This is a genomic window from Paucibacter sp. KBW04 (assembly GCF_003852425.1).
Classification (GTDB): Bacteria; Pseudomonadota; Gammaproteobacteria; order Burkholderiales; family Burkholderiaceae_C; genus Paucibacter_A.
Map to the genome: position 1 here is coordinate 288,852 of NZ_QAJN01000012.1, position 57,150 is coordinate 346,001.

Below are 57,150 nucleotides of genomic sequence, written 5' to 3' on the forward strand. Positions count from 1 at the left end.
GTGAAGACGCCCGCCTGGATGGTCGATCGCTTGGCCCGTTGCGGCCAGCGTTCGGTCTCGCCCCTGGTGGACATCTCCAACTACGTGATGTTCGAGCTGGGCCGTCCTTCGCATATCTTCGATCTGGACAAAATCCACGAGGAGCTGGTGATCCGCTGGGCCAAGCCCGGCGAGACGCTCAAGCTGCTGAACGGCAACACGGTGGAGCTGGACGAGACGGTCGGTGTAGTGGCCGACTCTCAGGCACCCGAGTCCCTGGCCGGCATCATGGGCGGCGACGCCACGGCCGTGTCCGACGACACCAAGAATGTCTACGTCGAGGCCGCGTTCTGGTGGCCCAAAGCGGTGATGGGCCGTTCGCGCCGCTTCAACTTCTCCACCGACGCGGGGCACCGTTTCGAGCGCGGTGTCGACCCGGCGCTGACGGTGGCGCATATCGAGCGCATCACCCAGCTGATTCTGGACATCTGCGGTGGCCAAGCCGGCCCCATGGACGACACTGTTGCCGCGCTGCCCGAGCGCAAGCCCGTGGCCCTGCGGGTCGCACGCGCGTCCAAGGTCATCGGCATGCCGATCTCGCAGGAAGACTGCGCCCGCGTGTTCACCCGCCTGGGCCTCGCCTTCACCGAGGCCCCCGGCGTCTTGACGGTGACCCCGCCCAGTTTCCGCTTCGATCTGCAGATCGAAGAGGACCTGATCGAAGAAGTGATCCGCGTCTTGGGCTTCCCTCAGCTGCCTGCCACGCCGCCGCTGGCACCTGTGGTGGCCAAGGTGGCTTCGGAGTCGCGCCGCGCCATCCATGCCCTGCGTCATGCGCTAGCCGGCCGTGACTACTTCGAGACCATCAATTTCAGCTTCGTCGAAGCGCGCTGGGAACAAGAGTTAGCTGGCAATAGCAATCCTATCCAGTTGCTCAACCCCATCGCCGCGCCCCTGGCTGTGATGCGGACCAGCCTGATCGGCAGCCTGATCAACACCTTGCGCTACAACCTGACGCGCCGCGCGCCGCGGGTGCGCCTGTTCGAGATCGGTCGTGTCTTCCTGCGCGACGCTTCGGTGGTGGAAAGCGATGCCACCATTGCCGGCATTCATCAGCCCATGCGCGTGGCTGGCCTGGCGTTTGGTCCGGCCGAGCAGCAGCAGTGGAGTCAGCGCGAGCGCCAGGTTGACTTCTTCGATGTGAAGGGCGATCTGGAGGCTTTGTTTGCGCCGCGTCAGCTGCGCTTTGTCGCGGCCGAGCATCCCGCTCTGCACCCGGGCCGCAGTGCGCGCATCGAGCTGGACGGCCAGGACATCGGCGTGATCGGCGAGCTGCATCCCAAGTGGCGCCAGGGCTATGAGCTGCCCACCGCGCCCATCGTCTTCGAGCTGGACCTGCCTGCCGTGCTGGCGCGCCAGCTGCCGGCAGCCCAAGCCATCCCGCGTCAACAGGCCGTTTTGCGCGATCTCGCCGTCATCGTGGGCGAGGGTGTCACGCACGAGGCCTTGATGCAGACCATTCAGTCGGCTCACAGCGGTTTGATCCGCTCCGCCAAGCTCTTCGATGTGTTCAAGCCTACGCAGGCCAGCAGCGACCTGAAGGACGGCGAGCGCAGCATGGCCGTGCGCTTGGAGTTGCTGGACGACGAAGTCACCTTGACCGAAGAGCGCATCGAGCAGACCGTGGCCGCCGTGATCGAGGCCCTGGGTCAGCGCCTCGGTGCGCGCCTGCGGGCCTGAGGTGGACTGAGACCATAGCGGAGGCCCTGGGCACATCATGACGAGCGATCTGAACAAGAAGAGCGAGCCAAGCGACAAGCCGGAAGGCGAGGGCGCGGATCTTGCGACGCCTGCTGCATCCAAGCCAGCGGCGCGGGTGCTCTTGCCCAGCTTGGAGACGCCCACGCTGACCAAGGCCGAGTTGTCCGAACTCCTGTTCGACAAGCTGGGCCTGAACAAGCGTGAGTCCAAGGACATGGTCGAGGCCTTTTTCGACATCATCCATGGCAAGCTGGTCGAGGGTGATGATGTCAAACTCTCCGGCTTCGGTAACTTCAATATCCGCCGCAAAGCTCCTCGCCCAGGTCGCAACCCGCGCACCGGCGAGTCAATCCCTATCAAGGCCAGGGACGTGGTGACATTTCACGCCAGTCACAAACTCAAGAGCCTGGTGCAAGGCGATGTTTGCGACGAAGATGACATCGAGTAGAGTCTGAATTCCCCGTACTTCAAGCAGCCAATCACGCATGGACAATGCGCTTCCCGCCATCCCCGCCAAACGCTACTTCACCATCGGTGAGGTGAGCGATCTGTGCGGCGTGAAGCCCTATGTGCTGCGCTATTGGGAGCAAGAGTTCAGTCAACTCAAGCCCATGAAGCGGCGCGGCAATCGACGCTACTACCAGCACCATGAAGTGCTGCTGATCCGCCGCATTCGCGGCCTGCTGTATGAGCAGGGCTTCACCATCAGTGGCGCTCGCAACCAACTCATCGATGTGGGCAGCTCTCGCAACGCCGAGTCCAAGCTGGCTGCTTCCATGCTTGATTCGGACGAGTCGGATATGGACTCGGGAGATGAGGGTGCCGGTTTGTCGCCCGAACTGAGCGGCATTGTGGCCACCAAGTCTTCTGCTGCCAGTGCGAGCGCATCTGCCGCCGCCCATGCCAGCGAGGCGCGCAGCCAGATCGCCGTGACCGAGGTCTTGGCCAACCAGGGCGAGTCCTTGGAGCCCTGGTCTTTGAGTCAGGTGCGCGAAGAGCTTTTCGCCATTCGTTCTACTCTTTTTATCTGAATCTCGCAGAGCCTAGAAAAATGGGCTATACTGCGAAGCTCAGTCGGGGCGTAGCGCAGCCTGGTAGCGCACTTGCATGGGGTGCAAGGGGTCGTGAGTTCGAATCCCACCGTTCCGACCAAAAACAAGAAGAGAAATAAACGAGCCGCCTGCGCAAGCAAGCGGCTCGTTTTTCCTTTCAGGCTTTGAAATTGGGCCTGGATTGAAGCTGCCGTTGGCGGCTTGATCGAGCCGAGTTCGCGAGCGCAAAGAGTGAGCAGAAATCTCCTCGTCACTTGTTTGCCAAATCAAACATTTGTGCAAAGACTTGCTCTCTTCTTGCCTCGTTTGCGGCTGGCAGGTTTAAAAATTAAGGCATAATATTAAGCATCGGTTTTCAGCAATGAAACCCAATCGGAGCGTAGCGCAGCCTGGTAGCGCACTTGCATGGGGTGCAAGGGGTCGCGAGTTCGAATCCCGCCGTTCCGACCATTGATAAAGAAATGAACAACGCGTTAGCAGCTCAGGCGGCTAGCGCGTTTTTCTTTGTCCGCAACTGTTTGAAGCCTCAATGGCTATGGCTGTGATGCTCATCGGGCACATGCGCGTGGGCATGGGTGATGGGGCTGTGCCTATGCCTGTGGCTGTGCAGACCTTGGGGCATGGGCGAGCGCTGGTGGTCGTGGTCGTGATGGCCATCGTCATGGCGGTGGGCATGCTCGTGCTCCACGGCCTCGTGGCTGTGCTCGTGCGCATGGGACTCCGCCAGATGCAGCAAGAGGCCCAGAATCATTAGCAGGCCCCCCAGCAGCAGCCAGAGGCCACCGTCGCGCTCGCCCAAGGCGTAGGCTAGGCCTGCGCCAAAGAAGGGCGCAAAGGCAAAGACCGAGGCGGTGCGGGCCGCGCCGAAAGCGCGTTGCGCCAGCAGATAGCAGCGCAGGCTCAGTCCATAGCCGGTGGCGCCCACGGCCAAGAGGCCCAAGGCCGGCCAAAGACCGGGCAGAGGTTCACTCAAACACCAGGCCAGCACGGCCGAGGCATTGGCGCCTAAGGCGCTTTTGTAGAGCACGACCTGGCCAGGATCGCGGTTGGCCAGAGCGCGCGACAAGGTATTGTCCAAGCCCCAAGCAGCGGTGGCTGCCAGCACCGCCAGCAGGCCCAGCAGACCCTGCAATTGGCTCTGCAAGTGGTTGGCTGCCTGCGTCTGCGCCCGGTCCCAGATCAAGGCCACGCCGCCCAAGGTCAGCAGCAGCAGGGCAGCGGCCACCCGGCGATCCAATTGCTCGCGATAGAGCGCGCGGGCCAGCAGGGCGGTGAAGACGGCTTCCAGGGTCAGCATCAGGGCGGCGGCGCTGCCGCTGGTGTGCTGCAGGCCCCAGGCCAGGGCGACGGGGCCTAGCAAGGCTCCGAAGAAAGCCATCAGCAAGAGGCGTGGGATATCGCCGCGACGCAGGGCAGCCTCGCGCTCCAGGGGTTGGCGCAGCAAGCCGCCCACCAAGGCGGCGCCGGCGTAGAGCAGGGCGGCGGTGCTGAAGCTGCCCAGGCCCGTGCCCAATTGCTGCAACAAAGGCGTGCTGGCGCCGAAAAGCAGGGCGGCCAGCAAGGCGTTCAGGCCGCCGCGCAAGGCGGGCCAGCGCGAGCCGGGCGTGGGGGTGTGAGAGTGCATGGGCCTGACTGTAGATCAGGCCTGTTTCATCCAGCGGGCGGAGCGGCCTTCAGAGCAGCGTCGCGAGATCCAGGCCCGTCCAGGCGGAGATCCAGGCCAGCGCGCGCTGGCCTGCGTCCAGCAGCACATGGCCCATCATCAGGGCGAAGGCCACGGCGCCCGAACCCACCAGGGCCGAGGCCAGCAAGGCCAGGCCGTCGCGGAACATCCAGCCCAGACTCAGCAGCACCAGGCTCAGGCTGGGCAGCACATTGCCCAGCGGCAGGGGCAGCAGAATCAGCACGCCCATCAAGGCGATCCAGACTCGCCAGCCGGTGTGGGTGCGGCTGTGGCTGGTCCAGGTCCAGCGGGCCTTCATCAGGCGATCCGAGAGACCGTACATCCAGGCCAGAAAACGCAGGCAGCGGCGCGACCACAAGGCATTGAGGCGCACGCGTCCCAAGCGCTCCGGCACGATGCTGCCGTCCAGCTGGCTGCTCCAGCGCCAAGCGATCACAAAGATCACCAAGCTCAGCAAGGTGCCCACACCCGCCATGGGCATGACGCTGAGCACGGCCATCAGCAGCAGCAAGACGGCGGCCGAGGCCTCGCCGTGCAGGCGCAGCAAGTCCGGCAAGCTGAGTTCTTGGAAGGAATCAGGCGCTGCGCCCGTCTCGGAATGGGCCTCTGAATGAGCCTGGGCGGCGCGGTGGAAGACTTCGGCAAGTAGCTTGGACATGGCTGTGCCCGACTCAATCAGTGCGATGACTCTGGCTTCAGAAGCCCGCGCGTTGCTTGAGTGTTTCCAGGCGCGGAATGCGGCCCAGCAGCAGGTGGCCGGCGATGGCCAAGACCAGCATGATGACCATGCCCAGCAGCCAGAGCAGCCAGATCAGGGGTTCCAGCCAGCCCATGGCCGAGCCCAGCATGGGCAAGACATCACGGCTGGCCGTGATGGCCCAGAGCACGGCTTCCTGCGCCAGCTTGATCGACGCCGGGTCCAGCCACAGGCTGACCCAGGTCGGCACCGGCCATTGGGCGGCTGCCGTTCCCGCCGCCACCGCATCGCCGCTGCCCAGCAATTGGGCGGCCCATTCGCTCAGGGCGATCACCAGCAAGGCGCCGCCGGTCCACAGGGCGCTCAAAAGGGCGAAAACAATCCAGACTGCAATTTTCATCAGAGGTGTGGTCTTCACGGTGGAATGCCGCGGGAGCCCGTGCTTGAAGTAAGAAGGGCTCAACCATAGCTTGATAACTCCACATGAAAAACCAGACAGTCGCTGAGAGTCACTGATGTTTTTCGGAAGCTTCCCGGCGCTTCAGGCCGGCTTTTGGCTGCTGCGCACCGTGCCGCGGCCGGCTTTCTTGGCGGCATAGCTGGCCAGATCGGCGCGTGCCAGCCACTCCGCCGCGCTGCCCATGTCTTCGCTCAGCGCGGCCACCCCCACGCTGGCGCCAACACTCAGGCGCTGACCCTGCCAATCCACGCTCAGGGCCTGGATGGCTTCGAGCAAATCGTGGGCCACACGCTCAGCCCCCTCGGCATGGCAGCGTTCCAGCAACACGGCGAACTCGTCACCGCCCAGGCGTGCCAGCAAATCGCCGGCGCGAATCGCGGCCGCCGCGGTATCGGCCACTGCCTTGAGCATGGCGTCACCCGCGGCATGGCCCAGGCTGTCGTTGATCTCCTTGAATCGGTCCAGGTCAAAGGCGATCAAGGCAGCCGGCTTGGCGCGCGAGCGCATGGCGTAGACGGTGTCCAGGCGGTGCATGAACTCGCGCCGATTGGCCAGGCCGGTCAGGTTGTCGTGCTTGGCCGACCATTCCAGCGCCAGGCGCGAGCTGACCTCCTCGGAAATATCGCTGACCGTCCAGATGGCGCCGGCCTCATGGTCCAGCGGGTCCACCGGCTGGCCGGACAGGCGGCCCCAGAAGGTGCTGCCATCGGCGCGCAGCATTTGCCAGTCGCCCTGGTAGTGGCGGCCGGCCTCGAAGGCCTCGCGCACCTGGGGGCTGAGTGCGTCAAAATCGCCTTCCAGCGCGTAGATCAGCCGCGTGGGCTGGCCCATCAACTGGTCGGCCGTGTGGCCAAAGAGCTTACAAAACGCCGTGCTGACGAGCTCGAAACGCCGCCGTCGGCTGAAGGCAATGCCCAGCGGTGCTGCTTCCATCACCGACTGCAGACGACCCAAGGTGACGGCATTGCTGGCCTCGAAATTGGCCCGCTCGCGCGCCACCCGCTGCAAGACTCGCTGCAGCTGGGCCACCTCGCCGCGGCTTTGGGGCCAGTCTTGATCCACATCGCTGGCACCGTCGAACAAACGGCTGGCGCGTTGACGCAGCTGGCTCAAGGGCTGCAAAAGCCACCAGATCAAGGCCGTCAAGGCCGTGGCTAGCACGCCGGCGATGGACAGGGTCCAGATCACCGCTTGGCGCTGTGCCGCGGCCAGCGGTGCCAGCACGGCGCGGGTCTCGCGGGCGCGCCAGACCATCCAGTCCAGCCCCGGCACCCCGGCCACGCCCAGCAGCTCTTTGGCGTCGCCCAGATGCAGACCGGCCGGTTCCAGCGGCTGGCCGGCTTGTTGCCAGGCCTCAAAGCCGGCCAGCAAACGCGGTTCCAGGCGGATGGAGCTGCCCACCAGCCGGCTGTTGGGATGGGCCAGGATCAAGCCCTTGGCGTCAGTCACCACCACCAAGACCCCGTCCTCGCCGCCCACGCTTTCGGCCACGCCTTCCAGCAGGTTCTGGCTTTGCAAGCGCAGCACGGCACCCATCACAGCCCAGACCCGGCCCTGCTCCATCAGGGGCTGGGCCAACACGACAACAGGCTCCATGCTGACCCGGCTGATCAGCGGCGCCGACACCTGGGGCTGACCCAGGCGCTGGGCCTTGGCGAAGTAGTCACGGTCCTGCACATTGATCTCGGGCTGGCGGAAGCCGGTCTTGTCCACTGTGCCCAGCATGCGGCCCTCCGCATCCACCATAAAGAGGCTGCTGAAATTGATTTGCAGACGCATATGGCGCTGCAGGAACTCGCCCAAGGTCTCGGGGCGCAGGGCCGAGGGCTTGATATCCTTGGTCAGCGCCGCTAGCGCGCGCTGGTGTTGCACCACCCGGTGGGCCAGCAAGGAGGCGGTGCGCACGGCCTCGTTGACCTCGGCATGCTGGCGCTCGGACAAGGTGGCGGATTGCGCCTTGTGAGTCAAGACCATCACCGAGGAGCCCATGCCGATCAAGAGCAGCAAGAGGCCGGCCAAGCCGACCTGGAACTTGAGGGTCTCGAAGCCGCGAACCAAGCGCTGCAACAGGGGCAGTCGCTCAGTCATGGGAGGCGTGGGGCAGGGGCATGGCGGGGTGTGCTTGCGGGCTGAGAGCGGTGGGCGAGGCGCTGCTGGCGGGCGTGTTCGGCGCATGCAGCGAGAACAAAGTTTAGGCCAAGCGGCCACAAGCGCCGTCTTGGCGCCGGATTAGGATTTTTTACGCTTCATGGCCTGCCGGGCTTGCCCCGGATTTGCCACGGAAAGGCCCTAGACTTTCGCCCAAATCTACCGCGTGGGAGGGCCGATGAGCCAGCGTCTGAAGAAGTTTCTGCAGCGAGCCAAAACCGGCTCGGCCTGGGCGGCGGCGCTGCTGGGAGTGGCGGCCTGTGTTTGGCCCGCGCAAGAGGCTGCGGCCGCGACGCTTGCGATGACGCCCTCCGGCCAGGTCAGTGAGTTGCGTCAGCTGCGCCTGGTCTTCTCCGAAGCGGTGGTGCCGGCCGGTGACCCGCGCCTGCCCGCGCCCGGTGAGCTGCGCTGCGCGGGTCAAGCCAAGCCGGTGGCAGGCGATGGACGCTGGGCCAGCGAACGCGAATGGCTGTTTGATCTGCGCGAGCCCTTGGCCGCGATGAGCCGCTGCTCGTTCAAGCTCAGCGAGGGCTTCAAGCCCCTGGCCGGGGTGACGCTCAGCGGCGCGCGTGAGTTTTCTCTGAGTACCGGCCCAGCCCTGGTCGTGCGCGCCCACCCCTGGGAGGGCAGCCAGATTGAGGAGGACCAGCACTTCTTGCTGCAGTTCAACGGCGTGGTCAGTGATGCGGATCTGGCTCAGCGGGCCTGGTGCGAGGTCGAGGGCCTGGGCGAGCGGCAGCCGGTCAAGCGGGTGACGGGCAAGGTCCTGGAGGCGGTGTTGAAGTCCGAAGGAATTGCCGGGCCGCAAGCCGCCCGCGCCGTCCTGCTCAGCTGCCAGCGCCCCCTGCCACCGGACGCCCATGTGCAAATCAAATGGCGGCACGCCGAACAAGAAGGCAAGAGTGCCAACAAGGCGGAGGCTGGCGTGCAGCGCTTTGAGTTCCAGGTGCGCCGCCCCTTCACCGCCGAGTTCAGCTGCGAGCGCGAGCGGGCGAATGCGCCTTGCTTACCGATCCGGCCTTTGCGCGTGGTCTTCAGCGAAGCGGTGCCGCGCGAGCTGGCCCAGCAAATCAAGCTGCAGCCCAAGAGTGGCTCGCCCATTGCGCCCAGCCTGGACAAAGACAATAAGGAAAGCGAGCTCAGCGAGGTCAGTTTTCAAGGCCCGTTTGCCGAGAACGCCGAGTTCAGCATCGTCTTGCCCAAAGGGCTCAAAGACCGCAGCGGCCGGCTCCTAAGCAATGCCGACAGCTTCCCGGCCCTGAAGGTGCAGACCGGCATCGCACCGCCGCTGGCCAAATTCGCGGCCGCGCCCTTCGGCATTCTGGAGCGCGAGGCCAAGGGCCCGGCCGTCTTGCCCATCACCATGCGCCATGTGCAGAGCGACTGGGCGGCGGGGCCGAACAAGGCCTCGCCCGGCGAGATCCGCATCAAGCGGGTGCAAAGCGATGCCGAGGTGTTGGCCTGGTATGCCAAGCTCAAGCGCTATCACGAGAACCAGCTGACGGCCCGTGAGCTGGGCCTGCCGGCCTCGGAGTGGGACGAAATCGTGCCCGGCCAGGACGGCCGCGGCAATCCGGTGGAGCGCAAGGTGCCGCGCTATGTGCGCACCCGCGAGGCCTCTTTGCTGCAGCGCGAGGCGGGCACCGAAACCTTGGCCTTGCCGGCCCCGGTGGGTGGCAAAGAAGGTGACGCCCGCCCCTTCGAGGTCATAGGCCTGCCCCTGGCCCAGCCCGGCTACCACGTGGTGGAACTGAGCTCGCGCCGCCTGGGCCAGGCCTTGCTGGACAAGGCCGCGCCCATGTATGTTCGCACGGGAGTGCTGGTGACCAATCTGGGCGTGCATTTCAAGCTGGGCCGCGAGAACAGCCTGGTCTGGGTCACCAGCCTGGACAAGGGCAAGCCGGTGGCCGATGCAGACGTGGCGGTGAACGACTGCCATGGCAAGCGCCTGTGGGCCGGGCGCACCGACGCCCAGGGCCTGGCCCGTATCAACGAAGGCCTTGAACGCCGTCGCCATGGCAATGAGCGTTGCGAGGCCGAGTACGGCCTTTTCGTGACGGCCCGCAAGGCCGATGCGCAAGGCCAGACCGATATGGCTTTTGTGTTCAGCAACTGGAACAAGGGCATTGAATCCTGGCGCTTCAATCAGTCAACGTCCAACCAGCGCGAGCCCGATGTGCGGGCCCACACGGTGCTGGACCGCAGCCTTTTGCGAGCCGGTGAAACCGTCTCGATGAAGCACTTCTTCCGCCTGGAAAACAGCCAGGGCCTGGCCCTGGCCGGCGCCGCCCAACTGCCCGATCAAGTCACGCTCACGCATGACGGCAGCGGCCAGCAAATCGTCTTGCCCCTGAGCTGGCCCAGCCCGCGCAGCAGCGTGACGCAGTGGCAGATCCCGGCCAATGCCAAGCTGGGCACTTACAGCATCACGCTGGAGCGCGGCGCCGCCGCCTCCTCCAAGCGCGGCCGGCAGGCCTGGCATAGCGGCAGCTTCCGGGTCGAGGAGTTCCGCCTGCCCCTGATCGATGCCCGCCTGAGCGGCCCCAAGGCCTTGCCCATCGCGCCCAGCGAGCTGCGCATCAACGCTCAGCTCAACTACTTGTCGGGTGGCGGGGTGGCGGCGGCACCGCTCAAGCTCTCGGCCGTGCTGCGGCCGCGATATGTGCAGTTTGCGGGTTATGAAGAGTTCAATTTCTCGCCCCCAGCCAGCGACGATGGCACGGTCAGCCGCCCGGCCAACGAGGCGATGGAGGAGGATGAGTCCGAGGCCAGCCGCCCGCGCGATAGCAAGCTCGTGGCCGACAAGCTGGCCACGTTGACCGATCGCAATGGCGCCGCCGAACTCTTGCTGAAAAACCTACCCAAGATCAGCCAGCCTAGCGAGCTGCAGGCGCAGATCACTTTTGCCGACCCGAATGGCGAGACCAAGACCGCCTCGCAGAGCTTCAATCTCTGGCCCGCCAAGCTGGTCTTGGGTCTGAAGGCGGGCAGCTGGGGCAGCAATCGCGGCAAGATCAAGTTCAGCGCCCTGGCCTTGGACACGGCCGGCAAGCCGCTGGCCGGCCAGCGCCTGGAGGTGCGCGCCCGCCTGAACCAGACCATCAGCAGCCGCAAGCGCATGGTCGGTGGCTTCTACGCCTACGACAACCATGTGGAGCGCAAGGACCTGGGCGCCCTGTGCAGCGGCAGCAGTGATGAGCATGGCCTGCTGAGCTGCGAGTCCGAGCTGGATGCTTCGGGCGAGGTGGAGTTGATCGTCCAAGCCAAGGACGCCGATGGCCGCTCCGTGCAAGCCGCTACCACCGCCTGGCTGACCCGCCAGGGTGAACTCTGGTTCGCGCAGGACAACGACGATCGCATCGACGTCCTGCCCGAGAAAAAGCACTACGAGCCGGGCGAGACGGCGCGCTTGCAGGTGCGCATGCCTTATCGCGAGGCCACGGCCCTGGTCGCCATCGAGCGCGAGGGCGTGATCGAGACGCGCCTTGTCACCCTGCGCGGCGATGACCCGACGATAGAGCTGAAAATCGACAAGGCCTGGGCGCCTAACGTTTACGTCAGCGTGCTGGCCCTGCGCGGCCGCATCCATGAGGTGCCTTGGTACAGCTTCTTCAGCTGGGGCTGGAAGGCCCCCATCAACTGGTGGCAGGCTTGGCGCGAGTCCCGCAACACGCCGCCGCCCACGGCCTTGGTCGATCTGGCCAAGCCTTCTTTCAAGCTGGGCGTGGCCAATTTGCAGGTGGGCCTGGCCGAACATCAGCTGCAGGTGATGGTGAGCACCGACAAGCCTCAGTACAGCATCCGCCAAAAAGTGCAGACCCGCATCAAGGTCTTGCAGAACGGCCAGCCGCTGAAGGATGCGGAAGTGGCCTTCGCAGCGGTGGACGAAGGCCTGCTGCTGCTGGGCCCCAACAACTCCTGGGACCTGCTCGCTGCCCTGATCCAGCAGCGCAGCTGGGGCGTGGAAACCGCCTCGGCGCAGAGCGAAATCATTGGCCGCCGCCACTATGGCCGCAAGGCCGTGGCCGCAGGCGGCGGCGGGGGCCATGCGGCCACCCGCGAGTTGTTTGACACCTTGCTGCTCTGGCAGGCCGTGGTCAAGCTGGACGCGAATGGCGAGGCCTTGGTGGAGGTGCCGCTGAATGATTCGCTGACCAGCTTCCGCCTGGTGGCCGTGGCGGATGCCGGGGCGCAAAAGTTCGGCACTGGCCAGACGACGGTGCGGGTCACGCAGGACTTGCAAGTCCTGTCCGGCCTGCCGCCCCTGGCGCGCGAGGGCGACCGCTTCCAGGCCATGCTCACCGTGCGCAATAGCACCACCCGAGCCATGAAGCTGCGCGCCACGCTGCAAGGCCAGGTGCCAGGAGCGACTGAGCCTTTGAAGCTGGCCCCGCAAGACCTGAACCTTGCTGCCGGGGCGGCCCAGGAGCTGCAATGGCAGGTGACGGTGCCCGAGGGTGCTCAGCGCATTGACTGGGAGCTGGCCGCTCAAGAGCAAGGGGGCGGCAATGCCCAAGACCGTGTCAAGCTCAGCCAGCGCATCGTGTCTGCCGTGCCCTTGCAGGTTCTGCAGGCCTCGCTGAGCCAGCTGGACGGCAAGCTGAGCATTGCCGTGGCCCCGCCTGCCGATGCCTTGCCACTCAGTGGCCCCAAGCAAGGCGGCGTCAACATCAGCCTGCTGCCCCGCCTGGGCGGCGAGCTGCCCGGCCCGCGCCGCTTCTTTGAGACCTATCCCTACAGCTGCCTGGAGCAGCAAACGTCCAAGGCCCTGGGCCTGCACGACGAGGCCCAGTGGCAGGCGGTGATGGCCAAGCTGCCGGGTTATTTGGATGCCGAGGGCTTGGCGCATTACTTCCCGCCGCGTGCCGACTCCGGCGCCACCGGCAGCGAGCGCCTGACCGCCTATCTGCTGGCGGCCTCGCAAGAAGCCGGCCGGGAGATCCCGGCGGCCTCGCGCCAGCGCATGCTGGACGGCTTGCAAGCCTATGTGGAAGGGCGCTTGGTTCGCTCCTTCTGGACGCCCAAGCCGGGTCAACTGGACGGCGAGGTGCGCCGTCTGAACGCGCTGGAGGCCTTGTCGCGCTACGGCCGGGCCTCGCCCGCCTTGCTGAGCACGGTGGATGCCAAGTCTTTGCCCACCTGGCCCACGGCCGCGGTATTGGACTGGCTGCAAATCCACCAGCGTCTCAAGACCGCCCCTGAGCGCGACAAGCGCTTGGCCGAGGCCCAGAACCTGCTGCGCAGCCGCCTCACTTACGCCGGTACCACGCTCAAGTTCAGCAATGAGGAGGGCGATGCCTGGTGGTGGTTGATGGACAGCGCCGATGCCAATGCCGCGCGCCTGATCTTGGCCCTGGTCGATGAGCCCACCTGGGCGCAGGAGCTGCCCCGCTTGCTGATGGGCACGCTGGCTCGTCAGCGCCAAGGCGCTTGGTCCACCACCACGGCCAATCTCTGGGGTGTGCTGGCCTTGGACAAGTTCAGCGCCCGCTTTGAGAAGACGGCCGTTGCCGGTCAGACCGCTGCCAGCCTCGGGAGCCAGACGCAGAAATTTGATTGGGCTGCCAAACCGGCCGGGGGCCAGTTCTTGCTGCCCTGGCCTGCGGCTGCCAACGGCAAACTCGAGCTGAGCCAGGAAGGCGCGGGCAAGCCCTGGGTGACGCTGCAGTCCCTGGCCGCCGTGCCGCTGAAGTCGCCGCTGTACTCGGGCTATCGCATCACCCGCACCCTGCAGGCGGTGGAGCAAAAGCAAGCCGGCAAATGGAGCCGTGGCGATGTGATCAAGGTGCGCCTGGAGCTGGAAGCCGCCAGCGATATGACCTGGGTGGTTTTGTCCGACCCTTTGCCCACGGGCGCCGCCGTGCTGGGCTCGGGCTTGGGCGGGCAGAGCTCTTTGGCGGCCGAGGGCGAGTCCAGCAAGAGCACCATCTGGCCCAGTTATGAGGAGCGTGCCTTCGAAGCCTGGCGCGGCTATTTCGAGTATCTGCCGCGCGGCAAGCATCAGATCGAGTACACGATTCGCCTCAACAATGCGGGCCGCTTCCAGCTGCCCGGCACCCGGGCCGAGGCCATGTATGCGCCGGACAGCTTTGGCGTCTTGCCCCAGCAGCTGATGGAGGTGCAGCCTTGAGTTGGAAGTTTGCTGCGGCCCTGCTGGTTTGCAGTGTGAGTGCCGTGGCCCAGCCCAGCTTTCAGGAGGTGAAGTCAGCCCACCGGGTTTCGGACTTCACCTTGCTGGATAGGCGTGGCGAGGCCTTGCAGACCCTGCGTCTGGACATGCAAGGCCGCAGCTTGGATTGGCTGGCCCTGGATCAGATGTCGCCCGCGCTGTTGCAGGCCTTGCTCTTGGGTGAGGACCGGCGCTTTTACGAGCACAGCGGGGTGGACTGGAGTGCGGTGGCGCGCTCGGCCTGGGCCAATCTGTGGAATAGCCGCACACGCGGCGCCTCCACCCTCACCATGCAGCTGGCCGGCTTGATCGATGAAGGCCTGGCCCGCCCGGCCGGTGGCCGCAGCCTGACGCAAAAAATCGGCCAGGCCGTCTTGGCCACTCGCCTGGAGCAGCGCTGGAGCAAGGCGCAGATTCTGGAGGCCTATCTCAATAGCGTGCCCCTGCGCGGCGAAGTGGTGGGCGTCAACGCCCTGGCGCAAACCCTGTTCGCCAAAAGCCCGGCCGGGCTGACGGCGCAAGAGGCGGCCCTGGTCGCGGCCATGGTGCGCGCGCCCAATGCCAGCCCGGCCTTGCTGGCACAGCGGGCTTGTGCACTCTTGCAAATGCCTGAGATGGGGCAGGGAGGTTCAAGCTGGAATTGCGCGCCCCTGCGCGGCCAGATCGAAGCCTTGCTGGCCCGCCGCGCCAGCCCCACCCTGGGCCCGCAGCTGGCGCCCCACTATGCCCGCCGTGTCTTGAGTGCCGAGGGCCCGCCGCGCCAAGGCAGCACGCTGGACGCCGGCCTGCAGCGCCTGGCCTTGCAGAGCCTGAAGCAGCAACTGGCCGAGCTTTCGGGCCGCAATGTGGAAGACGGGGCGGTGCTAGTGCTGGACAACGCGACGGGTGCGGTGCTGGCCTGGGTGGGCAGCAGCGGCGAGGCTTTTTCCAACGCGGCCCAGGTGGATGGCGTGCTGGCGCGGCGCCAGCCGGGCTCCACCCTCAAGCCCTTTATCTACGAGCTGGCGCTGGAGAAGCGAATCATCACCCCGGCCAGCCTGCTGGACGACTCACCGGCCCAGATCGCCACGCCCGCCGGCCTGTACCTGCCGCAGAACTACGACAAGGAATTCAAGGGTTATGTCTCGGCCCGCGCCGCCCTGGGCAATAGCCTCAATGTGCCGGCCGTCAAGCTCGCCGCCATGCTGGGCGTGGACCCGGTCTTTGCCCGCCTGCAGGCCCTGGGCCTGGATTTGCGGGAGAGCGCCGGCTTCTACGGCCTCTCCCTGGCCCTGGGCAGCCCGGATGTGAGCTTGCTGGCGCTGACCAATGCCTATCGAAGCTTGGCGCGTGGTGGTTTGTACAGCGAGGCAGAGATGCCAAAGGCCACGGCGGCTCGGCAAGTGCTGGACCCGGGCGCGAGCTTTATCGTCAGCGATATGCTGGCCGACAACAATGCCCGCGCCATCACCTTTGGCCTGGATAGCCCCCTGGCCACGCGCAGTTATGCGGCCGTCAAGACTGGCACCAGCAAAGACATGCGTGACAACTGGTGCCTGGGCTATAGCTCGCGCTACACGGTGGGCGTGTGGGTGGGCAATGCCAGCGGCGAGCCCATGCATGGGGTCAGCGGCATCAGCGGCGCAGCGCCGGTGTGGGCCACGCTGATGCGCTATCTGCACGAGGGCCGCCCTTCGCTCGCACCCAAGCCGCCGGCCGGTGTCGTGCGCCAAATGGTGAGTTTTGAGGCCCAGCGCGAGGCGGCACGCGAGGAATGGTTCATGGCCGGCACCGAGCAGGCGCAGATGCGGGCCACGGCCCAGATGCAGGGCCAGACCCAGCAAGGCATCAGCAGCCCACGCGACGGCAGCATCTTCGCCCTGGACCCCGACATCCCGCCCCAGGCCCAGCGTCTGCGCTTCAGCGGCCAGGCCGGTCGCTGGGAGCTCAACGGCAAGATACTGGGCCGCGGCACCCAGGTGTTCTGGTCCCCCTGGCCCGGCAAGCACCGCCTGCGTCTGCTCGACGGCCGGGGTCAGGTCTTGCAGCAGGTGGGCTTTGAGGTGCGCGGGGCGACGGTCAAGTAGGAGGGAGGCTCAAGGCCGGGTCAAGATTGCTTGGCTTCGGCTTCGGACTCTTCGGGCATCCGATCCCCAATCCAAGCCAGCGTCAAGGTATAGGTCACAGCCAGCACCACCGGCCCGATGAAGAGCCCCACCAGCCCGAAGGCCAGCAGGCCGCCGATGACGCCGGCAAAAATCAAGAGCAAGGGCAGGTCGGCACCTTTCTTGATCAACCAGGGCCGCAAGACGTTGTCCAGCAAGGTGATCAAGACGGTGATGACCAAGAGCACCGTGCCCCAGGTCGGCTCGCCCGACCAGTACAACCAGGCCACGGCCGGGCCCAGCACCAGCACGACACCGATCTGCGCCAGGCAGGCCATGAACATCACGGCCGTCAGCAAACCTGCAAAGGGCACGCCCACCAGCAGCAGGCCCAGGCCGCCCAGGGCGGATTGCACAATCGCCGTCACCACGAGGCCCAGCGCCACACCGCGAATGGCTTGGCCCGCCAGGGTGATGACTTGGTCGCCTTGCGTGCCCGCCAGGCGCAGGGCAAAGCCGCGCACACCACGGGCCGCGTTCTCACCGTAGAGATAAAGAATGGCGGCGATGGCCACCGTCATCATGAACTGCATGCCGATCAGGCCCAGATTGCCGGCCTGCGAGGCCACCCATTTCAGCGAGCTGCCGAAATAAGGCTTGATCATGCTCACGATGGGGCCAAAGCCGTCCACCGCCACCCGGTGCCACAGAGCGCCCAGGCTCTCGCCCACCAAAGGCAAGCTGAGCAGCCATTGCGGAGGCTCGGGCACCTTGGCGTCGCTCAGCGAGTTGAACAGGGTGACGAGGCTGTCCGCATGGGTGACCACCGTACTCAGGGCCACGCTGAGTGGCACGAACAAGAGCAGCAGCAAGACCAGCACCATCACCGAGGTGGCCAAGCCGCGTCGGCCCCACAGCCGCGCCTGGATGGCGCGCATCATGGGCCAGGTGGAGACGACGACCATGGTGGCCCAGATCAAGGGCCCCAAAAAGGGTCGCATCACCCACAAGGACATGAAGAGCAGCAAGGCCACGCTGAGGACGGCCAGCAGGGTGCGGGTCAGTTCGGGTTTGGAGGTTTGGACGCGCATAGTTTTGACAGAGATGTTTGGCCTGGATTCTGACCTCAGTCTGAGAAAATATTCGCCATGAGCAAGAAAACCGTTCACGTCAGCGAGACCCCGGCCACCCAGTTTCTGCGGCAGCACAAAATCGCCTTCAGCGAGCATGTGTATGACTATGTGGAGCATGGGGGCACGGCCGAGTCCTCGCGCCAGCTGGGTGTGCCCGAGCACGAGGTGGTCAAAACCCTGGTCATGCAGGATGAAAAAGCCCAGCCCCTGATCGTGTTGATGCATGGCGACCGCCAGGTCAGCCTGAAGGAGTTGGCGCGGCAGATCCCCTGCAAAAAGGTGGAGCCCTGCAAACCTGAGGTGGCGCAGCGCCACAGCGGCTATATGGTCGGCGGCACCTCGCCCTTTGGCACGCGCAAGACCATGCCGGTGTTCGTGGAGGCCTCGATTCTTGAACTGCCGCGCATCTGCATCAATGGCGGGCGGCGTGGTTTTCTGGTCGGCATTGAGCCCAAATTGCTGACCGAGCTGCTGGCGGCCCGGCCCGTGCATTGCGCCAGTGCAGAATAGCGCCCCATGCAAGACACCTTATTCCCTCTCTTGGCCGCTCTGGGCGGCTACCTCATCGGCTCACTCTCCTTTGCCGTCATCATCAGCCGAGCCATGGGCTTGTCCGACCCGCGCAGCTATGGCTCGGGCAACCCCGGCGCCACCAATGTGCTGCGCTCGGGCAACAAGGCCGCGGCCATCCTGACCCTGGTCTTTGATGCGCTCAAGGGCTATGTGCCGGTGCTCTTGGTGACGCTGTTTGGCGCCCGCTTCGGCCTGGGCGAAGGCACGGCCGCCCTGGTCGGCCTGGGCGCCTTCTTGGGCCATCTGTGGCCGGTGTTCTTCCGCTTCGAGGGCGGCAAGGGCGTGGCCACGGCAGCGGGCGTGATCCTGGCGCTCAACCCCTTGCTGGGCCTGGCCACGCTGGCCACCTGGCTGATCATTGCCTACTTCTCGCGCTATTCCTCGCTGGCCGCGCTGACCGCCGCCGGCTTCGCGCCGTTTTACGAGATGCTGATCTGGGGCACCGGCCCCATCGTCGGCGTGCTGGTGCTGATGGCCTTGCTGCTGGTGTGGCGCCATGAGGCCAATATCAAGAAGCTGCTGAACGGCACCGAGAGCAAGATCGGCCAAAAAGCCGCCGCCGCTGCGGCCCCGGCCGGCAGCAGCAAGAAACATCCGCATGGCCAGGGCCCCAAGCCGCACGGCCATTCGCACCACCATCCTTCCAAGAAAAAAGGTTCCTGATATGTCTAACTCTTCAATTGAGCGCTTCGACGTCGGCGCCCGCATGTCCGAGATGGCTGTTTACAACGGCGTGGTCTATCTGGCCGGGCAAATCCCCGAGGACGCCAGCCAGGACATCACTGGCCAGACGGCCCAGGTGCTGGCCGCCATCGACGCCTTGCTGGCCCGCGCCGGCTCAGACAAAACCAAGATCCTGCGCGCGCAAATCTTTATTGCCGATCTGGCCGACTTCCCTGGCATGAACGCCGCCTGGGACGCCTGGGTCGCTCCCGGCCACACGCCCCCCCGCGCCACCGTCGAGGCCAAGCTGGCCCGCCCGGAGTGGAAGGTGGAGATTGTGGTGACGGCCGCTGTTTGAGCTTGAGCTGAGCCTGGCCCAGCGCTGATGGACAAGACCAAGGGCCGCTCGGCCAAGCAGTTTTGGCCCCTGCTGCTGATTGTTCTGGGCGTTTGGAGTTTGAGCCAAGCCGCCTCCTGGTGGCTGGCTCGTTCTCAGGCGCAAACCCTGCGTGAGCTGGCCAAGCCGGGCGATATCCGCATGATTTCCTCCACCACCTGCGTCTTCTGCGAGAAGGCGCGGCGCTGGATGACGGCTCAGGCCGTGCCGTTTCAGGAATGCTTTATCGAAACGGATGCGGCTTGCATGAGCGAGTACCAAGCGCGCGGGGCGCGCGGCACGCCGACCATGGTGGTGCGGGGGCAGACCCAGCTGGGCTTTGACAAGCAGCGGGTGGCGCAGGCCTTGAAACTATGAGGCCCTGATCAGTCGAAACTTAGGCCCAGCTTGTCCGGGTCGCCCTGGCCGCGCCGCACCAGCACCGGCTCGTCGCCGCTGAGGTCGATCACCGTGGTGGGTTGCAGGGCGCAGGCACCGGCGTCAACGATGACTTGCAGCAGCTTGTCAAAGCGGGCCGAGATATCGGCCGCGTCGTTGAGCGGCTCGTCCTCGCCCGGCGGGATCAAAGTGGTGGCCAGCAGGGGTTGGCCGAAGATGGCCAGCAGCTCTTGCGTCACCTTGTGGTCCGGCACCCGCAGGCCTATGGTGCGGCGCGAAGGGTGAGAGAGGCGACGCGGCACTTCCTTGGTCGCCTCCAGAATGAAGGTGAAGGGGCCAGGTGTTGCCAGCTTGAGCAGGCGGTATTGCTGGTTGTCTACCCGCGCGTAGCTGGCCAGTTCGCTCAAGTCGCGGCACAGCAGGGTCAGGTGGTGCTTGTCGTCCACCCCGCGGATGCGGCGCAGATTCTCCACCGCCGCCTTATCGTCCAGACGGCAGACCAGGGCATAGCTGGAGTCCGTGGGGATGGCCGCGACGCCGCCCGCATGCAGGATCTGCGCCGTTTGCTTGAGAAAGCGAGCCTGCGGGTTCTCGGGATGAACTTCGAAGTTTTGAGCCATGGCCTATTGTTACCGAGGCTTGGGGGGACGTGGTCTGCGATGGCGCGAAACGGCAGGCTGCTGTGTTTCGCTCATGTCCTCCGTCTGCAGCCTGCGGCTGCAGCCTCCCCCTTTACTTCGCTGCACACAACAGCCTACCGTCTCGCGCCGGGCTCAGTGCTGTGCATTCAAATTTGCTTCACGCAGGCCAATGAATCCTGTCCTGCAGCAACTCCCAGATGGGCTTGAGTCGGCCCGACAAACCGTCCAGCCGGCCCAGATCGACCCGGCTTTCCTCGGGCGAATGGAAGTCGGAGCCGCGTGATGCGTAGAGGCCGAACTCCAGCGCGGTTTCGGTGTATTTGACGGCCTCGGCCGCCGAGTGGCTGCCGGTCACGACTTCGATGCCACGGCCGCCATGGCCCATGAACTCGGTGATCAGGGCGTACTCCTCGGTGGGCGTGAAGGCATAGCGCGCCGGGTGGGCAATCACCGCCTGGCCGCCGGCTTGCAAAATCCAGCGCAAAGCATCTCCCAGCTTGGCCCAGCGGTGTTCCACATAGCCCGGCTTGCCCTCGGTGAGATAGCGGCGGAAGACCTCACTCACATCGCTGCAGTGGCCGGACTCCACCAGAAAGCGCGCGAAGTGGGTGCGTGAGATCAGCTCCGGGTTGCCCACAAATTTCAGCGCGCCTTCAAAAGCGCCCTTGATGCCCACCTGGGCCAGGCCCGCGGCCATCTCGCGGGCGCGTTGCTCGCGGCCGCCGCGTGTGGTGTGCAAGCCTTCAATCAGGGCCGAATTCTTGTGCTCAAAGCCCAGGCCCACGATATGCACGACGCGGCCGGCAAAGCTGACCGAAATCTCAACGCCGGTCAGATAGGGCAGGCCCAGGGACAGGGCCGTGTCCAGGGCGCGCTGCTGGCCGCCGACCTCGTCGTGATCGGTCAGCGCCCACAACTCCACCCCCTGATCTTTGGCTCGGCGTGCCAGTTCTTCGGGTTGCAAAGTACCGTCCGACACCCGGGAGTGGCAGTGCAGATCGGCATTGGTGCTGACGTCAACGGTGCAGCGCGGGGTTTGAGTGAGGTTCACCCGGCCATTTTAGGCCGCCACCCCGCTCGCAGGGCCTGCAGGGTTATGCCGGCCGTGAGGTCTTGGCGCTATCCGCCTTGAATCAAAGCCGGAAAGCCTGTACCGCGCCTTCCATGGCCTGGGCTTGGCCGCGCAAGGCCTCGGCCGAGGCGGCGGATTGCTGCACCAGGGCGGCATTTTGCTGGGTCATGGCGTCGATGGCGCGCACCGCCTGGCCCAGGGCCTGGGTCTGGCCGGCTTGCTCCCGGGCTTGGCGGTCCATGCCCTGCATCACCGCGGTGACCTCTTGCACCTTGGCGACGATTTTTTGCATGGCTGCACCGGCGTCCTCCGCCAGGCTGGAGCCTTGCTCCACCCGTTCGCTGCTGCCGGCGATCAAGACCTTGATGTCTTTCACTGCCGCGCTGCAGCGGCCGGCCAGGGCGCGCACCTCGGAGGCCACGACGGCAAAGCCGCGGCCTTGTTCGCCCGCACGCGCCGCCTCGACGGCGGCGTTCAGGGCCAGGATATTGGTTTGAAACGCGATGCCATCGATCAAGCCGGTGATCTCGCTGATCTTGCGCGAGGCCTGCTGGATGCCGTTCATGGTCGCCACCACCTGGCTCACCACCTCGCCGCCTTGCGTCGCCATGCCGCTGGCGCTGTGGGCCAGGGCCGAGGCATCGGCGGTGGCGCGGCTGCTGCTTTGCACGGCGCGGTCCAGCAGATCCACGCTGGAGGAGGTTTGCTGCAGATGCGAGGCGGCGGTCTCGGTGCGATCGGCCAGGTCTTGGTTGCCCCCGGCGATTTCGTGTGCGGCCAGGCGTATGCCGCCGGCGCCGCGGTGGATTTGCGCCACCAGCTCGCGCAGCTTGATCTGCATCTCGGCCATGGCGGCCAGCACCCGGCCCAGCTCGTCGGCGCGGCCGAGGGGCACGCTCTGGCTCAGATCGCCGGCGGCGATGCGCTCGGCCACATCGAGCATTTGCTGCACCGGCTGCAGCAGCTGCCGGCTGGCCCGCCACAGCACCCAGGCCAGCAGGCCCAGCAGCATGGGGGTGAGCAGCAGCAAGAGATTGCGCTGCAGTCTGGCCGCGCTGGCGCGGGCCTGCAGGCGCTGATCCAGCACCTGCATCACCTGGCGCGACAGCTCGGCTTGCTGGCCGGCGGCGTTAGCAAATCCGGCGGCCAGTTGCTCCAGCGGGTAGTTCACATCCTGGGCGGCGGCCTGCATGGTGGCATCCACCAGGCGGCGTTGCTGCTCGGCCTGGGTCAGCAAGGGGCTGAGGATCAGGCCCAGGGCGGCGTCGGCTTCTTTGGCCGCCATCAGCTGCTGCTGCATGGCCTCGGCATGCAGGCGGTAGCGGGCTAGGGCGGCGCTGACGCGGGCCACATCGTCCACGGCGGCGGCACGCGCGATGCTGCTCAGCTCGGACAAGGCGGCCGCCACCTGGGGCGCGGCCTGCAAACCGGCCAGGATGGCAAAGTGGCTGGCGGGTTCGGGGTCCAGCAAGAGGCCCTGTCTGCGGTTGAAGGCGTTGATGGCCTGCAGGGCCTGGGTCTCCAGGGCTTGGTGTTCACTCAGCAGCTTGGCGCTGTCGATCTGGCCCTCGCTCAGGCCTTGCTGCAAGGCCTGCAGCGACTCGGCCAGGGCCAGGGCGGCCGGGTCTTGCGGGGCGATGTCGCGCAGGCTTTGCTGGGCGGCGAGTGCGGTGGCTGGCAGTTCCTCGCGGGCAGCGGGGCGGCTGTTCAGGGCCTCGACGGCAAGCTGCTTGTGGGCGTGGAGTTGGCTCAGGGAGAGCTGCCACTGCTTGTTGAGGGGCAGGCCCTGGCTTTCGCGGGCGATATGGTCCAGGCGGCCCAGCAGCTCTTGGAGTAGCAGGCTGCTGGGCAGCAGGCCCAGGGTCAGGGAGAGCAGGGCGATCAGCAGAAGACGGGATTTCAGACTCGGTGCTTGGCCGATGCCGAGGGAGAAATTCATGGGAGCGTGCCCGGGGTCAGGCCTTGTTTCAATGACCCGATTGGAGGCTGGGCTCGTGTCAGTGCTGTGACGGAGTTAGGGGTTCACCCTCGCCCCTTCGGCAAGGCGTGCATAGTTCACGCCCTGCGTGGAATGGGCGGCTCAGACCAGGGCCTCCACCACCAGCTGCACCCGCTGCTGGCCCTGGTACTCATCCAGGCTCAGGCGGTAGGCCAGGCGGCCGCTGGTGGGCACGGGGTCGATATGGCCGAACCAGATCGCGTCGCGCAGCACGCCGGCCTGGCGCACCCGCAGCTTGAGGTGGCGCTCGCCCACGATGCGCTGCGAGATCACCTCCACCTGATCGCAGAACAAGGGCGCCTCAAAAGCCTGACCCCAGACCTGCGCCTCCAGCTCGCGCACGGTGGCGGGGGTGTGCAGCTCGGGCGGCAGGGGGCCGTCGGTGCGCAGTTGGCGGGTGAGTGCGGCGGCGTCCAGCCATTCGGCGGCGACTTCTTGCAAGGCGGCGTCAAAGGCCTCGAAACCGTCTTCCACCAGGGTGCAGCCCGCCGCCATGGCATGGCCGCCAAACTTCTTGAGCAAATTCGGCTGGCGCTTGCTGACCAGGTCCAGCGCGTCGCGCAGATGAAAGCCGGGGATGGAGCGGCCCGAGCCCTTGAGCTGACCGTCCGCACCCCGTGCAAAGACGAAAGTAGGCCGATGGATGCGGTCCTTCAGGCGCGAGGCGATGATGCCCACCACGCCCTCGTGGAACTCCGGCTCGAACAGGCACAGAGCGGTCGGGGGCTGGCCTTGCAGCAAGGGCTGGCGCAGCAGCTCGGCCAGCTTGAGCTCGGCCTGCTCCTTCATATCGGCCTCGATCTCGCGGCGTTCGCGGTTGATGGCGTCCAGTTTTTTGGCCAGTTCCAGGGCGCGCGTGGGCTCATCGCTGAGCAGGCACTCTATCCCCAAGGTCATGTCCGACAGCCGCCCCGCCGCGTTGATGCGTGGCCCCAGAGCAAAGCCCAGATCAAAGGCATTGGCGCGGCTGCAGTCGCGGCCGGCGGCGCTGAACAGGGCGGCAACACCGGGCTGCACCCGGCCGGCCCGCATGCGCTTGAGGCCTTGGGCCACCAGGCGGCGGTTGTTGGCGTCCAGCTTGACCACGTCGGCCACCGTGCCCAGGGCGACCAGGTCCAGCAAGCCGTCCAGCTTGGGCTGCGTGGTGCCATCGAAGCGGCCACGGCGCCGTAGCTCGCTGCGCAAGGCCAGCAGCACGTAAAAAGCCACGCCCACGCCGGCCAAGTTCTTGCTCTCGAAGGCGCAGCCGGGTTGGCTGGGGTTGACCAAGGCGTCGGCTGCGGGAAGTTGCACCACACCGTCGATGATGGCGGGCAGGTGGTGATCGGTCACCAGCACCTTCAGGCCCAAGGCCTTGGCGTGGGCCACACCGGCGATGCTGGCGATGCCGTTGTCCACCGTCATCAAGACCTGCGGGCGCTGCGGCAGGGCCAGCTCGACGATGGCGGGCGTCAGACCATAGCCGTGGATGGCCCGGTCCGGCACCACATAGCCCAATTGCTCGGGTCTAGCGCCCAGCATGGCCAGACCGCGCAAGGCCACCACGCAGGCGGTGGCGCCGTCGCAGTCGTAATCGGCCACCAGGCAGATGCGCTCGCCCGCTTCTATCGCATCGGCCAGCAGAACGGCGGCCTCGGCATTGCCCTTGAGCGTGTCGGGCGAGAGCAGGCGGGCCAGGCCCTCGTCCAGCTCGGCCGGGTCTTTCACGCCGCGTGAGGCGAAGAGCCGGGCCAGCAGCGGCGGCACGCCCGCTTGTTCCAGGGCCCAGGCGGCGCGGGGCGGCACATCGCGGGTGCTCAGCTCGGGCGCGTTATTCATTACAAGCCCTCCAGCAGGCTGTGCACCTCGGCCCGTGGCGGCAGCCAGCGGTGCAAGGTTTTTTGCAGCGGGCTGCGCGCAGGCAGGATGAATTTGCGGGCCAAGCGCTCGCCGCAGAGCGTCAGCTGGACCGATTTGCCCAGCCTGGCCTCGTTGAGCAGATGCGAGACGGCGCCATCGTCCAGCCGCGCCCAGGCCTCGGCCCAGGCGGCCCAGTCTTCCATCAGCAGGGGCTGGCGCAGGCTGCTGTCCAGGCGCAGATCGGCGGGCAGGGGCTTGGCCCCGGGGCTTTCAGCGCCACAGCCGCTGATCCACAAGGAGTTCAGGGGCAGGGCCTTGCGGGCTTCGCGCGCTGTGTTCAGGGGCTGGCGATGCAAAAGCATCTGGGCCTCGTTTTGCAGGGTGCGCAGGCGGCGGGCTTCGGGCATCCAGGTGGCGACATTGCGTTGCACCACCCGGTCCAGGCTGGCGCTTGGCAGGCCGGCCAAGCTGGGGTGGCTGATCAGCCATTGCAGGGGGCTCAGCCAGTGAGCCTGCCAGCCTTCATCAGAAGGCCACAGCTCGGCCAAGGCGGCGAAGAAGGCACGTGATTCCTCCTCGCTCAGTTCCAGCAGTTCGGGGGCGTAGGCGGTGACTTGATCGCTGCCCACGGCCAGATGCATGGGGCTGAGCAAGGCCCAGGCTTGGCCGGCGCCGCTGGGCAAACCCGCCTCGGCGGCCAGCCAGGCGGCGGTGGGTACGGGTGCCGAGGTATCCGCCAAGCCACGCTCGCGGGCCAGGGCCAGCTCGAATGGCGTGTTGAGGCTGTACTCGTCGCTGCCCAGGGCCTGGCCCTCGGCTTTGAGCAAGCCCATCAGGGCCGAGAGATGGGGCAGGGCCAAGGTGCCCAGGCTGTGCTTGCAGGCCTCGCCCAGGGCGCTGGCATGGGGAATCATCAGATGCATGGCGGCATTATCGAGCGCGGGACGGCATGGCGACTTTGCAAGGCCTTGTGCGGCCGTCACGCAAGCTTCACAAACTTGCCACGGGTCCGACATGGGCGAGGCCGAGACTGCAAAACCATGCAGAACGACCACGCCCTGATGCGCGCCGCCGCCACGGCTGCGGGTGCTTGTCTCGACCCAGCCACGGAAGCGGCCGAGGGCGTGGACACGCCCAGCCGCCGCTACCGAACGGTGTGGATCTCCGACCTGCATCTGGGCACGCCCGGCTGCCAGGCCGAGGCCTTGCTGGACTTCTTGCGCGAGGTGGAGTGCGAGCAGCTGTTCTTGGTCGGTGACATCATCGACGGCTGGCAGCTGCGGCGCAGCTGGTACTGGCCACAGGCGCATAACGATGTGGTGCAAAAGCTCTTGCGCAAGGCGCGCAAGGGTTGCCGGGTCTTCTTCGTACCAGGCAATCACGATGAGTTCGCTCGCAAATACCTAAATCACAACTTCGGCGGCATCGAGGTGGTGAAGGAATGGGTGCATGAGACGGCCGACGGCCGCAAGCTCTGGATCACCCATGGTGATTTGTTTGACGGCGTGATCCAGTGCGCCAAATGGTTAGCTCATCTGGGCGACACGGCTTATGAGATCACGCTCAAGCTCAATCGCTACCTCAACCATTTACGCGCCAAATTCGGCCTGCCTTACTGGAGTTTGTCCAAGTATTTGAAGCTCAAGGTCAAGCGGGCGGTCAGCTATGTCTCGGACTTTGAGGTGGCGGTGGCCCGTGAAGCGCGCAAGCGCGGCGTGCAAGGTGTTGTTTGTGGCCATATTCACCATGCCGAGATGCGTGATATCGACGGCATTCTTTATTGCAACGATGGCGACTGGGTGGAGAGCCTGACCGCCCTGGTGGAGCACGCGGACGGGACTTTGGAGATTTTGGACTGGAGTGCGGCCCGGGCCAGCCTACCGCTGGCCCTGCAAAAAGCCCGGCCCGCCTTGGCCAGAGCCCTAGAGTCGCAGCCCTAAAATCGTTTCATGAATCCTGCCGTAGACAAAGCCACACCCACCTCCATCATCCCGGCTCTGCTGAATCGCGAGAAAGCCATTCTGGAATTCAACCGGCGCGTGCTGGCCCAGGCCCAGCGCCTGGATGTGCCGCTGCTGGAGCGGCTGCGCTATATCTGCATCGTCTCCTCCAATCTGGACGAGTTTTTCGAGGTGCGCTTCGCCGATATGCTGGACGCGGCGCGCGACCCGCAAAGCCAGGTGGATAACCGCGATGTCGAGCGGGTGGCCCGCGCCGCCCACACCTTGATCGACGAGCAGTACGGCATCTTCAACGAGCAGTTGATGCCAGAACTGCGCCAGCACCAGATCACCATCCTCAACCACGCCGATCGCAACGAAGCTCAGCGTGCCTGGGTGGCCAAGTTTTTTGAGCGCGAGGTGCGGCCCTTGCTGATGCCCGTGGGCCTGGACCCGGCCCACCCCTTCCCGCAGGTGGCCAACAAGTCCCTGCACTTCATCGCGCGCCTGTCCGGCAAGGATGCCTTTGGCCGCGACAACCGAATCGCCATCGTCAAAGTGCCGCGGGTGCTGCCGCGGGTGATCCGCCTGCCCGAGTCGGTGGCCCAGGGCCAGCAGGCTTTTGTACTGCTGACCAGCGTGATCCGGGCGCATTTGGAGGACTTGTTCGGCGGCCGCAAGGTCGAGGCGTTCTCGCAGTTCCGCGTCACCCGCGACTCCGATCTGGAGGTGGATGAGGAGGAGATCGCCAATCTGCGCAGCGCCCTGCGCTCGGGCCTGACCACCCGCCACTTCGGCCGTGCCGTGCGCCTGGAGGTGGTCAACACTTGCCCGGCCGAGCTCTCGCAATTCCTGCTGGAGCAATTCGATCTGCCCGAGGCGGCGCTCTACCGCGTCAACGGCCCGGTCAATCTGGTGCGCCTGAACGAGTTGATCGATCAGACCGACGCACCCGAGCTGCGCTTCGAGCCGCATGAGCCGGCCTGGCCGCAGGCCCGGCTGCCGCGCCAGAAGTCCATCTTCGAGCGCCTGGCCCGTAAGGGCGATGTGCTGCTGCACCACCCCTTCGAGAGCTTCGATCCGGTGGTGGAGTTTTTGCGCGAGGCGGTGGAAGACCCCGATGTGCTGGCCATCAAGCAGACGATTTACCGCACCGGCGCCAAGTCGGCCCTGATGGACTTGCTGATCGAAGCAGCGCGGCGTGGCAAGGAAGTGATGGCGGTGGTGGAGCTCAAGGCCCGCTTCGACGAGGAGGCCAATATCAACTGGGCCGAGCGTCTGGAAGCGGTGGGGGCCCAGGTGGTGTACGGCATCGTGGGCTTCAAAACCCATGCCAAGCTGCTGCTGGTGACCCGGCGCGAGGGTGCTAAGTTTCGCCGTTATGCGCATTTGTCCACCGGCAATTACAACCCGCGCACCGCCCGCTTCTACACCGATCTGGGCTATATGACGGCCGACTCCGAATTGACCAGCGATGTGGACTCGGTGTTCCGCCAGCTGGCCTCGCTGGGCAAGATCAAGACCCCGCGCCGCCTGCTGCTGGCCCCCTTCAATATGCACAGCCGCATGATGGAGATGTTGGGCCAGGTCGAGGCCGCCGCGCGCGCGGGCAAACCGGCCCGCCTGGTGATCAAGATCAATGCCCTGACCGACGCAGAGCTGATCGAGGGCATCCTCCGAGCCAGCCAGGCCGGCGCCAAGGTGGATCTGATCGTGCGCGGCGCCTGCATGCTGCCGCCCGGCCTGCCAGGCATTAGCGACAACATCGTCGTGCGCTCCATCGTCGGCCGTTTTCTGGAGCACACCCGGGTTTGCTACTTCCAGTGGGGCGAGCGCGAGGAGGACACGGCGCTCTACCTGTCCAGCGCCGACTGGATGAGTCGCAATATGTTCCGCCGCATCGAGGTGGCCTGGCCGATCAACGACCCCAAGCTGCGTCAGCGCATCATCGACGAGGCCTTGGTGCCCTATCTGCACGATGGCTTGGACGCCTGGCAGCTGGGGCCGGACGGGCATTCCAGCCGCATCTCCACCCAAGGGCCTTGCGCTCAACATGCGCTGATGCGCCTGTTCCGCGCTCAGAGGGATTGAGGCCATGGACCTGATTCTGTGGCGCCATGCCGAGGCCGAGTTGCTGCGCGAAGGCGGCAAGGATCTGGAGCGCTGCCTGACCCGCAAGGGCGAGCGCCAGGCGGCACGCATGGCCGAGTGGTTGAACCGACGCCTGGCCGCTTCGACTCGGGTCTTGGTGAGCCCGGCCCAGCGTACCCGCGCCACCGCCGCGGCCCTGGGCCGCGAGCTGCGCATCCTGCCCAGCTTGGCGCCAGACGCCAGCGTGGCCGATCTGCTGGCCGCCGCGCGTTGGCCCGCCAGCAGCGAGCCGGTGCTGATCGTGGGCCATCAGCCCACCCTGGGCCTGCTGGCCGCCCAGTTGCTAACGGGCAGCCCGCAGCCTTGGTCGGTCAAAAAGGGGGCGGTCTGGTGGCTGCGCGCGCGTCAGCGCGAGGGGCAGCAAGAGGTGGTCTTGCAAGCGGTGCAGGGCCCCGATTTTCTCTAGGAGTCTGTCGGACTTGGGCCGCCGAAAGCGGAAATCGGCCCCAGCGAGGACAGTTCTTGCCGGATTTGCAGCCCCATAGCCTGGCTATGGGGCAAAAAGCCGGTGAGAAATGGACCGCTGCGGCCGACTTTCCGTCGGCGGATTCCAAGTCCGACAGACTCCTAGCCAAGGTCTTTAGACCAAGCTCAACTCCAAGACCCCGCTGCGCGCCCAGGCCGCCACTTCTTCCTGCAGCAAGAACACGGTGCGCGGGTGTTCGCTGGCCCAGGACTTGGGCAGATTCAGCTCCACCTTGCGCCCTTGGCGCCGCAGGCGCAGAGCCTTGGACTCCACCGCCTCGCGGGCATGGCTTTTGATGACGGCCAGGCGTAGGCAGAGCAGTTGCCAGAGCAGGCTTTCATCGCTCAGCGCCGCCTCCAGCTTGCGCAGGCCACCGCGCTGACCCAGGGCCAGATCGCCCAGGCGCTTGAGCTGGTTTTGTGAGAAGCCGGCCGCGTCCACATGGGCCAGCAGATAGGCGCTGTGGCGGTGGTGGTCGTGATGGGACACCATCATGCCCATCTCATGCAGGCCGGCCGCCCAGGCCAGCTCGCGCTGGCGCTCGCGCGGGGCGCGCGGCTGCAACTGCTGGTAGAGATTGAGCGCAATGGCTTGCACCCGCTCGGCCTGGGCCAGATCGACGGCAAAACGCTTTTGCAAGCCGGCCACCGAGGCCTCGCGCATATCTTGTTTGGCAATGCCATCGGTCGTCAGGCTGGATTCAAGCCGCTCGACCAGATCGAAGATCACGCCCTGGCGTAGCGCGCCCTTGGCGGGCAGCAACTCCTCGATGCCGAACTGGGTCAGCAAGGTGTAGAGAATGCACAGGCCGCCGCCCACGACGGCGCGGCGGTCTTCTTTGAGGCCGGGCAGCTTGAGTTTGTCCATGCTGCCTGCTTCCAGGCACTGGGCGATGCACCAGCGCAAGGCGTCCGGGGTGATGCGACCGTCGGTGATGCCGGTGGCGGCGAGGATTTGCGCCACGGCGCCAACCGTGCCCGAGGAGCCCAGGGCCTGCTGCCACAGCGCGGGTTTGAAGAGCGTCAGGGCTTCTTCCAACTCGGCACCGGCGGCCACCTGGGCGGCGCGAAAAGCTTCGGCGGTGAACAGACCCTCAGGGAAAAAGCGCAGCGAAAGGCTGACGCTGCCGACCTGGAAGGACTCGGCCGCCTGTGGGCGCCGGCCGCGGCCCAGAATCATCTCGGTGGAGCGGCCGCCGATATCGATCACCAGGCGCGGCTTGTCGCCGGGCTGCAAGCGGGCCACGCCGGCAAAGATCAGGCGCGCCTCTTCGCGGCCCGAGATCACCTCGATGGGAAAGCCCAGCACTTCCTGGGCGCGGGCCAGAAAGGCGTTGCGATTCTTGGCCTCGCGCAGGGTCTGCGTCGCCACGGCGCGCACGCGCGCGGGCGGGAAGCCTTTGAGGCGCTGGGCAAAGCGCTGCAAGCAGTCCAGGCCGCGCTGCATGGCGGCTTCGGTGAGCATGCCTTCGGCGTCCAGGCCGGCGCCCAGGCGCACGGTTTCCTTCAAATACTCCAGGCGTTTGTATTGGCCGCGCGGCATCTGCGCGATCTCAAGCCGGAAGCTGTTGGAGCCCATATCGATGGCGGCCAGGGGCGCAGCGATGTCCGGGGTGGTGGAGGCAGGATGCAAAATCATGCGGGCAATTGTCGGGGCAAACAAAGCCTATCCAGCCCAGGCGAGGCCGGCTTTCAAGCGCTTACCTAAAATGCCTGCGGTTCTCCCACCACAGACTGCCCCAATCCATGAACCAAGCCCTCCCTTCCGCGTCCCTGGGCTATGCCGCTGCCTCCCAAGCCTTGCTGACGCAGGCGATTCACACCCCGGACCAGGGCTTGCAGACGGGCCACTTCAGCCTCGATGTGGAGGGTTTTTCGCTGACTGGCTACAGCGCCCGGCCACTGGGTGTGGACAGGCCGCCGGTGATCCTGCTGATCAGCGAAATTTTTGGCGTGCACGAGCACATCGCCGATGTAGCCCGGCGCTTGGCGCAGCAGGGCTATTGGGCCCTGGCGCCGGCGCTCTTTCTGCGCCAGGGCGATCCGGGGGCCTACGGCGACATCCCTTCGCTGATGCAGGAGGTGGTTTACAAGGTGCCGGATGCCCAGGTCATGAAGGATCTGGACGCCGTCCTTGCCTGGGCTCAGGCCCAGGGCGGCGATATGGGTCGCCTGGGCGTGACCGGCTTTTGTTGGGGCGGGCGTATCAGCTGGCTCTATGCCGCCCACAACCCGGCCGTGCGGGCCGCCGTGGCCTGGTATGGCCGCATGATCGGTGTGTGCAATGAACGCACTCCCGCCCACCCGATTGACCGGGTGGCGCAGCTGCACGGGCCCGTGCTGGGTTTGTATGGCGGGCGCGATGAGGGCATCGCGCTTGACACGGTTGATAAGATGAGGCTTGCTCTGAAGAATGGCTCGGTGGCCGCGCAGCGTAGCGAGATTCATGTCTACCCGCAGGCCCCGCATGCTTTCTTTGCCGACTACCGTCCCAGCTATCGCCAGGACGAGGCCGTCGATGGCTGGCAGCGATGCCTGGCCTGGTTCAAGGCCCATGGCGTAGCTTGAGTCTTGTTTGCACCAAGGCTCAAAGAATGGATGGATGACCGCGCCCCGTATGGCGCGGTTCTTGTTTGGTTTTAAGCCCAGCTCGGGATTTTGATGACTCTTTTTTATATCGTGCTGGCCACCTTCTCGGGTGGCCTGCTGTCGGTTTTGATCGCGGCCAGCCTGACGGTGAGCCTCTTGGGCCGTATCGTCAAGAATTTGGTGAGCCTGTCCACCGGCGTGTTGCTGGCCACGGCCTTGCTGCATGTCTTGCCCGAGGCTTTTGAGAGCAAGGCCAGCCCGCATGCCTTGTTCATGGTCTTGCTGGGCGGCCTGATGTTTTTCTTTCTGCTGGAGAAGGTGGAGCTGTATCGCCACACCCATCATCACGAGGGCGATGGCCATCACCACCACCATCATTTCGATGCCGAACAGGCGGGTCGTGGCGGCTTGAGCGTGCTGGTGGGTGACAGCATCCACAATTTTTGCGACGGCATCATCATCGCCGCGGCCTTTTTGGCCGACCCGCATCTGGGCTTGGTGACCTCGCTGGCCATCGTGGCCCATGAGATCCCGCAAGAGGTGGGCGACTACATCGTGCTCCTGAACGCGGGCTTCAGCCGGCGCAAGGCCTTGCTGTTCAACGCCATCTCGGGCCTGGCGGCCGTGGCGGGCGGGGTCCTGGGGTATTTCGTCGTGGGCCCCTGGGAGGCGCTCTTCCCTTATCTGCTGGTCGCGGCCAGCAGCAGCTTTGTTTATGTGGCGGTGGCGGATCTGATTCCGCAGCTGCAACGTCGCCTGCCCTGGCGGGACACGGTCTTGCAGCTAGCCTGGTTGGCCGCCGGCATCGGCCTGGTGATTCTGGTGGTGGCCGCTTCGGGCCACGACCATTGAAAAAGCCGGCGGGCTCGCGCTCGCCGGCTTTCAACAAAAAGTTTGCTTTAGCGTACGACCAGCACAGGGATGGTGCAGTGGGTCAGTACCTTTTGCGTTTCACTGCCCAGCAGCAGGGCTTGCACGCCGCGGCGGCCGTGTGAGGCCATCACGACCAGATCGCATTGATTGCTGCCTGCGTACTCGATGATGGCTTCCCAAGCGTGCAGGGCTTCGACGGTGAAGCCTTCGCAGGAGACGCCGGCCTCGGTGGCTTGGTCCAAGGCCAGCTTGACGCGGGCACCGGCAATGCGCTCTTGCGCATCAAAGAACTCCTGCGGCGGCGTCGGCTGCATTTCTGAGACGGCGCTGTAGGGGAAGGGTTCTTTGACACTCAGCGCGAACAGCTTGGCGCCATGCACACGGGCCAGGCCGATGGCGGTGTTGAGCGCCTTGGCGCTGATCTCGGAACCGTCGGTGGGGACAAGAATTCGCTTGAACATGGCTGACCTCCTGATCATGGATTTGTAAACCGGCCCCAGACCCTTGCTGGATCTGGCTTGGCATGGGGCTCCGGCTCTGTCTGTGAACCATCGCTAGATGGCGCACAAACAGTTTGGCCGGGGCGGCCGGACTCCATCTTGCGCTAAATCAAGAGTGGGTGGGAGTGTGTCTTGCCCTTGGCGTCCGGCTGTCAGCCTTTGGCGACGGGGCGCTTGGGGTCGGACGACCATTCGCTCCAGGAACCAGGGTAGAGCTTGGCGCCGGCCAGACCGGCATGCTGCATGGCCAAGAAGTTATGGCAGGCGGTCACGCCCGAGCCGCATTGGTGCACAACCTGGCCCGGCTGGCGCTGGCCCAGCAGTGCATCAAACTCCGCTCGCAACAGCGCTGCACTCTTGAAGCGGCCGTCGGCCTGCAGATTGTTCTTGAACAGGCGGTTGCTGGCGCCGGGGATATGGCCGGCCTGGGCGTCCAAGGGCTCTACCTCGCCACGGAAGCGCTCGGGCGCTCGGGCGTCGATCAGCAGGACTTGGCCGAGGCTGGCTTGCAAGGTGTCCGCATCGACCGAGTCGACCAAGGTCTGGGTGGCTTCGAAGCGAGCGGCTTGCGCTGGCTGGACATCTTTGCTGAGTGAACCGCCTTGCTCAGTCCAGGCCGCCAAGCCGCCGTCCAGCACAGCGACTTCGGCATGACCCAGCCAGCGCAACATCCACCACAGGCGGGCAGCATACATACCGCCTTGCGCGTCATAGGCCACGACTTGTCGACCTGGGCGCAGGCCCAGGCTGGCCATCTTTTGCGCAAAGCCTTGGCGCTCGGGCAGGGGGTGGCGACCGTTCTTGCCGGTCTTGGCGGCGCTCAGGTCGCGGTCCAGGTGCAGATAGTGGGCGCCGGGCAGATGGCCGGCCGCAAACGCTTGTTCGCCGGCCTCTGTGGCAGCCAGATCGAAGCTAAGGTCGATCAGCAAAGGGGCAGGGCCGCTGCTGAGCAAGGCTTGCAATTCCGAGGCGCTGATCAGGGTCTGGTAGGGGGCGTGGCTCATGATCCGAGAGTTCTCCATGATTTTGGGCTGCCGCCCATTGTGGCCGCAGTGCGAGTGGGCCATGAAAAACGCCCGCAGGGCCAGGGCCATGCGGGCGTTCATTGGAGTTGGAGGTGGGCTTAGAGCTCGAGCTTCATCTCGCGGCGATACCACTCATGGAAGTGCAACATGCCGTCTTCCATCGGGCTTTGGTAGGGGCCGACCTCGTTGTCGCCGCGTTCCATCAAGGCCTTGCGGCCCATGTCCATGCGCAGAGCGATCTCATCGTCCTCGATGCAGGTCTCCATATAGGCGGCCTGATGGGCTTCGACGAACTCGCGCTCGAAGGCGGCGATTTCCTCGGGGTAGTAGAACTCGACGATATTGGCGGTCTTCTGCGGCCCTTGGGGGAATAGGGTGGACACCACCAGCACATGCGGGTACCACTCGACCATGATGTGCGGGTAATAGGTCAGCCAGATCGCGCCCGATTTGGGCGGCGTGCCCTCACGGAACTTGAGCAGTTGATCGTGCCAGCGCTGGTAGACGGGCGAGCCCGGTTTGGCCAGGTCTTTGTGAATCCCCACGGTTTGCACCGAGTGGTTGCGGCCGAATTCCCAGGCCAGATCATCACAGGTGACGAACTGACCCAGGCCCGGGTGGAAGGGGCCGACGTGGTAATCCTCCAGATAGACCTCGATAAAGGTCTTCCAGTTGTAGTCGCACTCATGCACATGGACCTTGTCCAGCACATAACCCGTGAAGTCCAGCTCGGCCTTAGGGCCCAGCTGCGCCAGATGGGCGCCGACGTCGTGGCCGTTGTCCTCGAACAGCAGGCCGTTCCACTCCCGCAGCGGGTAGTTCTTCAGATTCAGGCAGGGGTCGTGATCGAAGTGCGGGGCACCGACCAGCTCGCCCTTGAGGTCGTAAGTCCAGCGATGCAGGGGACAGACGATATTGCTGCGGGTATTGCCGCGCCCACGCAGCATCACGGCTTGGCGGTGACGGCAGACATTGGAGATCAGTTCCAGACCTTCGCGGGTACGCACAATCGCGCGACCTTCGCCTTCCTGCGGCAGTGCGTAGTAATCGCCCACCTCGGGTACCGCCAAGGCGTGACCGAGGTAGCGGGGCCCAGGTTGGAAGAGCAATTCCTGTTCTTTGCGGAACAGGTTCTCATCGAAGTAGGAAGAAACGGGCAGCTGCGTGTCGCTGCGCTTAAGAGCCGCGAGGGAAATACTCAGGTCGGACATGATCCAAGTGGGTCTCCAAGAAACCAAATGTCAATTCAACGTCGCACAGCCAAGTGCGAACGTGGAAAGACGCCCCGGACGTCGGGAATGTGACAAAAGACCGGCAATGGTGACGAAGTGCATCGTGCCGGCGAGACAATCTGCGCCCCAACTCATGTGTTTCCATGGGTTGCAACGCAAAAAACGATGAAGAAACCTGAAGCGCCAGGACAGCTTGTAAAGCTGCCGGTACATCAGGCCTGGGCCAATAAAATCAAGCGCGAGCCCAACACCCAGACCTAGATGCCGCCCCCAAAAAAGGAAGGGCCTAGTTCGACAGGAGCCCGGGATTGTATCTCTTGACAGGAATACGTCCCTTGTTTTGTCAAGCCTGCCCCCCTTCCGGGGCGTGGCGCTCGGATGACAATGCGCCAGTCTGTACTGACTACAATCGCCGTTTTCCCGTACACCCATGACAAAAAGCAGTACTTCAGCAAAACAGGCTTCGAAAGAAGCCGTCGCGCTCAGCTATGAGCAGGCCTTGGCCGAGCTGGAGCGCTTGCTTGCCGGCATGGAGGCGGGGCAGTTGCCGCTCGATCAACTGTTGGAAAGTTATCGACGTGGCGCCGAGCTCTTGGGTTTTTGCCGCGCCAAGCTCCAGGCCGTAGAACAACAAGTCAAAGTGCTTGAGGGCGAGGGATTGAAACAATGGGGAGATTCCTGAGCGTGGATGCAGGTATTTTTGAACAATGGATGCAGCGCTCACTCGCTGCTTGTGAATTGGCTCTGGATCGCTTCGTGCCCAACGACGCGCCTGCCGGTCTCGGCGAAGCCATGCGCTATGCCGTCCTGGACGGTGGCAAGCGCCTGCGCCCCCTCTTGGTGATGGCGGCGAACGACGCGGTGCGCGGCGATGCCGAGGCCGCCATGCGTGCGGCCTGCGCGGTCGAATTGATCCATGCCTATTCTCTGGTGCATGACGATATGCCCTGCATGGACGACGATGTGCTGCGCCGTGGCAAGCCCACCGCGCATGTCAAGTTTGGCGAAGCCCGGGCCATGTTGGCCGGTGACGCCATGCAGGCTCTGGCTTTTGAAGTGTTGACGCCCAATGCGGCCGACAGCGCCATGTCGCCCGCCCTGCAAGCGCGTTTGTGCTCCTTGCTGGCGCGCTCTGCTGGGCATGCTGGCATGGCCGGTGGCCAGGCGATTGATCTGGCCAGCGTCGGCCAGCAACTCGATGAATGCACCCTGCGAGATATGCATCGCCGCAAGACCGGTGTGCTGCTGCAGGCCAGCGTGATGATGGGCGCGGCCTGTGGCCAAGCTTCCGAGCATGCCCTGGTGCATCTGTCGGAGTATGGTGCGGCCCTCGGCCTTGCCTTCCAGGTGGTGGACGATATTTTGGACGTAACCCAGGACTCCGCTGTGCTGGGCAAGACAGCCGGCAAGGATCAAGACGCCAACAAGCCTACCTATGTCAGCGTGCTAGGCCTGGTGCCTGCTCGTGCTTTGGCCCAAGATTTGCGCGACCAGGCCCACAAGGCCCTGGCAGCCAGCGGTCTCGCGCATACCGCTTGGCTCAGCTTGCTGGCCGATATGGTGGTCGAGCGCCAGAACTAAGCTGATGTCATCACCGAGACTCTTTACAGCTCCGCAATGACCTACTCACTTTTGCAGGCTATCAATAGCCCGGCCGATCTGCGCCGCCTGCCGCGTACCGAACTGGTCAAGCTGGCCGGTGAGCTGCGCGCCTTTGTGCTCGACACCGTGTCGCGCTCCAAGGTGGGCGGCCATCTGGGCTCGAATCTGGGCGCGGTGGAACTGACCGTGGCCCTGCACTATGTCTTCAACACCCCGCACGATCGCCTGGTGTGGGATGTGGGTCACCAAACCTATCCGCACAAGGTGTTGACCGGTCGGCGCGATCAGATGAACACCTTGCGCCAGCAAGACGGCATCAGCGGCTTCCCGCGCCGGGACGAGAGCGAGTACGACACTTTCGGCACCGGCCATTCCTCCACCTCCATCTCGGCCGCCCACGGCATGGCCATGGCCGCCAAGATCAAGGGCGAGGACCGCAAGGCCGTGGCCATCATCGGCGATGGCTCGATGACGGCCGGCATGGCTTTTGAGGCGCTTAACAACGCAGGCGTGCCGCATGGCGGCTTGCTGGGTGATGTGCTGGTGATTCTGAACGACAACGATATGTCGATCAGCCCGCCCGTCGGTGCCCTGAACAAATACCTGGCCCGCTTGATGAGCGGCAGCTTCTACTCGGCCGCCCGTGAGGGTGCCAAGAGCGTGCTCAAGAACACGCCCTTGTACGAGTTCGCGCGCCGCTTTGAGGAGCACACCAAGGGCATGGTCGTGCCTGGCACCATTTTTGAAGAGTTTGGCTTCAACTATGTGGGCCCCATCGATGGCCACGACCTGGATGCCTTGATCCCCACGCTGGAGAATCTGCGCGACAAAAAAGGCCCGCAATTCCTGCATGTGGTGACCAAGAAAGGCCAGGGCTATAAGCTGGCCGAAGCCGATCCGGTAAAGTACCACGCGGCCTCGGGGGTGTTTGATCCGGCCGTGGGTTTCGTTAAGTCGACGGCGCCCGCCAAGACCACCTTCACCCAAGCGTTTGGCGAATGGCTGTGCGATATGGCCGAGCAGGACAAGCGCCTGGTTGGCATCACGCCCGCCATGCGTGAGGGTTCGGGCATGGTGGAGTTCCACAAGCGCTTTCCGACTCGCTATCACGATGTAGGCATTGCCGAGCAGCATTCGGTGACCTTCGCCGCCGGCCTGGCCTGCGAGGGGCTCAAGCCGGTGGTGGCGATCTATTCGACCTTTTTGCAGCGCGCTTACGACCAGATGGTGCATGACGTCGCCTTGCAAAATCTGCCGGTGGTGTTCGCTCTGGATCGGGCTGGCCTGGTGGGTGCCGATGGCGCCACCCATGCCGGTAACTACGATATCGCTTTCACCCGTTGCATCCCGAAGATGGCGGTGATGACGCCGGCGGATGAAAACGAGTGCCGCCAAGCCTTGTATACCGCCTTCCAGCATGATGGCCCGGTGACGGTGCGCTATCCGCGTGGGGCCGGTGCCGGTGTGGCGATTCAAAAAGAGATGCAGGCTCTGCCCTGGGGCAAGGGCGAGATTCGCCGCAGCTCCAGCAAGCCTTTGCGCGGCAATGCGCCGGCTTCGCAGGCCGCGCCGCGCATCGCCATCCTGAGTTTTGGCACCTTGCTCTACCCCGCGCTGGCAGCCGCCGAATCTTTGGATGCGACGGTGGCCAATATGCGTTTCGTGAAACCGCTGGACCACGAACTGGTGGCCGAGTTGGCCCGCACGCATGACGCACTGGTGACGGTGGAAGACGGCTGCATCATGGGCGGCGCTGGCTCGGCCGTGATGGAGTCGCTGCAAGCCGCAGGCCTGAACCTGCCGGTCTTGCAACTGGGCCTGCCCGACGAGTTCATCGAACATGGCGATGCGTCGCGCCTGATGGCGCAGTGCGGGCTGGATGCCGCGGGCATCGAGCAGGCCGTGTTGAAGCGCTTTGGCGCCCGACCCGCCCTGGTTCGGCCGGCCGCCAATCAATAAGGCTGAGCGGAGCTGCGCCTTGCGCTGAGGGATTCTGGAAAGCCTTGCGACGGCAAGCTTTTTAGGATTGCCTCATGCTTGGCAACAGGTCCCGGGCTTTGCTCTCCCTTTGCCCGCCTGTTTTTCGCGGCATTTGCCCCACGCTCAATAATCTCGCATGAACCAAGTCACTGCCGCCCTGCACATCCCCGATACCCAGAGTGAACGCGATGAGCGTCACCTCGTCATTCAGCGCGTCGGCGTCAAAGACGTGCGCTATCCCCTGCAAGTCTTGATCGGCCAACAGGCTCAAGGTTCGGTGGGCCAGTGGACGCTTGATGTGTCCCTGCCAGCCGAGAAGAAGGGCACGCATATGTCCCGCTTCGTCGCCTGGTTGGATGCCTTGAACGCGCCCCTGGATGCAAACGGCCTGCGCGAGCTGCACGGCCAGATGCTGGCCAAGCTGGAAGCGGTGGACGGGCGCATTGAGGTGCGTTTCCCCTTCTTCATCCGCAAGCGTGCGCCCATCTCCGGCATCGAAAGCCTGTTGGACTATCAAGGCGCGTTGATTTCCGAAACCCGCGCCGGGATCACCACGGTCTGGGCCGAGGTGGCGGTGCCGGTGAAGAGCCTGTGCCCTTGCTCCAAGGAGATCTCCGACTACGGCGCACACAACCAGCGCTCCCTGGTGACCATCCGTGCCGAGATGGCCGAGCAGGCGCCTAGCTGGCAAGAGCTCGTGCGTTTCGCCGAGGAAAGTGCCTCCAGTGAAATCTGGCCCTTGCTCAAGCGCAGCGACGAAAAGTGGATCACCGAGCATGCCTACGAGAACCCCAAGTTCGTCGAGGACCTGGTGCGCGATGTGGCTCTGCGTCTGAATGCCGACGCGCGCATCGGGCGCTACACGGTGGATGTGGAGAACTTTGAGTCTATTCACAATCACAGCGCTTATGCGCGCATTGAGCGCGCATAAGAGGCAGGGCAAGGCCCTGCTCAGCGCGCAGCGCTGAAGCTGGATTGGGCAAGCTTGCTTGTCACAACCACAGCGCTTATGCGCGCATCGAGCGCCTCTAAACCTGCAAGGCCGTTTTCAGTTCCCGGCTGATTTGCTTGACCTGCTCTCGCAGGTCGCCAAGCAGGACTTGGGTCAGTTCCTGTGCCGGCCTGAACTGGGGCAACATGGCATTGACCTGAAACGGGACGGAGACGCTCAAGCGGCGCAGCTCCAGGCCATCGCCCGCCATTGCCAGCGCAGTCAAGGGGTTGACTATGGCCAGGCCTAGCCCCGCCTTGACCATGGCGCAGACGGCGATCGCACTGTGCGTCTCCAGCCTGGCGCGGCGGCTCACGCCCTGGGCCGCGAACAAAGCGTCCAGCTGCAAACGGTAAGGGTCGTCGGCGGCCAGATTGATGAAGTCCTGGCCTTCAAAGTCGCCCGGCTTCAAAACCTTCTTGCCCAGCAGCGCATGGCCCGCAGGCAGCACGCACACCTCGTCCAGACTCAGCAAGGGGACCAACTCGGTGCCTGGCACGGCGTGCGTCTGCTCGCTCAAGCCTAGATCGAAACGCTGGGCACTCATCCACTCCTCCAGCAGCGGTGACTCCTGCGGCGTGATGGACAGCTGGGCGGCAGGGTAGCGCGCAAAGAAGCGCGCGCAAGCCCCTGGCAGCAAGGCATGGCTGAGGGCGGGCAGGCAGAGCACCGAGAGCTGAGCCTGCTCCGCGCGCCCCAGTTGAGCCGCATGCTTGCTGATGCGGTCCAGTCCCTGGTAGGAACGCTGGACCTCCTCGAACAAGCTCAAGGCCCGGGCCGTGGGCTTGAGCCGGCCGCTCAGGCGCTCGAACAAGGCATAGCCCAGCAAATACTCCAGCCGCGCCAGCTCTCGGCTCAAGGTGGGTTGGGAGCTGTGCAGCAAGCCGGCGGCGGCCGTCACGCTGCCGGCCGTCATCACCGCGCGGAAGACTTCGATATGGCGATGGCTGATGGCGGGGCGATTCATGGCGCTAGGCTAGTCCCATATCAAGTTTGAATGATCTGTAGACTTTAAAGCATTTGATTGAATAGCTGGCCTGCGGCATTCTGTGCCCAGTTCAATCCTTCTTCTTCTGCGAGTGCCCAGACCATGTCTGCATCGACCTCTCTTTCGCCCGTGCGCCTGCGCCAACTGGCCCAGCGTTTTGGCTCACCCCTGTGGGTTTACGACGCGGCCCTGATCCGCGCTCGCATCCAGGCTCTGCGCGCCTTTGACACCATCCGCTTCGCGCAAAAAGCTTGCTCCAACACGCATATCCTGCGCCTGATGCGGGAGCAGGGCGTCAAGGTCGATGCTGTGTCGCGCGGCGAAATCTTGCGTGCTCTGGCGGCGGGATACACCGCCGGTGGAGCCGGCGATGAGATCGTCTTCACCGCCGACCTGCTGGACCGTGAAACCCTGGCCACCGTGGTGCAGCACCGGGTGCCGGTGAACGCGGGCAGCATCGATATGCTGCATCAGCTGGGGGCGGCTTCGCCAGGGCATGCTGTTTGGCTGCGTATCAACCCCGGCTTTGGCCACGGTCACAGCAACAAAACCAATACCGGCGGCGAGCACAGCAAGCACGGCATTTGGCATAGCGATCTGCAGGCCGCCCTGGCCGCGATTGCCCAGCATGGTCTCAAGCTGGTGGGCCTGCACATGCATATCGGCTCGGGTGTGGATTACGGCCATCTGTCCCAGGTCTGTGGGGCCATGGTGGATCTGGTGCGCCAGGGGAAAGCGGCGGGCCATGATTTGCATGCCATCTCGGCCGGTGGCGGCCTGTCCATTCCTTATCGCAGCGGCGAGCCCGTCATCGACACGGCGCATTATTTCGGCCTGTGGGATGCCGCACGCAAGGAGGCCGAGAGCCTTGTCGGCCATTCGCTGGCCCTGGAGATTGAGCCCGGCCGCTATCTGGTGGCCGAGTCGGGCAAGCTGATCAGCGAGGTTCGGGCCACAAAAGATGTGGGACGCAACCATTTCGTCTTGGTGGATGCAGGTTTCAATGAGTTGATGCGCCCCTCCATGTACGGCAGCTATCACGCCATGAGCCTGCTGCCGCAGGACGGCAGCGATGCCAGCGTCCGCCCCCAGCGCGCCAGCGTGGTGGCCGGCCCCTTGTGCGAATCGGGCGATGTGTTCACTCAGGGCGATGGGGGCGTGGTCTTGCCGCGCGAGCTGCCCGAGGCCCAGGTGGGCGATTTGCTGGTGATCCACGACACCGGTGCCTACGGGGCCTCCATGTCCAGCAACTACAACAGCCGGCCGCTGGCGGCCGAGGTGCTGGTGGATGGCGATCAGGAGCGCCTGATCCGCCGCCGCCAAACGGTGGAAGAGCTGCTGGCGCTGGAAGCGCTTTGATCAAATTGCCGCCTGCCCGCGCTTTGTGACAAGGCGTCGAAAATGGTCTGCATAGCGTAGGGCAATGGTGGCGATTTGATTAATCAAAGCTAAGGCCTATCGGTTCTCGATATGATTCCGTCATCCCTTAACCCAGGTGTCTGAACAAGCCACCTCAACTCGACGGAACCATCATGTCTTTGATCAATACCCAAGTTCAGCCCTTCAAGGCCAGCGCCTTCCACAACGGCAAGTTTGTTGACCTGAGCGAAGCCAGCCTGAACGGCAAGTGGTCGGTCCTGATCTTCATGCCGGCTGCTTTCACCTTCAACTGCCCGACCGAAGTCGAAGATGCCGCTGACAACTACGCCGAGTTCCAAAAGGCCGGCGCCGAGGTCTATATCGTCACCACCGACACGCACTTCGCACACAAGGTGTGGCACGAGACTTCGCCCGCTGTGGGCAAGGCCAAGTTCCCGCTGATCGGCGACCCGACGCACCAACTGACCCGCGCTTTCGGCGTGCACATCGATGAAGAAGGCCTGGCTCTGCGCGGCACCTTCATCATCAACCCCCAAGGTCAGATCAAGACCGTGGAAGTGCACGACAACGCCATCGCCCGCGACGTCAAGGAAACTCTGCGCAAGCTCAAGGCTGCTCAGTACGTGGCCAACAACCCCGGCCAAGTCTGCCCCGCCAAGTGGAAGGAAGGCGAGAAGACCATCACTCCTTCGCTGGACCTGGTCGGCAAGATCTAAGCCACTGAACCTTCAGTAGCCAAGGCTCAAATTGTTTGAGCTCTCAGTCGCAAGCTCCTGCCGCCCGGCAGGGCTTGCGCAAGACCCCAAGCGCGACCGCAATAGTCACGCTGAAAGCATCCCCAATAGCTAAGGCTCCCGGGTGTTTTCAGAGTGGCTTGTCTCGCCACGCCTGAACACACATCTCAAGGAGTACTAGCACCATGTTGGACGACGCACTGAAGACTCAGCTCAAGGCCTATCTGGAGCGAGTCACCCAGCCTTTTGAAATCAAGGCCTCCCTGAGTGAATCGGACGCATCGCGCGAGATGCTGGAGCTGCTGCAAACCATCGCAGCCATGTCCGACAAGATCAGCCTGACTACCGACGGTCAGGACGAGCGCAAGCCCTCCTTCAGCCTGCAGCGCGCCGGCACCGATATGAGCTTGCGCTTTGCGGCGATTCCCCTGGGCCATGAGTTCACCTCACTGGTGCTGGCCTTGCTGTGGGTGGGCGGCCATCCGCCCAAGGTCGAGCCCGAGGTGATCGAGCAGATCAAGGCCCTGGACAGCGACTTCAGCTTCGAGGTCTATATGTCCCTGAGCTGCCACAACTGCCCGGACGTGGTGCAGGCGCTCAGCCTGATGGCCGTGCTCAACCCCAAGATCAAGACCGTCATCATCGACGGCGCCCTGTTCCAGGACGAGGTCAACAGCCGCGAGATCATGGCCGTGCCTTCGATCTACCTGAACGGCGCGCCCTTCGGCTCGGGCCGCATGAGCGTGGAAGAAATCGTGGCCAAGCTCGATACCGGTGCGGCCAGCCGCGATGCCGCCAAGCTCAGCGCCAAGCCGCCTTATGAAGTGCTGATCGTGGGCGGTGGCCCAGCCGGCGCGGCGGCGGCTGTGTATGCGGCGCGCAAGGGCATTCGTACCGGTGTGGCGGCCGAGCGCTTCGGTGGCCAGGTCAATGACACCATGGCGATCGAGAACTACATTTCGGTGCTGGAAACCGATGGCCCCAAATTCGCCGCGGCCCTGGAGGCCCATGTCAAGGCCTACGAGGTGGACATCATGAATCTGCAGCGCGCTGAAAGCTTGATCCCGGCGGCCAGCGAAGGCGGTCTGATTGAGGTCAAGCTGGCCAACGGTGGCTCCTTGAAGAGCAAGACGGTCATCCTTTCCACCGGTGCGCGTTGGAGGAATGTGGGCGTGCCCGGCGAGCAGGAATATAAAAACAAAGGCGTGGCCTACTGCCCGCATTGCGATGGCCCCTTGTTCAAGGGCAAGCGCGTCGCGGTCATTGGCGGCGGCAACTCAGGCGTCGAGGCAGCGATCGATCTGGCTGGCATCGTGGCCCATGTGACCTTGATCGAGTTTGGCGAGGCCTTGCGCGCCGATGCAGTCTTGGTCAACAAGCTGAAAAGCTTGCCTAACGTCACCATCCATGTGAACGCCCAAACGACGGAGTTCACCGGCGCCGAGGGCAAGCTCAATGGCCTGAACTACAAGGATCGCGTTAGCGGCGCGGCGCATCGCGTCGAGCTTGAGGGCGTGTTCGTGCAGATCGGCTTGGTGCCCAATACCGAGTGGCTCAAGGGCGTGGTGGAGTTGTCCAAGCACGGCGAGATCATCGTCGACGCGCGCGGCCAGACCTCGGTGCCCGGCGTCTTCGCCGCGGGTGATGCCACCACCGTGCCCTTCAAGCAGATCGTGATCGCCGCCGGTGACGGCGCCAAGGCGGCCCTGGGCGCGTTTGATTACCTGATGCGTCTGCCCGCCGCTGCCTAAGGCTTGAGCCGCTGCCGCCAAAGGCTGTCCAGGCTGTAGACAGCCAAGGCAGCCCAAATAAAGGCAAAGCCCAGCAGGCGGCTCGTGCTCATGGGCTCGTGATAGAGCCAGACGCCCAGCATGAATTGCAGCGAGGGCGAGATGTATTGCAGCAGGCCCAGCGTCGTCATCTGGATGCGGCGCGCGCCGGCTGCAAAGAGCAGCAGCGGGATGGCGGTCAGCGGGCCCGCGAACAAGAGCCAAGCGATGGTGCCGGGCTCGCCCTGCACCAAGGCGCCCTGGCCTTGCCAGCTCAACACACCCAAGGCGACGGCCGCCAAGGGCGCCAAGAGCATGGTCTCCAGCGCCAGACCCTCCAGCGCGCCGAGCGAGGCCATCTTGCGCATCAGACCGTAGAAGCCAAAACTCAGGGCCAGCGCCAGGGCGACCCAAGGGATGTGGCCGGTCTGCAAGGCCAGCCAGAGCACGCCGATGGCGGCCAGGCCCACGGCCAGCCATTGCAGGCGGCGTGGCCGCTCTTTCAGCACGATAAAGCCCAGGGCCACATTGACGAGCGGGTTGATGAAGTAGCCCAGGCTGGCGTCGAGGATCTGGCCTTGCTGCACCGCCCAAACGTAAACCAGCCAGTTGCAGCTCAGCAGCAGGGCCGAGAGGCCGAAGCGAGCCAGGAGCTTGGGGTTTCGCAACACCTCGCCCAGCCAGGCCCAGCGGCGCAAGACCAGCAAGACCGCCAGCAGAAAAACCATGGACCACAGCGTGCGGTGCAGGATCACCTCCAGCGCCGGCACCTGGGCGATCTGCTTGAAGTAGAGCGGGAACAGGCCCCAGGCCAGATAGGCCAGGGCGGCGTAGACGACACCTCCGACGGCCGCACTCATGCTGGATCGGTCTTGTCGTTGGTGTACATCTGGCTGCTCATCTCATCCACCCTGTTCTGGCTTGTCAGTGCGGGCATTGTCGGCTGCCTCCGGCTCATCCGGCTGCCACAGGCCTTTACTCCGCAGCGCGGCCCATTCCGGCCCCAGTGGCGCTTGCAGGTCCAGCATCTGCCCATTCAAGGGGTGGCGGAACTGCAGGCGCAGGCCGTGTAGCCACAGGCGTTGCAAGCCCAGGAACTCGGCGCTGGCCCGGTTCAGCGGCCCTTTGCCATGGGTGGCGTCGCCGATGATGGGGTGGGCAATGTGTTTGAGGTGGCGGCGGATCTGGTGGCGGCGGCCGGTTTCGGGCCTGGCCTCAATCAGCGCAAAGCGGGTTTCTTGGAAGCGAGCACCGCTGCTGAAAGGCAGGCTGAAGCGGGCCAGGCGCAGCCAGTCGGTGCGCGATTCAAGCAAGACCTGGCCCTGAGAGGGCAGCTCCGGGTCCTTGGCCAGCGGGTGTTCAATGCAGCCGGCTTCGGCCGGCCAGCCGCGCACCAGGGCGCGGTAGGTTTTGCGCGTCTGCCTTTGCTCGAAACAAAAGCTCAGGGCGGCGGCCATCTCGGCACTCAGGGCAAACAGCAGCAGCCCGGAGGTGCCCTTGTCCAGGCGATGGACGGGCCAAACGGGCCGACCGAGTTGGTCGCGCAGCAGCTGCAGGGCGAAGACGGTTTCCTGCGCGTCCAGGCCGCTGCGATGCACCAGCATGCCGGCGGGTTTGTTGATGGCCACGAGCTGCTCGTCGGCGTAGATGATTTGCAACATTGGGCTTGTGATTTCTTTCCCTAAACGGGCGGAATAGCCCATGAATACGGTGGTTTCGCACGTCGACACACACTGTTACCCGCTACACCCAAAAGGAGGGGTGTTCATCGTCACGAGGACTCGAAAGAATGCCGGTATGGGCCCAAAGTGCTGCGGGCTCAGCAGTCCCAGGAGCCCGCCATGCCGCAAATCTTTCACGTTGGATACCGTTCCCGCCTCGTCACCAGCATCGCCTATTTGCTGATGTTGCTGGGTCTGGCCGGTCTGGGCGTGAGCGGCTATTTGCTGGGATTTTCGCCCACGGGTCGCACCCTCTTGGGTCTGATCGCCTTTCCTTCGCTGATCCTGATCTCCTTGCTGGCCATCGCCGCGGGCCAGGCCTTGCTGCGTCGCTATGAATGGGGCCGCCGCCTGAGCTTTGGCCTGCTGGCGGCCCTGGTGCCCAGCCTGCCGGCCCTGCCTTGGCTGACCAATGCCAATATTTTGCTGGCGCTGGTCTGCCTGGGCTTGAGCGCCGGCCTGCTGTGGCTGGCCCTGCGTTTGAACTCTCGCCATGTGCGCCAAGAGTTCGCCTGATCCTGCTCAGCTGATCTCGCCATCCAGATAAAGCCAGGCCCCGTCTACCCGGACAAATCGGCTGATCTCATGCAAACGCTGGGCGCGGCCGCCCAGCTTGCTGCGAGCCACAAACTCCACCTGAGCATGTTCAGCGTCCTGCTGCACATGCTTTTTTACTTGCAGACCCAGCCAGCGCAGGCCGGGCTCATTCGGCGCCAGGCTGCTCGGCCGGGTGTCCGGGTGCCAGCTGGCCAGCAGGTAGTCCAGCAAATCGAGGGTGTAGGCGCTGTAACGCGAGCGCATCAGGCTTTCCGCATCGGGCGCTGTGAGCTGGCCGCTGTTGGCAAATGCCTGGTGGAGAGGGGCGCAGCACTGGCCGTAGCTTTGAGTGCTGCCGCAGGGGCAGGGCAAGTCTTTCATCGGCTCGCATCATGCCTGATCTACAAGCCTCTCTAAAATGCGCGGATGAACCTGCCCCCGCACGACGATCTGTTTGCCGCTACGCCTGAGTCCTCCTTCGCCTCCGAACCCACGGGCCTGCTGAAGAACCTCAACCCCGAACAATATGCGGCGGTGACGGCCCCGCCGGAGCCGGTGCTGATTCTGGCCGGTGCGGGCTCGGGCAAGACCCGGGTGTTGACCACCCGCATCGCCTGGCTGCTGCAGACCGGCCAGGCCTCGCCCGGCGGCATCTTGGCCGTGACCTTTACCAACAAGGCCTCCAAGGAGATGCTGACCCGGCTTACCACCATGCTGCCGGTCAATGTGCGCGGCATGTGGATAGGCACGTTCCACGGCCTGTGCAATCGCTTCTTGCGCGCGCACTGGAAGCTGGCGGGTCTGCCCCAGGGCTTTCAGATCCTGGATTCCAGCGACACCGTCTCGGCCATCAAGCGGGTCATCAAGGCGATGAAGCTGGATGAGGAGCGCTATGTGCCCAAGCAGGTGAGCTGGTTTATCGCCTCGGCGAAAGAGGATGCCCAGCGCCCGCAGGACATCGAGACCTATGACGAGCAGACCAAGACCTTGGTGGCCATCTACCAGGCTTACGAAGACCAATGCCAGCGCGAAGGCGTGGTGGACTTTGCCGAGCTGATGCTGCGCTCTTATGAGCTGATGCGAGACAACGCGGCGGTGCGCGATCACTACCAGCGCCGCTTCCAGCATGTGCTGGTGGACGAGTTCCAGGACACCAACAAGCTGCAATATGCCTGGCTGAAGATGTTCTCGCCGCCGGCCCTGCGTCGGGGCGTCTTCGCTGTGGGGGATGATGATCAGAGCATCTACGCCTTCCGCGGCGCGCGGGTGGGCAATATGGTGGACTTCGAGCGCGAGTACCGCGTGGGGGCCGTCATCAAGCTGGAGCACAACTACCGCAGCTTCGGCAATATCCTTGATTCGGCCAATGAGCTGATAAGTCGCAACACCAAGCGCCTGGGCAAGAATTTGCGCACCGAGGCCGGGCCTGGCGAGCCGGTGCGGGTGTACGAGGCCGCCAGCGATTTCGCCGAGGCGCAATGGCTGATCGAGGAGGCCCAGGCCTTGCATCGCCAAGGCCTTGAACGCAAGGAGATCGCCGTGCTCTATCGCAGCAATGCGCAGTCACGGGTGATTGAGTCGGCGCTCTTCAATGCCGGCATCCCTTACCGAGTCTACGGCGGCCTGCGCTTCTTCGAGCGGGCCGAAGTCAAGCATGCGCTGTCCTATCTGCGCTTGCTGGAGAACCCCAACGACGACACCAGTTTTCTGCGGGTGGTCAACTTCCCGACCCGTGGCATCGGCGCCCGAGCCATCGAGCTCTTGCAGGACGCGGCGCGTATCTCTGGGCGCAGCTTGTATCAGAGCGTGGGCGCGGTGGCGGGTAAGGCGGGTACAAATTTGCAGGCCTTCACCGGCCTGATCGACTCCACCCGCAATCTCACCCAGGGCCATACCCTGCGCGAGATCATCGAGCAGATTCTGGAGACCTCGGGTCTGACCGAGTTCTACCGCAATGACAAGGACGGCGCCGATCGGCTGGAGAACTTGGGCGAATTGATCAACGCGGCCGAGGCCTTTGTGACGCAAGAGGGCTTTGGCAAGGATGCGGTGGCGCTGCCGGTGGATGAGCTCTCGCCTGGCGCAATTTCTCAAGGCTTCCCCGCCGCCGTGGCCCCGGCCAACTTCACGCCCGATGCGGAGACCGGCGAGATCATGTCGCCCCTGGCTGCCTTCTTGACCCATGCCTCCCTGGAGGCGGGCGACAACCAGGCGCAAGCCGGCCAGGACGCGGTGCAGCTGATGACGGTGCACTCGGCCAAGGGTCTGGAGTTTGATGCGGTCTTCATCACCGGCTTGGAGGAAGGCCTGTTCCCGCATGAGAACTCGCTGACCGACCATGACGGGGTGGAGGAAGAGCGCCGCCTGATGTATGTGGCTATCACCCGGGCTCGCCAGCGCCTCTACCTGGCCTTCAGCCAAACCCGCATGCTGCATGGCCAGACCCGCTACAACGTTAAGAGCCGCTTTTTTGACGAGTTACCCGAAGCCGCGCTGAAATGGCTGACGCCCAAAAACCAAGGCTTTGGCTCCGGCTATGCCAAGGAATACCAAGACGCCTGGTCGCGCGGCGCGGGCCTGAAGTCCATGGTGGGCGCCGGCCGTGGCGCTGAAAAGCCGAGTTATGAAGCGGCGCCAGTGCCGCGCAGCATGAAGGCGGCGGCTGCCGAAAAAGTGGCGGCCGAATTCGGCGGGCTCAAGGTGGGCAAGGGTGTCTTCCACACCAAGTTTGGCGAGGGCGTTTTGATGACCTTGGAAGGCACGGGCCAGGATGCGCGCGCGCAGGTCAACTTTGGTCGCCACGGCATGAAGTGGCTGGCGCTGTCGGTCGCCAAGCTGACCCCGATTGACTGAAGCGAGCCGCTGAGGCGGCCAACAAAAAAGACCTCGAAGAGCGAATCTTCGAGGCCGTCAAAGCACAGCATCTGAGGCGATGCCTGCAAAGCGCGCACGCTCCATTGCGAACTCACGTGCTCGGTGGGCCGGCGCCCGCTTAGCGCCGGCTCTGTTCAGTGCGTCTTCGATCAGGCTTTCAGCTTGCTCAGCTTGATGCTGCTGGCCTCGGCCGTCAGATAGCCCACGGCCGCGCTGAAGCCATCGTTGTAGTTGGCGCGCACCAGCGGATCCAGCGTGGCCTTGACGACTTTGTGCAACGAACCCCAGTCGCCAGGGTGCTGGAAGTTGCTGGTGATATAGGTCCAGCCATTCAAATCATCCACCACGCCCAGGCCGGTGGCTTCGGCGCCGGCCGGCATCGAGATCAAGCGACTCAGCTGCTTGGTGTCGACGTTGTAAGCCCAGACGAAGTTGTTGACGTGATAGGCGCTGTCCTCGCCGATGAAGAGGGTGCGCAGCTTTTCTGAGAACTTGAGGTTGTCCGGGGCGGCGATCTTGTCGGCATTGGCCAGATTGCCCAGGGCATCGGCCACGGCCAGGTCTTCACCCACCAGCAAGGCCTTGGTCTGCGAGGGCACCCAGTCGCTGTTGATGGCCGCGCCCGCCGTGTCCTTCTGGCCGGCGCTCAGGGCGTGAGCCAGCACGCCGCCGGCGTTCAGGGCCTTGTCCAGGCTGACGCCATAGGCTTCGTTCCAGGCGGCATTGCCCTTGACCATGGAGCTCTGCATGTTTTGCAGGGCCGAGTAAGCGATCTTGTCCTTGATGTTGACGGTCGTGCCTTCCATCTTGGTGAAGGCCATGCTGCCGCCCTTCATGGCCGCGTAGCGATGGGTTTCCAGGAAGGCGGCGGCCTTTTCCATGCCGGGCTTGAGTTTGACCCATTGCACCTTGCCACCCAGATAGATCTTGGTGAAGCTGGCGTCTGCTGGGTCGGTGGTGGCCACCGTCATGATGTCGGTGGGCGAGAGGGTACCCGCCAGGGCCTCGATCTCGGCGCTGGTGGCCGAGCCCAGCTTGATCCAGCTCAGCGGCGCACCGGCAGCGGCGGGATCGATGGAGAAGCCCGCGCCCAGCTTGGCCACGTAGAGCGTGCCGGCGGAGAGGTCTTTTTCCTTGTCCGCGACAAACATGAAGAAGCCGCCGTTGGTGGCATCGTCGCCCATGATGGCGGTGCGATTGTCCGGCATGACCTGGATCAGCTCATGCGAGATGCGGCCCAGGCAGTAGTGCTTCTTGATCGTGCCCGTGCCGTCGGGGTTGACCGTCACTTCGGGCAGATGGCCGTAGTGATAGGGCTTGGCGGTGCTTTCGTCGCCGAACAAATTCTTGCTATAGGCCTTGAACATGCTGTTCGAGGCGATGGTGAAGGCGTCGGGCTCGTACTCTTCGCTGGACAGATGGGTGCCCCAGGGCGAGAGGCTGGAGCCGCAGGTGATCCACAGGCCGTGGGCGGCCGAGGTGTCGACATTGTGGTACTTGACCAGGCTCAGCTTGCCGGTGTTTTGGTCTTGATCCAGGGTCAACACGGCGATGGGCGAGGGCAGGCGGCCGTACATATCCGTCTTGCCGTCTTGCGCCCATGTCGTGTACTCAAACTGCACCACGGCGAACACGGCCTTGCCCTTGATGCCGCTGACGGTGGGGTTGGGCAAGCTCAGCAGCGAGGTGCCGTCGGGCGAGTCCGAGAAGAACTGACGCTCCTTGCCCGCCACCGATTTGTCCACTATGGGCTGGTTCTTGATGTCCACATAGCCGCCCGCCAACACGGTGCCGCCCTTGCCGTCGGGCACTTGGCTGCCGGTCAGGAAGAAGGGCGCGTAGGCCAGCTTGAAGCTTTGCTTGCTGCCGTCGCTCAGGCCCACTTCCAGTGTGGAGGCCACATGGGTGGTGGCCATGGCGGCGGCATTCGTCAGGCCGGGGGCGGCCATGGCGCCGAAGCTGGCCGAGACCATCTGAGGCACGACGGGATCCATCACATCACCACCTCCGCAGGCGGAGAGCAGGGAGCTGGCGCCCAGGCCGCCGATGCCGGTCAAGGGCAGCATCAGGGGCGTGCCCAGGAACTTGAGGGCCTGGCGGCGCGAGGCTTGGGTGGGTTTGGACATGAACATTCCTCCAGAATTTTTCGGTTCGGCTGGGGCAGCCGCGTGATCTGCAGCGGCGCGGTTCCGTGAAAGCCCGCGCTCGTTGTGACCGAAAATGTAAGAAAGAGGAATGTCTATTTGATGACAAGCCCGGCGCCCTAAGCGCCAAGCTTGTCGGGCTGCTTTTGCAGCAGCCCGTCTGGTTTCAGCGTTTGTCCTTCAGCAAATCGCTGGGGGCGCCGAACATAAAGCAGTCGATGAAGGTGAAGTACAGCGAGGCGTAAAACACCGTCGACAGCAGCAGGCCGCAGGCCATGGCGATGATGGGCAAGACCTGACCCAGACCCAGCAAGCCGGCCAGCAAGCTGCCGATCAAGCCCATCCCCATGATCAGCGCGCCCCACAGCAAGGCGTTGTAGGCAAAGGCGCCGCGGTTGCGCCAGACGCCCAGGGTGCTGGAGAACAGGGCCTGCATCAGGCCTTGGCCACCCCAGTGCACCAGGGCTGGCGCATGCCAGAAGGGGATGGACAGCAGGGCCGCCAAGCTCAGGCGGGTGATGGCGCCCCACAGCAGGGCGGGGTTGGCGGCGGCCTCGGCGATCTTCTCGGAGGAGGCGCCTTCGCCCATCAGCTTTTGCAGCTCGTCCATGCTGCCGCCATCGATCCAGCCGGCCACATAGCTGATGGCGATGGTGGCCAGGGCGTAGCAAGCGCCCAGCAGCAGCTGGGTGTTGCGCCGCTCGGGCGTCAGCTTGAAGGGCATCAGATAGACCGAGGCCGTGGGGGTTTGGTTTTGTAAGACCAGATGGGTGGCCAGCATAAAGCCCAGGGAGAGCTGGGGCAGGGCCATCAGCAAGAGCATGACGCCCACGGCCGGCACCATCAGCAGCAGCATGGAGGCGAACAGAAAGAGCGAGAACAGGCCGGCCAGGGCCATGGGTCGGCGCTGGAAGATCTTGAAGCCGTGCCGTATCCACAACATGCCGTTGCGGGCGGGCACGGTTTGCAGGTGCAACATCATCGGAGGGGTCGTGCTCAAGATGGAAGGCTCAAGAGTAGAAGGGTTCAAGGGGGCGGACAAGCGTGGATTGCGGGCGCGAGGCAGGCGGGTGACTTTTTGCGCGGGATGCGTGTGAATTTGACGTCAGCTGCTCAGCCCTGCGGCATGGCATGCCAGGGGCTGCGAATGCGTTCTAGCAAAACCCGTTCGAAATGAGCCGGGTCGTGCGGCGTCAACAAGGCGGCGTCGCGCGGCAGATGGACGTCCCACAGGCGCGAGACCCAAAAGCGCAGGGCGGCGGCACGCAGCAAGGCGGGCAGCAGGCGATGCTCGGTGCCGCTCAAGGGGCGCACACCCTCGTAGGCTTGGACAAAAGCCTGGGCGCGGGCCTCGTCCAGGCGGCCGCTGGCCAGGTCTATGCACCAGTCATTGAGGCAAACGGCCAGGTCGAACAGCCAGGTGTCGACGCCGGCGAAGTAGAAGTCGAAGAAGCCGCTCAGGCGCTCGCGGCCGGGGAGACCCAAGTCCACGACGGGCCGCTCCCGAGTGGACGGCACCCCCTCGGGGGGGCTGTCGCTTGGCGACAGCTCAGGGGGCACACATTCAAACATGACGTTGTCGCGGAACAGATCGGCATGGATGGGGCCGCTTGGCAGCTCCGCATAGCTGGCCGAGGCGGCTAGCTGCTGCTGATAACTCAGCTCGCTTTGCAGCAGCTGGGCACGGGAGGCGTCCAGATGCGGCAGCAGCACCGGCACCGTCTCGGTCCACCAGGCCAGACCACGCAGATTGGGCTGGTGCAGGGGGAAGTCCTGGCCGGCCAGATGCATGCGCGCCAAGGCCGCCCCCACTTGCTCGCAATGGAAGAGATCGGGCGCCAGCTGGTGGCCGCCGCGCAGCTTGTTCACGAGGGCGCAGGGCTTGCCTTGCAGCTCGAAAAGGATCTCGCCCTCGGCATCGGCCTGCGGGTCGGGCACGGCCAGGCCGCGCGCGGCCAGATGCTTCATCAGCTGCAGATAAAAGGGCAGCTGGGCAAAGCTCAGGCGCTCGAACACCGTCAGCACAAACTCGCCGCGGTCGGTGTCCAGAAAGTAGTTGGTGTTCTCAATACCTGCCTTGATGCCACGCAGGCTTAGCAGGGTGCCCAACTGCAGGCGTGAGACCAGGGCTTGGGCCTGGGCCGTGGAGACTTCGGTAAATACGGCCATATCAATGTGCGCTTGTGCGCTTGAGCGCATTTTGGGCTTTGGGCTCTGGCTGTCAGCGGCGGCAAGACGGGCCCCTGGGGCCCAAGCTTGCTAGGGGCCTGGCCGGAGAGGCCGGGGCCGAAAGCGTGACAGAGCTGCGGATGGATCAGAAAGTCAGCAAACGCCAGACTCTTTGACCCGCCGCGCCACGACTGGCGCCATTGCCGATTGAAGGATCGCGACTCGCGTCGCCCATGATGATTTCGTAGCCGGGTAGCGAGCTGTTCTTGGGCTGGACCGTGACCTTCTGGGTCTGGCCGCGCACGCGCACTTCTTCGACACGGTTGCTGTCGTCCTCGATCACCGTTTGCTGCACCTTGGCGTCCGGCACCTTTTGCTGCTGCTTGGGCTCATCGGCCTCGCGCGGCTCGGCCGCCAGGGCCTGGCCCTGGCTCAGGCACAGGGCCGCCAGGCTCAAGGCGGTCAGGGCTGCCGTCCGGGCCAAGGCGAGGGACGGTGTGTTCGAGGAGAAGTTGCTAGCCATGGGCTCATTCTATTCTGCCGCCCGGCTTGGGGCCTCTGGCGCCGCATGCTGCGACACAGGCTGTGCGCTGCACGACAATGCGGGCCATGAGCAAACCCATTCTTCTGCTGGTCGACGGTTCCAGCTACTTGTACCGTGCCTATCACGCCATGCCCGATCTGCGTGGCCCGGAAGGCGTGCCCACCGGCGCCATCCACGGCATGGTGGCCATGATGAAGCGCCTGCGTGATCAGGTGGCGGCCGAACATGCGGTGTGCGTTTTTGATGCCAAGGGCCCGACCTTCCGCGACGAGTGGTACCCCGAGTACAAGGCTCAGCGCGCCCCCATGCCCGACGCCTTGCGCGAGCAAATCGCCCCCATCCACGAAGTCGTCAAGCTCTTGGGCTGGCCGATTCTGGAGGTGCCCGGCATCGAGGCGGACGACGCCATCGGCACCCTGGCCCGGGTGGCGGCCGAGGCCGGCCATGCGGTGGTGGTGTCCACCGGCGACAAGGACCTGGCGCAGTTGGTGACGCCCGATATCACCCTCATCAACACCATGAGCAACGAGACGCTGGACATCCCCGGCGTGATCGCCAAGTTCGGCGTGCCGCCGGAGCGCATCATCGACTACCTGACCCTGATGGGCGACACGGTGGACAACGTGCCCGGCGTCGAGAAGGTGGGCCCCAAGACGGCGGCCAAGTGGATTGCCGAATACGGCTCGCTGGACGGCGTGATCGCCAGCGCCGACAAGATCAAGGGCGTGGCCGGTGAAAACCTGCGCAAGGCTCTGGACTGGCTGCCCATGGGCCGCAAGCTGGTCACCGTCAAGCTGGACTGCGATCTCACGGGCCATGTGCCGCAATGGCCGGCGCTGGAGGCCCTGGCCTTGCGTGAGGTGGACTTGGCCGGCTTGCAGGACTTCTACACCCGCTACGGCTTCAAAACCTGGCTGAAGGAGGTCAGCACCGCGCTGGCGCCCAAGCCGGAGGCCGCGCCGGCCAGCGGCGATTTGTTTGCCGACCTGCCTGCGCCCGCCGCTGCGCTGGAAAAGCGCTACGAAACCATTTTGAATTGGCCGAGCTTCGATGCCTGGCTGGCCAAGCTGCAGGCCGCGCCCCTCGTGGCTCTGGACACCGAGACCGATTCCCTGGAGCCCATGCTGGCCCGCATCGTCGGCATCTCTTTCAGCATCAAGGCCGGTGAGGCGGCCTACATCCCCTTGCGTCACGAGGGGCCGGATGCCCCTCAGCAGCTGCCGCTGGACGAGGTGCTGGCCAAGCTCAAACCCTGGCTGGAGGACGCGAACGCGCCCAAGCTGGGTCAGAACCTCAAGTACGACACCCATGTGTTCGCCAACCATGGCATCGCCTTGCGCGGTGTGCAGCACGACACCATGCTGCAAAGCTATGTGCTGGAGGCGCACAAAACCCACGGCCTGGGTGCCTTGGGCGAGCGCTATCTGGGTCGGGCGGGCGTCAGCTACGAAGACCTGTGCGGCAAGGGCGTCAACCAGATTCCTTTTGCCCAGGTGGAGGTGGCCAAGGCGGCCGACTATTCGGCCGAAGACTCGGATATGTGCTTGCAGGTGCATGAGCAGCTGTGGCCGCAGCTGCAAGCCGAGCCGGGTTTGCTGCGCGTCTACCGCGATATCGAAATGCCCACCAGCGCCTTGCTGGCCCGCATCGAAACGACCGGGGTCTTGATCGACGCCGCCCGCTTGCAGGCCCAGAGCCATGAGCTGGGCCAACGTCTGCTGGCGCTGGAGCAGGAGGCTTATGACATCGCCGGTCAGCCCTTCAATCTGGGCAGCCCCAAGCAGATCGGCGAGATTTTGTTCACCAAGCTGGGCCTGCCCGTGGTCAAGAAGACCGCCACCGGCGCGCCGTCCACCGATGAAGAGGTGCTGGACAAGCTGGCCATGGACTATCCCCTGCCGGCCAAGATCCTGGAGTACCGCGGCCTGGCCAAGCTTAAGAGCACCTATACCGACAAGCTGCCCTTGATGATTAACGCCCAAACCCAGCGGGTGCATACCAACTATGCGCAGGCGGTGGCGGTGACGGGGCGCCTGTCCAGCAATGATCCGAACTTGCAAAACATCCCCATCCGCACGGCCGAGGGCAGGCGTGTGCGCGAGGCTTTTGTGGCACCGGCCGGCCATGTCATCGTCAGCGCCGACTATTCGCAGATCGAGCTGCGCATCATGGCCCATATCAGCGAAGACCCGGGCCTCTTGCGCGCCTTTGGC

The 57,150-nt window shown here is 64.6% G+C and carries 46 protein-coding genes and 2 tRNA genes (2 of these 48 running past the window's edge); 26 read left to right on the plus strand and 22 right to left on the minus strand.

Annotation, left to right across the window (positions count from 1 at the left end):
* From pheT to DBR47_RS16130, 5 genes are all read left to right on the plus strand, one after another.
* Positions 1–1,719, plus strand: the 3' portion of a protein-coding gene (gene pheT / locus DBR47_RS16110) for a phenylalanine--tRNA ligase subunit beta (protein WP_124451849.1). 696 nt of this gene lie to the left of the window's left edge; only the last 1,719 of its 2,415 coding nucleotides appear in the window; its start codon lies beyond the left edge, outside the window; the stop codon is at positions 1,717–1,719.
* 136 nt (positions 1,720–1,855) lie between these two features.
* Positions 1,856–2,188: an integration host factor subunit alpha gene (locus DBR47_RS16115; protein ID WP_231512345.1), complete on the plus strand. Its 333-nt coding sequence runs from the start codon at positions 1,856–1,858 to the stop codon at positions 2,186–2,188.
* A 37-nt stretch (positions 2,189–2,225) separates the two neighbouring features.
* The gene (locus DBR47_RS16120) at positions 2,226–2,771 is read left to right on the plus strand and encodes a MerR family transcriptional regulator (RefSeq protein WP_124451853.1); all 546 of its coding nucleotides are present in this window, start codon (positions 2,226–2,228) and stop codon (positions 2,769–2,771) included.
* Positions 2,772–2,815: 44 nt separating this feature from the next.
* A tRNA-Pro gene (locus DBR47_RS16125) sits at positions 2,816–2,892 on the plus strand.
* A 273-nt stretch (positions 2,893–3,165) separates the two neighbouring features.
* Positions 3,166–3,242, plus strand: a tRNA-Pro gene (locus DBR47_RS16130).
* 76 nt (positions 3,243–3,318) lie between these two features.
* Here DBR47_RS16130 and DBR47_RS16135 read toward each other — a convergent pair.
* The 4 genes from DBR47_RS16135 to DBR47_RS16150 form a co-directional block, all read right to left on the minus strand.
* On the minus strand, positions 3,319–4,416 hold the full coding sequence (locus DBR47_RS16135; protein ID WP_124451855.1) for a DMT family transporter: 1,098 nt from the start codon (positions 4,414–4,416) through the stop codon (positions 3,319–3,321).
* 49 nt (positions 4,417–4,465) lie between these two features.
* Complete coding sequence (locus tag DBR47_RS16140; protein WP_124451857.1) at positions 4,466–5,134, minus strand: exopolysaccharide biosynthesis protein; 669 nt, start codon at positions 5,132–5,134, stop codon at positions 4,466–4,468.
* Positions 5,135–5,171: 37 nt separating this feature from the next.
* A complete protein-coding gene (locus DBR47_RS16145) occupies positions 5,172–5,573 on the minus strand; it encodes a hypothetical protein (RefSeq protein WP_124451859.1) in 402 nt (133 codons plus the stop codon).
* Between the two features lie 141 nt (positions 5,574–5,714).
* On the minus strand, positions 5,715–7,721 hold the full coding sequence (locus DBR47_RS16150) for a diguanylate cyclase (protein WP_197047105.1): 2,007 nt from the start codon (positions 7,719–7,721) through the stop codon (positions 5,715–5,717).
* A gap of 238 nt (positions 7,722–7,959) precedes the next feature.
* Here DBR47_RS16150 and DBR47_RS16155 point away from each other — a divergent pair, with 238 nt between their 5' ends.
* The gene (locus tag DBR47_RS16155; protein WP_124451863.1) at positions 7,960–13,911 is read left to right on the plus strand and encodes an alpha-2-macroglobulin; all 5,952 of its coding nucleotides are present in this window, start codon (positions 7,960–7,962) and stop codon (positions 13,909–13,911) included.
* A complete protein-coding gene (gene pbpC / locus DBR47_RS16160) occupies positions 13,908–16,016 on the plus strand; it encodes a penicillin-binding protein 1C (protein WP_124451865.1) in 2,109 nt (702 codons plus the stop codon). Before DBR47_RS16155 ends, pbpC begins: the two co-directional genes overlap by 4 nt.
* Positions 16,017–16,036: 20 nt before the next feature.
* Here pbpC and ydiK read toward each other — a convergent pair whose 3' ends face one another.
* The gene (gene ydiK / locus DBR47_RS16165; RefSeq protein ID WP_124451867.1) at positions 16,037–17,125 is read right to left on the minus strand and encodes an AI-2E family transporter YdiK; all 1,089 of its coding nucleotides are present in this window, start codon (positions 17,123–17,125) and stop codon (positions 16,037–16,039) included.
* A 57-nt stretch (positions 17,126–17,182) separates the two neighbouring features.
* Here ydiK and ybaK point away from each other — a divergent pair, with 57 nt between their 5' ends.
* Genes ybaK through DBR47_RS16185 form a run of 4 tightly spaced genes read left to right on the plus strand, consistent with a single transcriptional unit; the run spans position 17,183 to position 19,157 of the window.
* Positions 17,183–17,677 (plus strand): Cys-tRNA(Pro) deacylase, encoded by a 495-nt coding sequence (ybaK, locus tag DBR47_RS16170; protein ID WP_124451869.1) that lies wholly within the window; start codon positions 17,183–17,185, stop codon positions 17,675–17,677.
* A 6-nt stretch (positions 17,678–17,683) separates the two neighbouring features.
* Positions 17,684–18,403, plus strand: coding sequence for a glycerol-3-phosphate 1-O-acyltransferase PlsY (plsY, locus tag DBR47_RS16175; RefSeq protein WP_124451871.1), 720 nt, complete (start codon positions 17,684–17,686; stop codon positions 18,401–18,403).
* A gap of 1 nt (position 18,404) precedes the next feature.
* Positions 18,405–18,761 carry a RidA family protein gene (locus DBR47_RS16180; RefSeq protein WP_124451873.1) on the plus strand — a complete coding sequence of 119 codons (357 nt, stop codon included), beginning with the start codon at positions 18,405–18,407 and terminating at the stop codon, positions 18,759–18,761.
* 27 nt (positions 18,762–18,788) lie between these two features.
* Positions 18,789–19,157: a glutaredoxin family protein gene (locus DBR47_RS16185; protein ID WP_124451875.1), complete on the plus strand. Its 369-nt coding sequence runs from the start codon at positions 18,789–18,791 to the stop codon at positions 19,155–19,157.
* Positions 19,158–19,165: 8 nt separating this feature from the next.
* On the opposite strand, the gene DBR47_RS16190 is transcribed toward DBR47_RS16185, so the two are convergent.
* The 5 genes from DBR47_RS16190 to DBR47_RS16210 form a co-directional block, all read right to left on the minus strand.
* The gene (locus DBR47_RS16190; RefSeq protein WP_124451877.1) at positions 19,166–19,798 is read right to left on the minus strand and encodes an L-threonylcarbamoyladenylate synthase; all 633 of its coding nucleotides are present in this window, start codon (positions 19,796–19,798) and stop codon (positions 19,166–19,168) included.
* Between the two features lie 178 nt (positions 19,799–19,976).
* Entirely contained in the window at positions 19,977–20,870 is an 894-nt protein-coding gene (locus DBR47_RS16195; protein ID WP_124451879.1) for a 3',5'-nucleoside bisphosphate phosphatase, read from the minus strand.
* Between the two features lie 82 nt (positions 20,871–20,952).
* Positions 20,953–22,830: a methyl-accepting chemotaxis protein gene (locus tag DBR47_RS16200; RefSeq protein WP_124451881.1), complete on the minus strand. Its 1,878-nt coding sequence runs from the start codon at positions 22,828–22,830 to the stop codon at positions 20,953–20,955.
* A 141-nt stretch (positions 22,831–22,971) separates the two neighbouring features.
* A complete protein-coding gene (recJ, locus tag DBR47_RS16205; protein WP_124451883.1) occupies positions 22,972–24,708 on the minus strand; it encodes a single-stranded-DNA-specific exonuclease RecJ in 1,737 nt (578 codons plus the stop codon).
* The gene (locus DBR47_RS16210) at positions 24,708–25,652 is read right to left on the minus strand and encodes a hypothetical protein (protein ID WP_124451885.1); all 945 of its coding nucleotides are present in this window, start codon (positions 25,650–25,652) and stop codon (positions 24,708–24,710) included. The genes recJ and DBR47_RS16210 overlap by 1 nt, the downstream gene beginning before the upstream one ends.
* Positions 25,653–25,769: 117 nt before the next feature.
* On the opposite strand from DBR47_RS16210, the gene DBR47_RS16215 reads away from it, so the two are divergent.
* From DBR47_RS16215 to DBR47_RS16225, 3 genes are read left to right on the plus strand one after another with little or no spacing between them, the layout of a single operon-like run.
* Positions 25,770–26,669, plus strand: coding sequence for a UDP-2,3-diacylglucosamine diphosphatase (locus DBR47_RS16215; RefSeq protein WP_124451886.1), 900 nt, complete (start codon positions 25,770–25,772; stop codon positions 26,667–26,669).
* A gap of 9 nt (positions 26,670–26,678) precedes the next feature.
* On the plus strand, positions 26,679–28,760 hold the full coding sequence (gene ppk1 / locus DBR47_RS16220; RefSeq protein WP_124451888.1) for a polyphosphate kinase 1: 2,082 nt from the start codon (positions 26,679–26,681) through the stop codon (positions 28,758–28,760).
* A gap of 4 nt (positions 28,761–28,764) precedes the next feature.
* Entirely contained in the window at positions 28,765–29,226 is a 462-nt protein-coding gene (locus DBR47_RS16225) for a histidine phosphatase family protein (RefSeq protein WP_124451890.1), read from the plus strand.
* A gap of 174 nt (positions 29,227–29,400) precedes the next feature.
* Here DBR47_RS16225 and ppx read toward each other — a convergent pair whose 3' ends face one another.
* On the minus strand, positions 29,401–30,924 hold the full coding sequence (ppx, locus tag DBR47_RS16230; protein ID WP_124451892.1) for an exopolyphosphatase: 1,524 nt from the start codon (positions 30,922–30,924) through the stop codon (positions 29,401–29,403).
* A 107-nt stretch (positions 30,925–31,031) separates the two neighbouring features.
* Between ppx and DBR47_RS16235 the strand changes: the two genes are divergently transcribed.
* Entirely contained in the window at positions 31,032–31,853 is an 822-nt protein-coding gene (locus tag DBR47_RS16235) for a dienelactone hydrolase family protein (RefSeq protein ID WP_124451894.1), read from the plus strand.
* Positions 31,854–31,946: 93 nt separating this feature from the next.
* Entirely contained in the window at positions 31,947–32,726 is a 780-nt protein-coding gene (locus DBR47_RS16240; RefSeq protein ID WP_124451896.1) for a ZIP family metal transporter, read from the plus strand.
* 47 nt (positions 32,727–32,773) lie between these two features.
* Here DBR47_RS16240 and DBR47_RS16245 read toward each other — a convergent pair whose 3' ends face one another.
* The 3 genes from DBR47_RS16245 to DBR47_RS16255 form a co-directional block, all read right to left on the minus strand.
* Complete coding sequence (locus DBR47_RS16245; protein ID WP_124451898.1) at positions 32,774–33,208, minus strand: universal stress protein; 435 nt, start codon at positions 33,206–33,208, stop codon at positions 32,774–32,776.
* 191 nt (positions 33,209–33,399) lie between these two features.
* Positions 33,400–34,251, minus strand: a complete 852-nt coding sequence (locus DBR47_RS16250; protein ID WP_124451900.1) for a sulfurtransferase — start codon at positions 34,249–34,251, stop codon at positions 33,400–33,402.
* A gap of 119 nt (positions 34,252–34,370) precedes the next feature.
* Positions 34,371–35,483, minus strand: a complete 1,113-nt coding sequence (locus DBR47_RS16255; RefSeq protein WP_124451902.1) for an SRPBCC family protein — start codon at positions 35,481–35,483, stop codon at positions 34,371–34,373.
* Positions 35,484–35,934: 451 nt separating this feature from the next.
* On the opposite strand from DBR47_RS16255, the gene DBR47_RS16260 reads away from it, so the two are divergent.
* The 4 genes from DBR47_RS16260 to folE2 all read left to right on the plus strand — a co-directional run bounded on the left by DBR47_RS16260 (position 35,935) and on the right by folE2 (position 40,017).
* Positions 35,935–36,186: an exodeoxyribonuclease VII small subunit gene (locus DBR47_RS16260; protein ID WP_124451904.1), complete on the plus strand. Its 252-nt coding sequence runs from the start codon at positions 35,935–35,937 to the stop codon at positions 36,184–36,186.
* On the plus strand, positions 36,171–37,085 hold the full coding sequence (locus DBR47_RS16265) for a polyprenyl synthetase family protein (protein ID WP_124451906.1): 915 nt from the start codon (positions 36,171–36,173) through the stop codon (positions 37,083–37,085). Before DBR47_RS16260 ends, DBR47_RS16265 begins: the two co-directional genes overlap by 16 nt.
* Positions 37,086–37,121: 36 nt before the next feature.
* Positions 37,122–39,065: a 1-deoxy-D-xylulose-5-phosphate synthase gene (dxs, locus tag DBR47_RS16270; protein WP_124451908.1), complete on the plus strand. Its 1,944-nt coding sequence runs from the start codon at positions 37,122–37,124 to the stop codon at positions 39,063–39,065.
* 157 nt (positions 39,066–39,222) lie between these two features.
* Positions 39,223–40,017 carry a GTP cyclohydrolase FolE2 gene (gene folE2, locus DBR47_RS16275; RefSeq protein ID WP_124451910.1) on the plus strand — a complete coding sequence of 265 codons (795 nt, stop codon included), beginning with the start codon at positions 39,223–39,225 and terminating at the stop codon, positions 40,015–40,017.
* Between the two features lie 97 nt (positions 40,018–40,114).
* On the opposite strand, the gene DBR47_RS16280 is transcribed toward folE2, so the two are convergent.
* A complete protein-coding gene (locus tag DBR47_RS16280; protein WP_124451911.1) occupies positions 40,115–41,044 on the minus strand; it encodes a LysR family transcriptional regulator in 930 nt (309 codons plus the stop codon).
* Positions 41,045–41,167: 123 nt separating this feature from the next.
* On the opposite strand from DBR47_RS16280, the gene lysA reads away from it, so the two are divergent.
* From lysA to ahpF, 3 genes are all read left to right on the plus strand, one after another.
* On the plus strand, positions 41,168–42,424 hold the full coding sequence (lysA, locus tag DBR47_RS16285; RefSeq protein ID WP_124451913.1) for a diaminopimelate decarboxylase: 1,257 nt from the start codon (positions 41,168–41,170) through the stop codon (positions 42,422–42,424).
* Positions 42,425–42,597: 173 nt separating this feature from the next.
* Complete coding sequence (gene ahpC, locus DBR47_RS16290) at positions 42,598–43,161, plus strand: alkyl hydroperoxide reductase subunit C (protein ID WP_124451915.1); 564 nt, start codon at positions 42,598–42,600, stop codon at positions 43,159–43,161.
* Positions 43,162–43,364: 203 nt separating this feature from the next.
* Positions 43,365–44,930, plus strand: coding sequence for an alkyl hydroperoxide reductase subunit F (gene ahpF / locus DBR47_RS16295; protein ID WP_124451917.1), 1,566 nt, complete (start codon positions 43,365–43,367; stop codon positions 44,928–44,930).
* On the opposite strand, the gene rarD is transcribed toward ahpF, so the two are convergent.
* Positions 44,927–45,808 (minus strand): EamA family transporter RarD, encoded by an 882-nt coding sequence (gene rarD, locus DBR47_RS16300; RefSeq protein WP_124451919.1) that lies wholly within the window; start codon positions 45,806–45,808, stop codon positions 44,927–44,929. The two genes, ahpF and rarD, sit on opposite strands and share 4 nt — an antisense overlap.
* Before the next feature lie 42 nt (positions 45,809–45,850).
* Positions 45,851–46,609 (minus strand): pseudouridine synthase, encoded by a 759-nt coding sequence (locus DBR47_RS16305; RefSeq protein WP_231512337.1) that lies wholly within the window; start codon positions 46,607–46,609, stop codon positions 45,851–45,853.
* Between the two features lie 180 nt (positions 46,610–46,789).
* Between DBR47_RS16305 and DBR47_RS16310 the strand changes: the two genes are divergently transcribed.
* A complete protein-coding gene (locus DBR47_RS16310; protein ID WP_124451923.1) occupies positions 46,790–47,185 on the plus strand; it encodes a hypothetical protein in 396 nt (131 codons plus the stop codon).
* A 6-nt stretch (positions 47,186–47,191) separates the two neighbouring features.
* Here DBR47_RS16310 and DBR47_RS16315 read toward each other — a convergent pair whose 3' ends face one another.
* Entirely contained in the window at positions 47,192–47,587 is a 396-nt protein-coding gene (locus DBR47_RS16315; RefSeq protein ID WP_124451925.1) for a YchJ family protein, read from the minus strand.
* A gap of 45 nt (positions 47,588–47,632) precedes the next feature.
* Between DBR47_RS16315 and DBR47_RS16320 the strand changes: the two genes are divergently transcribed.
* A complete protein-coding gene (locus DBR47_RS16320) occupies positions 47,633–50,059 on the plus strand; it encodes a UvrD-helicase domain-containing protein (RefSeq protein WP_124451927.1) in 2,427 nt (808 codons plus the stop codon).
* Positions 50,060–50,229: 170 nt separating this feature from the next.
* Here DBR47_RS16320 and DBR47_RS16325 read toward each other — a convergent pair whose 3' ends face one another.
* The 4 genes from DBR47_RS16325 to DBR47_RS16340 all read right to left on the minus strand — a co-directional run bounded on the left by DBR47_RS16325 (position 50,230) and on the right by DBR47_RS16340 (position 54,916).
* Complete coding sequence (locus DBR47_RS16325; protein ID WP_124451929.1) at positions 50,230–52,206, minus strand: PhoX family phosphatase; 1,977 nt, start codon at positions 52,204–52,206, stop codon at positions 50,230–50,232.
* A gap of 184 nt (positions 52,207–52,390) precedes the next feature.
* Positions 52,391–53,224: a BPSS1780 family membrane protein gene (locus tag DBR47_RS16330; protein ID WP_124451931.1), complete on the minus strand. Its 834-nt coding sequence runs from the start codon at positions 53,222–53,224 to the stop codon at positions 52,391–52,393.
* Between the two features lie 113 nt (positions 53,225–53,337).
* Entirely contained in the window at positions 53,338–54,393 is a 1,056-nt protein-coding gene (locus DBR47_RS16335; protein WP_124451934.1) for a homoserine kinase, read from the minus strand.
* Between the two features lie 145 nt (positions 54,394–54,538).
* Positions 54,539–54,916 (minus strand): hypothetical protein, encoded by a 378-nt coding sequence (locus tag DBR47_RS16340; protein ID WP_124451936.1) that lies wholly within the window; start codon positions 54,914–54,916, stop codon positions 54,539–54,541.
* A gap of 77 nt (positions 54,917–54,993) precedes the next feature.
* Here DBR47_RS16340 and polA point away from each other — a divergent pair, with 77 nt between their 5' ends.
* Positions 54,994–57,150, plus strand: partial view of a DNA polymerase I gene (polA, locus tag DBR47_RS16345; RefSeq protein WP_124451938.1) — the 5' portion only. The gene runs 603 nt beyond the window's last position; the window shows 2,157 of its 2,760 coding nt (coding positions 1–2,157); its start codon is at positions 54,994–54,996; the stop codon falls past the right edge of the window.

Bases quoted from the DNA above. Each gene is read 5' to 3' on its own strand.
- DBR47_RS16260 (WP_124451904.1), top strand. From the start codon at position 35,935: ATGACAAAAAGCAGTACTTCAGCAAAACAGGCTTCGAAAGAAGCCGTC.
- DBR47_RS16240 (WP_124451896.1), top strand. From the start codon at position 31,947: ATGACTCTTTTTTATATCGTGCTGGCCACCTTCTCGGGTGGCCTGCTG.
- ydiK (WP_124451867.1), bottom strand. From the start codon at position 17,125: ATGCGCGTCCAAACCTCCAAACCCGAACTGACCCGCACCCTGCTGGCC.
- DBR47_RS16140 (WP_124451857.1), bottom strand. From the start codon at position 5,134: ATGTCCAAGCTACTTGCCGAAGTCTTCCACCGCGCCGCCCAGGCTCAT.
- DBR47_RS16245 (WP_124451898.1), bottom strand. From the start codon at position 33,208: ATGTTCAAGCGAATTCTTGTCCCCACCGACGGTTCCGAGATCAGCGCC.
- DBR47_RS16255 (WP_124451902.1), bottom strand. From the start codon at position 35,483: ATGTCCGACCTGAGTATTTCCCTCGCGGCTCTTAAGCGCAGCGACACG.
- DBR47_RS16150 (WP_197047105.1), bottom strand. From the start codon at position 7,721: ATGACTGAGCGACTGCCCCTGTTGCAGCGCTTGGTTCGCGGCTTCGAG.
- recJ (WP_124451883.1), bottom strand. From the start codon at position 24,708: ATGAATAACGCGCCCGAGCTGAGCACCCGCGATGTGCCGCCCCGCGCC.
- ahpC (WP_124451915.1), top strand. From the start codon at position 42,598: ATGTCTTTGATCAATACCCAAGTTCAGCCCTTCAAGGCCAGCGCCTTC.
- plsY (WP_124451871.1), top strand. From the start codon at position 17,684: ATGCAAGACACCTTATTCCCTCTCTTGGCCGCTCTGGGCGGCTACCTC.
- DBR47_RS16210 (WP_124451885.1), bottom strand. From the start codon at position 25,652: ATGCATCTGATGATTCCCCATGCCAGCGCCCTGGGCGAGGCCTGCAAG.
- rarD (WP_124451919.1), bottom strand. From the start codon at position 45,808: ATGAGTGCGGCCGTCGGAGGTGTCGTCTACGCCGCCCTGGCCTATCTG.
- DBR47_RS16265 (WP_124451906.1), top strand. From the start codon at position 36,171: ATGGGGAGATTCCTGAGCGTGGATGCAGGTATTTTTGAACAATGGATG.
- ahpF (WP_124451917.1), top strand. From the start codon at position 43,365: ATGTTGGACGACGCACTGAAGACTCAGCTCAAGGCCTATCTGGAGCGA.
- DBR47_RS16305 (WP_231512337.1), bottom strand. From the start codon at position 46,609: ATGTTGCAAATCATCTACGCCGACGAGCAGCTCGTGGCCATCAACAAA.
- DBR47_RS16180 (WP_124451873.1), top strand. From the start codon at position 18,405: ATGTCTAACTCTTCAATTGAGCGCTTCGACGTCGGCGCCCGCATGTCC.
- DBR47_RS16190 (WP_124451877.1), bottom strand. From the start codon at position 19,798: ATGGCTCAAAACTTCGAAGTTCATCCCGAGAACCCGCAGGCTCGCTTT.
- DBR47_RS16155 (WP_124451863.1), top strand. From the start codon at position 7,960: ATGAGCCAGCGTCTGAAGAAGTTTCTGCAGCGAGCCAAAACCGGCTCG.
- DBR47_RS16145 (WP_124451859.1), bottom strand. From the start codon at position 5,573: ATGAAAATTGCAGTCTGGATTGTTTTCGCCCTTTTGAGCGCCCTGTGG.
- DBR47_RS16335 (WP_124451934.1), bottom strand. From the start codon at position 54,393: ATGGCCGTATTTACCGAAGTCTCCACGGCCCAGGCCCAAGCCCTGGTC.
- DBR47_RS16250 (WP_124451900.1), bottom strand. From the start codon at position 34,251: ATGAGCCACGCCCCCTACCAGACCCTGATCAGCGCCTCGGAATTGCAA.
- lysA (WP_124451913.1), top strand. From the start codon at position 41,168: ATGTCTGCATCGACCTCTCTTTCGCCCGTGCGCCTGCGCCAACTGGCC.
- DBR47_RS16320 (WP_124451927.1), top strand. From the start codon at position 47,633: ATGAACCTGCCCCCGCACGACGATCTGTTTGCCGCTACGCCTGAGTCC.
- DBR47_RS16280 (WP_124451911.1), bottom strand. From the start codon at position 41,044: ATGAATCGCCCCGCCATCAGCCATCGCCATATCGAAGTCTTCCGCGCG.
- DBR47_RS16200 (WP_124451881.1), bottom strand. From the start codon at position 22,830: ATGAATTTCTCCCTCGGCATCGGCCAAGCACCGAGTCTGAAATCCCGT.
- dxs (WP_124451908.1), top strand. From the start codon at position 37,122: ATGACCTACTCACTTTTGCAGGCTATCAATAGCCCGGCCGATCTGCGC.
- DBR47_RS16120 (WP_124451853.1), top strand. From the start codon at position 2,226: ATGGACAATGCGCTTCCCGCCATCCCCGCCAAACGCTACTTCACCATC.
- ppx (WP_124451892.1), bottom strand. From the start codon at position 30,924: ATGATTTTGCATCCTGCCTCCACCACCCCGGACATCGCTGCGCCCCTG.
- DBR47_RS16340 (WP_124451936.1), bottom strand. From the start codon at position 54,916: ATGGCTAGCAACTTCTCCTCGAACACACCGTCCCTCGCCTTGGCCCGG.
- ppk1 (WP_124451888.1), top strand. From the start codon at position 26,679: ATGAATCCTGCCGTAGACAAAGCCACACCCACCTCCATCATCCCGGCT.
- DBR47_RS16185 (WP_124451875.1), top strand. From the start codon at position 18,789: ATGGACAAGACCAAGGGCCGCTCGGCCAAGCAGTTTTGGCCCCTGCTG.
- DBR47_RS16225 (WP_124451890.1), top strand. From the start codon at position 28,765: ATGGACCTGATTCTGTGGCGCCATGCCGAGGCCGAGTTGCTGCGCGAA.
- ybaK (WP_124451869.1), top strand. From the start codon at position 17,183: ATGAGCAAGAAAACCGTTCACGTCAGCGAGACCCCGGCCACCCAGTTT.
- DBR47_RS16235 (WP_124451894.1), top strand. From the start codon at position 31,032: ATGAACCAAGCCCTCCCTTCCGCGTCCCTGGGCTATGCCGCTGCCTCC.
- DBR47_RS16325 (WP_124451929.1), bottom strand. From the start codon at position 52,206: ATGTCCAAACCCACCCAAGCCTCGCGCCGCCAGGCCCTCAAGTTCCTG.
- folE2 (WP_124451910.1), top strand. From the start codon at position 39,223: ATGAACCAAGTCACTGCCGCCCTGCACATCCCCGATACCCAGAGTGAA.
- DBR47_RS16215 (WP_124451886.1), top strand. From the start codon at position 25,770: ATGCAGAACGACCACGCCCTGATGCGCGCCGCCGCCACGGCTGCGGGT.
- DBR47_RS16310 (WP_124451923.1), top strand. From the start codon at position 46,790: ATGCCGCAAATCTTTCACGTTGGATACCGTTCCCGCCTCGTCACCAGC.
- DBR47_RS16135 (WP_124451855.1), bottom strand. From the start codon at position 4,416: ATGCACTCTCACACCCCCACGCCCGGCTCGCGCTGGCCCGCCTTGCGC.
- DBR47_RS16315 (WP_124451925.1), bottom strand. From the start codon at position 47,587: ATGAAAGACTTGCCCTGCCCCTGCGGCAGCACTCAAAGCTACGGCCAG.